Genomic DNA, 57671 nt, shown 5'->3' on the forward strand with positions numbered 1-57671 from the left:
CGGTATGCAGTTGGTTTCATTCTGGGCGAAGCTGCCGAAGACGGTAAGTGCCGATGACATCTCACTGGTATTAGGCTCCGGGGTGACAGGAAACAAGTTAAGTGAGAGCGGACAAGAGGCTACCGGCTTTGTTAATGCAAGCGCCCTGCTGCTCACACCTAAAACCACTGCACCGGCAAGCAATTTAACGAAGATCACGTTCTTCCCCTATAATTTATCGGTCATCAATTCGGAAGGCAGACTTTTGGAACTAAACGACACCATCAACATCGTAATGACCTATGATCTGACCCGGGATAACAGCATCGACAGTGGCGATTTGGAACATAAGCTTGTGCTTAGAATGACTGATCCCTTTGGCGTAACACAGGATAAAGTGCTGACTATAGGTACAGATCTGACAGAAGGCAAGAGCAATACCTTCTCGATGTCCTTCAGTAAAAATCTGTACATGAAGCTCAAGAGCGGCACTTACAAATTAACTTTATTTGATGAATTTCAAGGCGAGCGGCAGGAGCTTGGGGGCCAGGTTTTCAACCTGTTCATCGACCGCTAGCTGATAACTAATGTGAAAGATGCCAACGCTAAATGACAATGGAAGGTTAAATATAATTATCCACTTTTAATTGAAAGGAAGCCAAAGTGATGAACAGCAACATTAAGAAAATTATAAAGTGGGTTATTATCATAGCGGTCATCGCTGCCGCAGGTTACTTGTTGTATGCAAAGGTTTTTAACAAGGCAGAGGAAGTAGTGAGCGAAGTACCGCCGATGGAGGCTATTACTATTCCGGTTACTCAAGAAACGATTACTCAATCCGTACAAGTTAAAGGGACATCCAAATATGAGCACGAGACCCTTGTGTATGCTCCCTTTGCCTCCAAGGTGACAAACTGGAAAGTAAAGAACGGCGATCAAGTGAAGAAGGGGGAGCTGCTGTATACCCTTGATACCAGCACACTCAAGAATGAAATCGCATCTCAAGAGGCGACTAGTCGCAAGGCGAAGCTGGAAGCTGAACTAAATTCATTTGTTAGCCAGCAGAATGATGAGACGATCACAGTTGGTGCATCCGAAGCAGAACGGCTAAAGAGTTTGGCTACACAGGAGACAGGACGAATTAGCGAAGACCTAAATAAGGTGAATGCAGATATTCAAGCGCAGGAGATTGCAGAGAAGAAGAAAAAGATCCAATCGGCGAGTTATCAGGCCCCTTCTTCTGGGATTTTCTTGTTCGAAAACAATAGTGAACTCCCACAATTAGTTACGGATAACCAGTATATTGGGAAAATTGTGGATTTGAACAAACTGGCGTTTATAGCTCTTGTGGGGGAACAGGAAGTATTCCGCATTAAGGCTGGCATGAAGGTTACGGTCAAAATGACCGCTTCCAAGGATGTTAAGTTGTCAGGAGAAGTGGTGAAAGTTTCTAAATTTGCAAAAGCTACATCAGGTAAAGAGAGTGCTTCTACTCAGCCTCCTCAGTTCGAAGTAGTCATTTCGCTTGAGCCGAATGAGCTTTTGATCGGCGGTCTTAGCTTGAACGGTGAGATTGAGATCATACGTAAAGAAAATGTCACTGTGCTTTCCAACATTGCTGTCATTCATGAAGGAGACCTTTCTTATGTTATGCTGGATAAAGGTAACGGAAAAATAGAACGAAAAGAAATAAAAATCGGATTGGAAACAACTGATAAGGTTGAAGTGCTGTCTGGACTGAAGGCTGGAGACACTGTAGTTCTTCAGTAGATTGAGAAATCCTCGGCTCGGAAGCCGACGACGTCTAACCTGGACATTTTGGATGAACGTGAAAAGGTAGCCGTCGTCGGACGCTGATGCTGCGTTAGAATCAAGTTACATAGTTATAGATAGCACAAAATAGATTTTTCTATCCAATACATAAATACAGTTGATGGACTTTGTTTTTCATGCTCTTTCATACTTAAATACATATCAATTCCATCAGAAACATCATGCCATAAATCCGTAAAGACAAAATCATAATTCCCCTTAGACATATCTTCTTGTGCATATTCAAAGGCATCTGCTTTGATAATCTTTATTTTTTGAGTATTTTTGAATTGTGGTAATATACATTTACTAAATAATTGAATAACATCTTCATTGCTTTCAACAATCGTAATACTTTCAACCTGATCTTTTTCTGAGATCATATAGGCATAATAACCAAGCCCCAGTCCAAAAGTAAGCACATGACCAAATGCCTTGGCAACAGCTTCTTTCATGGTTTCTATTTCATTCGGTGTAATGGTCATCCAGATTCTATTATTCTCTAGAATTGCTGGGAATATGAATTCAGTTTCAAAGAAACCAATCTGTGGAATTTGTCTTCCTTCTCGTGTTGTGATTATGTCATTACAAACAAAGACCTCGTAAGGTTTGTATTTTTCATATTTTAGTTCACTATTGCCTTTTTTTATTGTTGGTATCTTAATGTTCTTAAAATACGAATTGTTATAATACTCATTGGCATCCAGTTTATGAGACATCTTATTGAAATATTTGTTGAATAAGTCTGCATCATCAACCTTATCAACAATATCTAGTCCTAAAGCAGCTGCAAATATTACATTAAACGCATATTCGATAGATACACCATATTTAACAATCTCATCAATTTCTTCTTTGCTTATGAAGTCAGGTTTATCATTTAAATAATTGCTTATTAAAGCAAATACTTTGTTATCCTCTTCATTAACTTTGTCTTTTATTACTTTATTACGTTCCATACCTTCACCTTTTATTTTTACTATAGCATATGGCTGTCAAGTACTAGTGTATATGGGGGTGGAAGTCAATAGCTTTATTTTTGGGTAATGCTTTGAACGATCAGCTTCCCCAAAAAAAACTGAGGTTAGCAGCTTGAAGGTTTTTCCGGGGTATGGTAAATCCGTCTCCGCTTATCTGGAGAACAAAAGTGTGCTTACGTTCACCATATTAGAAGTCAATCTAAGCTCTAAGTATAACGACACTTGTGTCTCGGAATTTACCATCTCATAAGAATATCAATTGGCAGTAGTGATATTTAATCATTTTTTCTGTCTTTACTTTTATAAGAAGTAAGAATAAAAAATAAAAGGAGAGTTAAGACAATCAAAGAAAACCATTCTATAGACTGTTTAAATATTAAACTATAGAACACATCAATAATTTCTAAGATGATTACTATACATATAAATATTCCCCAACGATCCTTTTTCATTAATATACACCGTCCCAATTTACAATTAATCACATTATATAACTTTACAGAATAGTTTACTGCAGCGTCAAGCGAGTCGGGGAATTTGCTTACAAGGATTTTTGTCCAATCAATTCTACTAGATTATCATACTTTATAGTAGGAGGTGGATATTGAATGGCAAATGAAATTCTTGTGCCGGCTGATTTCCCGACGATCGCTGCAGCGATCGCCGCAGCCAGTGAATTTGATACGATTCAAGTTGCCCCAGGTGTATATAATGAAACCCTTGTCGTGAACAAAACGATTCAGTTACACGGGGCTCAATCGGGGGTAGATGCACGGTCCAGATTCCCTCTTGCGGAATCCACTATAACGAGTACCAATGCTAGCGGAGTTATTCAAGTGGTTGCCGACAACGTGGTCATTGATGGGTTTACAGTACAAAACAACTCAGCAGGCCCGGGAATCACAACAAGTCCGCTTTTCTCAGGGTATTGGATATTCAATAATATTATCCAAAACAATGTGATCGGACTCTATTTTAACTCCTCTGGGTTAACCTTTTCATAAGCAAGGTATAACTTAATCCAGAGTAATAATCAGCCAGGTGCGGCCACAGGAAATGGTATTTACACAGATCAGGCTTCCGTTAATGTTTTTATTGACAATAACAAGTTTCAAGGTACTCATTCAAATGCTTCAATAAACTTCGCAGGTCTAACACCAGGAGTTCAGCAAGACATAATTATCGCCAACAATTTAATGGTTCAGGACAATTCGATTGCTCTTACGAACACCACAAATGTCAAAATCACAAACAATACAATGCTAAATACTCAGGGAAGTTCAATCTTCATCGCCGGCGGCAGCGACCGGACAGAGATTGAAAGCAACATCCTGCACAATAGTATTTCAAATGGAATTAGTGTAAATAACATTTTCGATCCTGATGATAATACCAACATACGGGCTAAGCTCAACAGTATCCAGGGAAATGTGGTCGCAGGGCTAAATATTAGTGCGGGTTCTTATGGTACGACTCCGCCAGACCGAAGATTAGATGCTACAAATAACTGGTGGGGAAGTGCAAGCGGTCCTGCTCCAATTGGGACTGGTGATACTGTGATCGATCCTGATGCGGTAGCAGAAATCACACCATTCTTAACGGCAGATCCAACGGATCAGCAAACGATACCGGGCAACATGCTTTCGACCGGGCCAATTCAAAGGAATGGCTCAAATGTTCAAACGATTATTGTGGATATCCTTAACAATGATCCATTAACAGTGGCCGCTATTGAGATCAGAGGTTTCTTTATGGGAACTGCTGGCCCTAAAACTCCTTATGTGCATGAGATATTTAACCTCGATCCAAGTACCAAAATTCAAAAAATATATTTTGTTTCTGATTTTGAGGAATATGAGTTCCAATTCGATATCATAGATACTGACGCCGTTCATATATCCGTTTGGCCAAGAGATATCAGCGGGAACTTATTGCCAACACAACGAATTTTGACTTCTGAATTACAACCAATAAGCAGCTTAACCCCAATAGTATGAACCAGAAGAGAAGCATTAAGCAGCTTCAGCTTGTAGACGCGAATCTACAAGCTTTTTTTGTTAATGTTTTTCAAGGGGACAAGCTTGCGATAGGGGGATCTGTGAAGTACACTTTCTGTATCCAGTAAAAAAGGAAGTGTTAAACAATGAATGCAGAGATGGTCATGCAGGAGCTTGAGGCGCTCGGCAAGGAACGAACCAAGAAAATATACAGCTCGAATGGCGCGCAGGAACCGCTTTTTGGCGTGGCCACCGGCGCAATGAAGCCTATCTTTAGGAAAACCAAAATAAATCAGCCACTGGCTGAGCAGCTATACGCGACAGGGAATTACGACGCCATGTATTTTGCCGGCATTATTGCCGACCCCAATGCAATGACAGAAGCCGATTATGACCGGTGGATGGATGCGGCTTATTTTTATATGTTGTCCGATTTTGTAGTTGCAGTAACTTTGGCAGAAGCGGATATTGCGCAAGAGGTTGCTGATAAATGGATCGCGAGCGGTGAGGAGCTGAGAATGTCAGGGGGCTGGAACTGTTACTGCTGGCTGCTCGGCAACCGGCCGGACGATGAATTTTCCGAAAGCAAAATTGCCGGTATGCTTGAGCTTGTGAAAAAAACGATTCATGAATCGCCGGAACGCACCAAATACGCGATGAACAACTTTTTATACACCGTGGCGGTATCCTATCTGCCGCTTCATGATCAGGCGTGTGAGACCGCAAGGGCCGTAGGCCCGGTAGAAGTCAATAAGGATAAGGCCAAAAGCAAATTTATTCACGCTTATGAAAATATTCAACAGGCAGTCGGCAAAGGTCGGGTTGGGTTTAAACGCAAGCATGTAAGATGCTGACCGCCTGTCTCACCGGAAAAGGAATTGCAGGCTAGTTTCCTTGACTAGTCTGAACTGTACACCGACAGATTTATGGCTATGTATCATTCACCGTTGAAAGGGATGCCCCGCGTACTATGAAATGGCGCGGAGGTATCCCTTTTATGCGGTTATTTGTCGTTTCGGAAGGAAGCGACGTAAAGATGAATGGTTGGCGTTTGTCGGAAAATGAAAGTTTTTAATTGTATTTTGGGGAAATGTTCAGAAATTGTCCATACCGGGAATTTACTATTACAGTACCAGCATCTATGCAGTTGGGTCCTTGTGGAGGTCAAAGGGACAAGGGGGGATGGAGTGTAACGGGGTAATCACGGGAATGAATAGTCTCATTGAGACGCGGCTATCAGTAAAAGAGGGACTTTACGAAATGGAGGACAGTTCACAAGTGATAAGAAGGAAGTTAAATATCTGTCTAATTGTTATTCTACTGTTAACGCAGTGGACCTACAGCTTTGGGTTTAATGACCGCGTGTACGCAGAGCCAAAAAATATTGCAGATCAGTTGATCACAAGCGTTACTCTAGCTGTGTACACCGATGATAATTACACGGAGACCGTGACGGGAAATGTATATCAGCTTGACTCCTTTACCGAGCTGAACTATACATGGGCGCTTGCTGATGGACATGGGTACGAGGCGGGATCGACATTTGAGTTTGATCTTCCCGGGCAGTTTGAACTTTACAACGATCTGAACGGAGATCTTCTGTTAGAAGGCGAATCCGTCGGCACTTATACGGTCAATAAAGACAACAATCATGTTATCTTCACATTCAATGATTATATTGAAAAACATGACCAAGTAGGTGGTACGTTTAAGGTCCAGTCCCTTCTCAGCTCGAAGAAAATCCATGGCTCATCCAAGCAGCTTCTGACTTTTCCGATCCATGGCGGTACTCAGATCATTGAACTGCAGTTCAAGCCGAAAGTTGGTTCAACTATAGAGAAGAAAGGCACTCCTCTTCCGCAGTTCTACAATCCGACGCAAATTGCCTGGACCGTAGATGTGAACAAGGCATTGGATTGTGTGGGAAATGCAGCTGTGAAGGATGACATTCTGGACGGGTTGTCGCTTGATACGGCTTCAATCCTGGTACATGAACTTGATGTGAATCTGGATGGTTCGGTCACAGTGGGCAATACACTTGACGGCAGCAAATATGATCGTACGTCTTCAACTCCGGATGAATTGAACTTGAAATTCACAGAGAGTCCGATGACCAAGGCATACCGAATTGAATTCGTTACGGATATTACAAGTGCAGGTGCCGATGCTACCAGCTATGCCAATACTGCAGTTTTTAGTGGAGGTAACGGATTCTCCAAGGAATCTACTGTCACTGTAACGGCGGGAAGGGGAAAACCACTGAACAAAATGTCAGTAGGCTCAGGCTACGATGCGGCCAGTCAGACTCTTTCCTGGGTGATAGAATACAATTACAATCAAAAATTGATCCCGGCAAGCAATGCAGTACTGAAGGATTCCTTGAATGCTACCCAGGAGCTCATCCCAAGCTCGCTAAAGGTATTCCCGGTTACGATTGAGCCTAATGGAAATGTAGTAAAGGGTGGTACGCCGCTACCTGAGACTGATTACACGATAACCACCTCTGTAACTGCAAGCACCTATGATATTGAAATGAAATTTAACAATAACGTTAAGTCTGCCTACCGGATCGAGTATCAGACGAAAGCGAAGAATCGTGTCTTTGACAATGATACGATTACCAATAAAGTGACTTACAATGGAGAAACTGTATCGGCATCACAAGGTATAAGTCAGCAAATTCTATTTAAGAACTACAGCAATATTGATTATTTGAACAAGACTGTAAAATGGACGATAACCGTTAACAAGGATTCCAAAATTATGAACGACCTGATTGTTAAGGATACATTCAGCAATGCGGGGCTAAAACTTGTTAAGGGTTCGCTTGTGATTCAACCTATTGGCGGCGGCGCTGCAGTCAGTAATGATGTGGTCTACACAGCACATGATCCTGCAGCTGCGAATGACGGCTTTACCATTACCTTTGATGATCCGATCTCCGAACCCTATGTAATTTCTTATACCACAACATTCAATTATGATTGGCTGTCCGCAGGCAAAGACAGATTTATCAACACTGCCGGGCTGGAATGGTACGAGAATGGAGCAGCGACTCCAAGCGGGAAAACGGTGACTTCTACCTTAAACCCAAGAGATGAAGTGAAGAACAACGGACTCAAGAGCGGTTCTTATGATGCAACTACAAAGAGAATTACCTGGAATATTGGTGCTAACTACAATATGAAGACGCTGGCTAACGCCGTTTTGGAGGATACCATTGCCGGCGGACAGATCGTCGATATGGGATCGGTTAAGGTCTTCAAATGGGTTTACGGTGCGAATGGGAATCCATCCACAAGCTCCAATATAAGTAAAGATGACTATGTAGTAGTAATGGATAGTGGCAAGCTGAAAATAAGCTTTAACAAGGAGATCAGTTATGCGTTTTATGTTTCCTTCCAAACATCGTTTGCCGACCAGGCCATTGATCTGAATAAGGTTGACAATACGGCTGTATTGTATAACGACACAACGAAGGAGTCCGCAGACTTGAGCGCCTCCGTCAATATCCCTCAAGGGGGAGAATATATCAACAAGACGGGGACCCAAAACGGCAATAAAATTGACTGGTCCATCAACATCAACCGCAACCAGTCACTTGTTAAAGATGCTGTGATTAAGGACATCCCGAGTGAGAACCAAATCCTGCTCAGCAGCACATTTCATCTCTACAAAACAACGGTTTCCAGCGATGGAACGATTAGTCCAACCGGGGAGGAACTGGAGAAAGATTCGGATTATACGCTGACTCTTCTAAAAGACAGCGACGGGAAGGAAAGTTTCACACTGAAGTTTGCGAAGGATATTTCGGAGGCGTACATTCTGAAATACCAGTCGCTGATCACTGCACAAAACAATGAAAAGGTCAGCAACAAAGTAAGCTTCGGAGGTAAAAATGCAAAAGAAATTACGAATGAGAGTAACCAGGAAATCACGGTCAAGCTTTCAAGCGGCTCCGGCACAGGCAACGGTGTCAGAGGACCTTTACGCATCATTAAAATGGATTACAGTGATCCTGGCAAGAAGTTAAGCGGTGCAGCCTTTGATCTGTTCCGTGTATTTGATGATGAGATGGTTTGGATCAGTGAGGGTGTAACGGACGCAGAGGGTAAGCTGGAATTCACTAAACTGATCGGGGGGAATTATGCTGTGATCGAAAAAACAGCACCCGGTGGCTATCTGCTGGATACCAAACCTCATAGGGTCACGATTAATTCGACAACAGGCGTAGAGCAACAGATTACCAACAAAAAAGCTGCGACGCCGACACCAACACCAACGCCAACACCAACGCCGACGCCGACGCCGACACCGACACCGACGCCGACACCAACGCTGACACCAACGCCGACACCGACACCAACACCAACGCCGACACCAACACCAACACCAACACCAACACCAACGCCAACACCAACACCAACGCCGACGCCGACACCGACACCGACACCGACGCCGACACCAACGCCGACACCAACGCCGACGCCGACGCCGACGCCAACACCAACACCAACACCAACACCAACGCCGACGCCAACACCAACGCCGACACCGACACCAACACCAACACCAACGCCGACGCCAACACCAACACCAACACCAACACCAACACCAACACCAACACCAACGCTGACGCCGACACCAACGCCGACACCGACACCAACGCCGACGCCGACAGCAACGCCGACACCGACACCAACACCGACGCCGACACCAATACCGACACCAACACCAACGCCGACGCCGACAGCAACGGTGGCGCCGACGCCAACACCAACGGTAGCACCATCGCCAACGGAACCGGCACCGTCGACACCGGCGGAACCACAGACGCCGACACCGACCGTGACACCAACGGTAGCACCATCGCCAACGGTAGCACCATCGCCAACGGAACCGGCACCGCCGACACCGGCGGAACCACAGACGCCGACCGTGACACCAACACCAACGGTAGCGCCAACGCCAACGGAATCGGCACCTCCGACATCAACGGCGACCCCGTCGGTCGTACCTTCTACAGTACCGTCGTCGGTTCCGACCCAACCTGCCATCACACCTGCTCCGCAGCGGACCGAGGTCAGCACATTGAAAGAAATACCGATTGAAGGGGAAATTCCGCTTGGCGGCATACCAAGTATCGGAAGTGATCCTGAACATGGGACAATAGTGCTTAAACCTGATGGCAAGTGGAAATATGTGCCTGACCACGGCTTTACCGGAAAAGACAAGTTTACGATTATCATTACCGATGAGGATGGGAACTCCGAGGAGGTCGAGATTGAGATTCTGGTCGATGAAGTGCCTACAGGCACACTGCAAAAGCCTGAAAATCAAGACGTGCCAAACAGGCTGCCTCAGACCGGAGAAGAAAGTCCACTATTGTTTTATTTGACCGGAGTTGTCTTGGTTATTCTGGGTGCAGGACTCTCCAGAAGATATAAGACACGCAATAAATAATTGAGAACTCATTGGAAAATACGAAGACACCCAGCTGAAGAGCGGGTGTCTTTGTATGTTTTGTGAGGAAAAGAAGACTATAGCTTTCTTAAATTAAGCTGCTTCCATTCTTCATACCAGTTTGTTATTTCTGCCGGGGGACCGATGCTGAGATCTCTGTTAAGCAGCTCTGCTAGCAGATTGTAGCGCTCCTCGACTGCCGCGCGTTCTCCAATGCTGTTATAAACTTTCATTAGTCCGAAATGGGCCTGTTCGAAATAGGGATACATCTGAACAACCCGCTGGTATACAGTAAGCGCCTCGGGGATTTTATCGCTACTGGTGCAGAACTCCGCCATGCCCATTGCATGATGCAGCCAGATGGATCTTAATCGCTGCCGTTCACTTTCCGCCCATAAATAATCATAATCCCCCAGATAGTCTCCTGCATAAAAATCAAATAACCGCTGATGTTCCGCATAATTATCGTGATTAATGGCGGGGAGCGCCTGAATGCCTTTTTCCCATTCCATAACGTCGATAAGTAAGTTGTCTGTCTCTAGGATATATCCTCCTTCGGTACTGACACTGTTGATTTGCAGATCAATTTCAGCTTGTTTCAAACAATTCCGCACCTGGTAAATTGTTGTGTACAGTAAAGTGGAAGCCTTCTTGTATGAGATATTGGGCCATAACATCTCAATGAGATGATTTTTTCCGACGAAACGGTTGCGGTTATGTAGTAAATAAGCGAATAATTCCTGAGACTTTGAGGTGCGCCAGCGGATACTTGGAAGCGGCTGTCCGCAACGCTGGAACCGGAGCGACTGAAAACTACGGATCACGGTTTTATTTTCGTGCTTATCGGCAGATTCCTCGACCTTTTGCTCCTCAAGACGCTGAATGGTTTTGAGCAATCGCTCCAGCTTTACAGGCTTCAACAAATAATCCAGCGCATTCAACTCAAAAGCACCCACAGCATAGTTATTATAGGCGGTCAAAAAGACTATCTTGGTTCGCGGACACTGTATTTGCAGCAGCTCTGCAGCCATCATGCCGTTCAGTCCCGGCATTTCGATATCCAGAAATATGACGTCTGGATTCAACTGTGCAGATGCTTGTACAGCCTTGGCTGGATCAGTGTAAGCACCGATAACGTTAACCATGGGCATTTCCTTCAGCATCAGTTCCAGATTCATTAGGGCCAGATGCTCATCGTCTACAAGCAAAGCTTGAATCATTGTCATTCCACCACCTATTTACAAAATAAGTTATTTCAGCTGACTTAAAGTTTTTTCGCCAAACTGAATGAGACCACAGTCCCTGATTCGACTACGCTCTGTACTCTCAGCGTACTTCCACAAAATCGTTTTAACCGCCGGTCGGTATTTAACAGACCAATACCCGTTCGGCTGTTTGTCTTTATATCTAGAATATGTTTGAGGGTTTCTTCATCAATCCCCATACCATTATCGGAAACGGAAATCTCGATAGCCTGGCCAATATCGGCTACTCTAATTCGTACTTCCCCGCCCTCAGGCCTCTTTAATATGCCATGGGTAACGGCATTATCTACAAGCGGTTGAATAGTCAAAGGAGGAATTTGGACTTGTATGTTATCGTCGATCTCCCATACCACCTGAAGCCTATCCTGGAATCTCTTTTGCTGGATATACAGATAGGAACGAATAAGACTAAGCTCCCGATCAAGTGTTACTAGGCGGTCAGAGTTTTGAAAATCTATGCCAAGCCTAAAATAGTTGGTGAGTTCATCGATTAAATCATCCATTTTTCCCCGGTCAATCTTACTGAGAGCAGATACTGCATTAAACGTATTGATCAGGAAATGAGGTTTGATTTGAGCCTGCAGCAATGCTGCTTCCATACGCAATCCTTCATTTACCGATTTTTTGAGATTTGTCAGCGATCTTACTCTGGATTTCAGTTCGGTTGCATTCACTGGTTTGGTTACATAGTCATTTGCCCCGGACCGGAATCCTGCTTCAATATCCTTTTCTCGATTACTGGCCGTCAAGAGAAGGACTGGAAGCTCTGCGATAGAAAAACGTTCGCGAATTCGTGCAGTCAGTTCGTAACCGGACATTATCGGCATGGTTACATCGGAAATGATTAGGTCCCATACGCCTGTTTCCAGCAGCGCTAGTGCTTCTACACCGTTGATTGCTGAAAACAGATCATAATGCTCATTCGCAAAAATTGACTTTAGCACATTTAGATTAACAGGATCATCATCAACAACCATCAATTGTATCCTGTCAGTAGGTGAAGTGAGATTTAGCTCTGTGTAAGGAGAGCTCGTGTCGAGAGAAGCTCTAACATCATTGTTTACAGCTGTATTATCTGGAGCTTCAGGTACCAGTTCAGGTAGCTTTCCATCAGCTCCATCTGTATCAAGCTTTAATGTGAAAGTAAAAATAGAGCCGATATTGATCTCCGATCGTACCTCTATCGTTCCACCATGCATTTCAACAAGTTGTTTGCATATGTTAAGCCCCAGGCCAACTCCCCCCCTGAATGAAGTCGAGTCTAAAGGTGCCTGAACGTACGCCTCGAATACTCTACTCATTGTTTCAGAATCCATCCCCATCCCCGTATCTGCAACCGAAATGCTCGCCCATTCGCCTTTAATTTCGGCATACACTGAAACCTCGCCTGCTTCGGAGTACTTTATAGCGTTATGTAAAAGATTGAACAGAATTTGATTCAATCTGTACTCATCAGCAAATACTGAAGGGAAATCCGCCGGTATACAGTTGACCAACTGAATAGGCTTGCCCTCTATCATAAAGCGAAGCATATCGAGAACACTTGAAGCAATGCCATGTACGGAAATAGCCTCAAAGTTTAAATGAATCTGATTTTCCTTCAGTCTGGCTATATCCAGCAGATCGTTCAGCATATAAGACATACGCCGGCCAACCTTGACCAGCAAATGAAGGTCGTTAGCACTGTTTATCCCCAGCTTGTTCTGTTCTCTGTCGAATACCGACTCTGAGAGGTTAATCATACCGTGCAGTGGATTACGTAGTTCATGGGCCACAGTAAACAGAAACTCATCCTTTTGTTTGTCCGCCTTTTGCAGTATACCTGCCAGCTCCTGAGAGTCCCGTGACACCCCGATAAAGCGCTTGAACCAAAAGGCTGCAATACAAATCATCGCAATAATAAGGTCGAAAGGATATGAGGGCACCTCAATCCGGGCCTTTTCGTAAATAACAAGCCAAATCATACTGCTGACAGCAGCAAGAGCCGCTAGGAACAGAAAAATATTATCCGAAACCTGCTTGACCGTCGATCTGTACATCACATAAGGAGTAAGCAGGCAAGGAATGAACATTAGAGCGAAATATAGGGTTTCATGACCCTTCACAAGATGTAAAGGCAGAAGGCACACCGCCAGAATTGCAACGCAGCACAGGAGCTTGTAGACTCGAAACGCCCGGTGGGGCACCCAAGAAGGAAGCTTGTCCTTAATCAATTGCTGCAAAAAAAACGCACCTGACAGCATAACGATATAGACAATTTTTTGTCCCCAGATATAGGTGAAGGGAAGCCACTTATACAATAACCTTGCATCGGTTAGCAGCGTAGCGAAAATAATACAAACCATCATCATTGAGAAAGAAATCAGTTGCTTGTTCCGGGCTCCTAAAACATATAACAAAAATCCGTAGAGGGCATGAAGGGCATAAGCCACACAGGCAATCCAGAGCACATTTTCTTTTATTTTTATGTTTTTTCTAAGTGCGTTTTCCAGTCCGAATTCAACGGAATGAACAATCCCGCCACTACGAATTCCGTCAAAATTAGAGACTTGTATGATAAGTTCAATTTCGCTCTGATCTTTTATTGTAAAATACATTGTATACGGTTTTTCTAGTGGTGTGTAGTTGTCTTTGGTCATTCCCGGCTGTCCTGAGTGACCTAGCAGCTGACGGTTTATGTATACTTCTGACGAACTTTTTATCCTCGTGATGTGGACGCCGTAAGACTCTCCCTTGTCTGGGTCCAGAAGAATCCTCAAGCGGTAAGTACCGGAACCATACTTGCCCTTGCCATATAAATCATCCTTTAAATTCCAAGTAGCCGGAACTTGGATCCATTGGCTTGGTGGTTGAAGTTCAGATAATGAACTGCCATTCCTGAATGGGAGCACACCGGGATAGAATTCCCATTCGCCATTCAGCGGCAGAGAGTGTTCGGTCAGAGAATCCCATCCCCGCAGATCCAGTACCCCTTGTTCCGCAACAGGATAGTCTGCAGCCAGATTATATTGCAGCCATTCCAGACGTAAACCGGTTAAGACGACCATAAATATTGTAGATATTATCCATATTTTAGTTTTCTTCATAATGAACCTCTCATTCGACATGACAATATGCCTGAACCTTCTTGTTCTCCGGCTATTTCAGTGAGGCGGGCAGTTTAACCCCATGCAGCTTGCCCCCGGATTGAATCAGCAGCATACCGCCGGTCTTCAGCAGGGGACCGAATTCGCGTGATCCGGCATGGACGGTGAATACGGGTTTCGAGCTTATAAGGTCATAGGCATGCAGCAGTCCGTCTGACTGTCCGACATAAACCCCCTTGCCGAATATAGCGGCTTGCACCGTAGCGTTCTCTCCCTGATCGAAGTTTATATATTGTCCGGTGTTCAGTTTCATGGCAATCAGACCATGGCTGTTGATATCGGTGAAATAGATCCGGTCCTGATGGACCAGGCCAAGCGGTGTCCGCAGATCATATCTCTCCTGTGCCCATTTCTTCACCGGCTCTGCGCCGGGTACATAGTTATTGAAATCGTATAGAGCGAGGCGCTGCCCTTGGTGAATGTACAGATCGTTCCCGTTAAGAAATGCGGAGCCATAAGAGCCGCCCCCGTGATATATTCCGTCCGTTACGGCATTGTCCGTCCAGCTGTAGGTCCGCTCTCCTTTGAGTGCTCCGGTCCGGAGATTGAAGGCGGCGATTTTGATTTTGCGGTTCACCGGGCCATCATCCAGCATGAATAACTCGCACTCCGAATAAAGAATGCCATCCTTTATGGCCAGCGTACCCTTCTGTCTGGAAGCCTCCCACAGCTTGGTGCCGGTCAATTTATCGTATACGGCGATCAGAGGCATGGTGAGTGCGCCGGATACGGCATAATTTCTAGTGACAACACTCTCAGCCTCCAGCGGTTTTGAGCCAGAGTAGTAATTATTTGGATCTTCGGCAATCTGCCATTTGGTTTTGCCGGTTGCGGCATCTACAGCCGCCATTTTTTGCCCTTGGATTACATACACCGTTCCTCCGGTTACCGTAAGGCTGTCCGCAGCCGAGTAGCCGAGTATGGCGGACCAAACTTTGCTTCCATTTGCTTCTTTCACCTTATAGAGCGCCCCCGCTTGGGTCATTCCGTAAATGGCGCCATTGTTGTACACCATTCGCTGAGCCAACTGGCTGCCATATTCCCAGAGCTTGGTGCCGGTTGCTGCCTTCAATGCGGCCAGCTTGCCATTTGGTTGCAGCATAAATACCTTGCCGTTCTCTGCGATAGCTGTCACCGGCTCCGGGTTATCTACCACTTTGGGCTTAGCGATCGACAGGGACCAAGCATGTTGTAGCAACGGTGCCTGTATTTGCTGGTAATAGATGTTGCTTGTGCTTACTGCCGCCTCTTCCGCCTGAGCTGTTCCACCACCCGCTCCGAGTGGCAGCATCAGTGCTGCACAGATAGCACAACTGAGTTTCTTGAAATGTTGTTCCATTCCCATTGTGAATCCTCCATCCTCAAATGTATTGTAACCGGTGCATATTCTGGAACTTCTATTATATAGACTTATTATTTGTAAAAAAGTTACATTGAAATAGAGGGGGAGTTAAATTTGAATTCTGCAGGGAGCAGAGATCCAATTGGAACAACGGTCCGAGAAAAAAGCTTATTTTTCAAATATTAAAATATTCATATATATATACAGAAACTTTAAATACATATATACTTGATTCAGCTAAAATGAAGCTCTTGAGATCATTTTTAAAAAAGAAATAGAATCTTGTCTTCATATAATTATTAAGATAGGAGGCAAGTTTGTTTGAGTACTGTAAGCATCCTTGTACAGACATATTTGGGGATTGAAAAACGTTATGAAGAACTTGTTAACCAATATTCGGGATTAACTTTTATTGAAGGTTCAACTGCAGTTGTTGAAGGAGGCGCTTATTCTTGGAGCCCCCTAAGTGCAGATGCAGCATCAATCCGAGAGCGCCTATATGCTGATTACATAGACTTAATTAAAGTTGCACGAGAGACCCTGCAAAGTAAGGATAGTCCTTATTTTATAACGTACGAAGAGAGTGTAAAAGAAACACTAGCTTATTTCGCTCAAGAAGATTTAGTGTTTGTCTCATCGCTGGAAGAAGTTTTTAAAATTGTAAAAAGAGAATTAGATCTTCAACGTTCTATCATCTGCTCCATGATGTATGATAGTTGATTTTATTTTATCGGATATAAAAATAAACCAGCGTGCACGGATGCGATCCGTGCGCGCTGGTTGTTTATATTCTACCCTACACAAATACCTCAGTCCACTCTGCTGCCTGTTCTCTAGCGAGAATGGTAAACTGCTTGGTCAGTAGATTCGCTGTAAGCTTTGCCTCACTAGCTTGATGTTTCCACGTGATTTCCAGCTCATGACTGCTTTTCTCTTGAATTGCAATATCGCCACTGAAGGCAGGGCAGCTGTTTCTGAATTTCAGCAACCGGAACAACTTTTGAACAACGGGGCGTTCTGCCTCAACCTCAATTTCCTCTTTGGTGTAATAGTGCCGGTTAATATTGCGTCCTTCCTTCGTGCTCTCCAGCAGTTCAATATCATTCTCTCCGGCCAGCAAGCCTACATAATAGATTTGCGGGATACCCGGTGCAAAACACTGAAGAGCCCTCGCCAGTAGATAGGCCTGATCGTCGTTTCCGAGTGCAGAATAATAAGTGCAATTAATCTGATAAATATCGAGATTGTTGTATGCTTCCGTACTGTAAATTTTCTTAACATTGGCGCCTTGACTGTAGAGATGTTCACGGGTCATTTCTGCTTCCTCATCTGATAATAAGTCCTTCACATCAACCACTCCGATGCCGTCATGAGTATCCAGGGTGGTGAATTGTTTGCGCGGACAAATCTGCAGCCAGTGGACCAAACGATGGGCCTTCCCGCTGAAAAGCGCATGCAGCACGAGCATCGGGAGCGCAAAATCGTAGACATAATAACCCTGCTCGGCAATCTTCAACTGAATGCTGTAATGCTCATGAATTTCAGGCAGCACGGTGATACCGGTAGGATTTAAAATATCTTCGGAATACTTAAGCATTTCCCAGATCTCCGGCTCTACAAAAAAGCAGTTCGTTCCAAGCTTTTTGTTAGCATAAGCGAAAGCATCCAGGCGGATAATCGAGGCTCCCTTTCCGGCGAGTAAAGTCAGATTGTCCCGGACAAACTTCTTCGTGGTTTCTGTTGTCACATCCAGGTCAATTTGCTGCTCATCAAAGGTGCACCAGACTTTCTCCGTAGTGCCGTCTTTAAATGTGACTTCAGCGTACGGAGCACGGGGTTTGCGTTTATAGATTAGATCTACATCCGCTTCCGTGGGTTCGCCGCCTGGCCAGAAGTCCTTATAGCGGATGAACAGATCAGCATATTCCGAATCCTCTTTTTTATCCAGGAAATCCTGGAAATAAGGCGACTGTCTGGAAATGTGATTGATCATAAAGTCGTACATCATATAGAATTTCCCGCTCATCTCTTCCACTTCAGACCATGATCCAAAGGATTCATCCACTTGGGTGTAATCCATGGGTGCAAATCCGCGGTCGCCGGACGAAGGATAGAAGGGCAATAAATGGACCCCGCCGACCACTCCTTTTAAATGTTTGTCCAATATTTCATTCAATTCTTGTAAATTGCGTCCCAAGCTATCGGCATAGGTGATCAGCATGGCCTCATTTTTGATTTGCATAATAAAATGTTCCTCTCTGCCCTGAAAGTTTTATTAGTGGGTGATGTTCGTTTCTCGTGTTAATTTCCATATGATGCTTTCATAATCGCCTTTCCATAGTGCGGGAACGGCAAGTCCGCTGTTCATCAGTTCATCCGCGCCATAGACTCCGCCTTTGTCGCAGGAGTAATCGTTGCCTTCATCCAGACCTTGCAGTCGAACCGAGCTCACCCGGCTGTTTGCCTCCGCTCCGGTTCTAAAATAAAAGACTAGCGCTTCGCTTTGGTCGGCGGAAACAAACATCCATGCGGTTTCATTACCTTCAAACGGGCTGAGCAGCCGGTAAAAACCGCCAAATTGGATCAGCATCCGGTTTGTTTTATAAAGCTCAATCTGCCTCCGAATCTCAGTTTTTTCTTCTTCGCTTAACGCGGTTACGTCAAGCTCGTATCCGAAGTTCCCGCTCATGGCGACATGCCCGCGGATGTCCAGTGAAGTGCTGCGGTGCACTTGATGATTCGGAACAGCGGAGACATGGGCACCCATGGTGATAATCGGATAGACAAGGCTTGTTCCATATTGAATCTTCAAGCGGGACACGGCATCCGTGTTATCGCTTGTCCAGGTCTGAGGCATATAATACAGCATACCTGGATCAAAACGCCCGCCTCCGCCTGAACAGCTTTCGAATAGGACATGCGGGAACATTGTCGTCAGTTCCTCCATTACTCTATACAAGCCAAGGATATAGCGGTGAGCGGTTTCGCGTTGTCTCTCCGGCGGAAGGGTCGCCGAGCCAATCTCTGTCATATGTCTATTCATGTCCCATTTGACATAGGTAATCGGGGCGGACGACAGGATGTCTGAAACCATAGAGATGATTTCGTCGCATACTTCCGTCCGCGAGAAGTCAAGAACCAGCTGGTTGCGTCCCTCTGAACGGTTGCGGCCGGGAACATGCAGGCACCAATCAGGATGCTTGCGGTACAGCTCACTTTCCTGTGAGACCATTTCCGGCTCGAACCATAATCCGAATTGCATATCCTTGTCCACGATTCGCCCAGCCAGCCTGTTCAATCCGCCCTCCAGCTTGTTCTCATTGACAAACCAGTCTCCGAGGGAAGATTTATCATCATCGCGTTTGCCAAACCAGCCGTCATCCAAGACAAACAGCTCCATGCCAAGTGAGCTGCCGGCTTCTGCGATCCGTTCGATACTGTCTGCATCAAAGTCGAAGTAGGTTCCTTCCCAGTTGTTAATCAGAATGGGGCGGACCTGGTCACGGTATTCCCCGCGGCATAAACGTTCTCTGAACAATCCATGAAACGTCCGGGACATTTCTCCCAACCCATTCGGTGAGTAGACAAGGATTGCTTCAGGACATTGAAAAGCCCCGCCAGGCTCAAGTCTCCAGCTGAAGTCAAAATCATTGATCCCCATAGAGACCCTCGTGGTCGAGAACTGATCCACTTCCGCTGAGGCTGTAAAGCTTCCGCTGTACACCAGGCTGAATGCAAAGATCTCACCGCATTCTTCTGTAGCTCCTTTTCGTGCCAAGGCAAGAAAGGGATTGTGCTGGTGGCTGCTGGCGCCCCTGCGGCTCTCAATAGACTGGATTCCCTTATGCAGCGGTTGGCGTTCAAGATGCCTCTCTCTGGCCCAAGCCCCCGGAAGGTGCACCATGTCAAAATCGTCATCGCGGAAATCGACATTGGCGCTGAAAGCCCGCAGGACCTGCAAGGGCTCTGCTCCTTTATTCAGCAGCCGGACGGAGCGGGCAATTACATTTCGTCTTTCGTAAACGGTATAAGACAACGTAACGGAGAGACCGAGGAGGGAATCCAACAGATGGATTTGCAGGGTCTGCGCTTCGTGTTCGTCTTCCACGTAAGTAGCGGGAAGACCGTCTAAGGACGGTTTTCCCTGTACGATCTGATGGGAGATCACCCGCAGATCGGAGATGGTTGTACCATCTGTGCGCTGGATTTGGTAGGCCGGATTGCGGAAATCAGTCCCTCCATAAGCCGGATATTCCTGCGGAAGTGTGTCAAGAGAGAATGTGCGGTCCTCCGGGTTGGGGTTAGGAGAGAATCCCCGGTCCAAATATTGCAGTGCGTTACTGCCTTCATATCGGCGAAGACGTTTGCCCCAATAGAGATGGGCCAGATAGTCCCCATCAATAATTCGCAGTATGTAGCTGGTCTCACCCGCTGTTAAATGGAACGTACGGGATTCGGCATCGAATTGTATACTCATCTGGGCTCACTCCTTTAACGGTTAATTAACAAGGTTCAGCTTTTTACAGCCCCGGCGGATAAACCGGCAATGAAAAAACGCTGGAGGAAAAGATACAACAGCGTAAGCGGCAGCATGGACATCAGAGATCCGGCGGCTACCCAGCTCAGATTGCTGGTAAACTGGGAGAAGAATGCGGATAAGGCCACTGTCAGCGTATGCATGCTTGTTGTTTGCAGAAAGAACAGAGAGAACTGATAGTCATTCCAGATCGAAACGCCTGACAAAATAATCGCCGTCACCGTTACGGGCTGCAGCAGCGGCAAAATGATTTTGAAGAATAGTCCTACTCTGGAGGTTCCGTCAATCATCCCGGCTTCATCCAGTTCTTTGGGGATGGTGCCGATAAAACCGGTGTACAAGAAAATGGTCATCGGAAGATTGAAGGTTACATTGAGCAGGATCACACCCCAATACGTATTCAGACCGTTCAAATCCACGATGAACTGGTATAGCGGTACCAACACGGTTAAGGGGGGAACGATCAGCGCGGAAATGAACAGAATATAAACGAATTTATTCAAGCGTGTCTGAAAACGGGACAACGGATAGGAGGCAAGCGAACCGACAACCAGAATAAGGAGAACGGCAAAAAACGTTATGATTATATTATTAATAAAGGCACGGTCTAGATTGGCATATTGCCAAGCATTCTTGAAATTGTCCAGATTGAAATAACCCGGAAGAACCCACTTCGAACTTAAATCACTTTCCTTTTTGAACGCGGTGCTGACTAATAGGTACAGCGGAACAATATGAACTACGCCAATCAGCGCCATCAACGCGATTTGCCACTTATTTATTTTGGGGGTTGCCATTATGCATTCTCCTTTCTCCGCAGCAGAATCAATGCAGCTATGCCGATAATGCTAGTAATAAAGAACATTAAGTTACCCATAGATGCCGCGTATCCAGCGTCCTGTCTGGCAAAATACATTTGGTACATCATCGTCGACAGAGACTGTGAGGCGTAGCCGGGGCCTCCGTTGGTTAGAGCGATGATTACGTCAAACAGCTTCAGTCCGCCAATGATATTAATGACCACATTGATAGTGATTGACGGGGCTAGTAGAGGGAAGGTGACATTCTTGAAACGCTGCCAAGCGGACGCGCCGTCCAATGAAGCTGCTTCATAATAATCGGCTGAAATGGACTGCAGGCCTGCCAAATAAATAATCATGGCCGTACCGACAAATTGAAAGGTGTTGACCAGCGTAATCAGCCAGACATTCAGCTGCGGATTGGCCAGGAAATTAACCGGATCTCCGCCGAACAGCTTAACCAGATCGTTCAAGGCGCCGCCGTTCATCTGGAAGATGAAATACCAAATGTAACCCATGATCAAAGGGCTGATAATGACCGGCAAATAGATGATTGTTCTAACGATTCCTCTGCCTTTAATGCTCTGGTTCAGCAAAAGCGCGTACAGCAAGCCAAACAAGTTTTGCAGGATTGTGCTGCCCAAACCATAGGTTAATGTATTTTTGACAACCGTTCCTATATTCGGATCTGTAAATAAGCGTTTATAGTTGGCTAAGCCAACCCAGGCGGAATTTTGCGAATAGCCGTCCCAGTTTGTAAAAGAGATCCGTATGCCGTTCATAAACGGGTAAAAAATAAATGCAGCAAACAAAATCAATGCCGGCAAATACATCATATTGATTCCGAGTAATGATTTCTTCACACAATTCCCTCCTAATATGAGGAACAGAGAGCCCTCTCTTCAGTGAGGACTCTCTGTTCCTGCTCTATATCTATTTCTGCTGAGCTTTTAGCCGTTCTACTTCTGACTTCATATTCTCGCTGTATTTCTTAGCGGTAATATTTCCGGCCAACAATTCCTGGGCGTTCGTAATCATTACATCCCACATGCCGTTAGGGAGGTATATCCGGTCAAAATAAGGCAGTACTTTGGTATCCTTATATTGATCATAGTAATCACTGAAAGCGCCACCGCCGGATACATCCTTGAGAGCGGCTGGAGAAAGGGTGGCATCGGATACTTTCTTGACATTATCCGGCTGCGCCATATAATTCAGGAAATCTTTCGTCTGTTCCGGATAATTGGTGTCCTTCCATGCCCCCAGTGCAAGGCGTTCGCCTCCGGCAAAAGTAGGTTCGTCGCCTTCAACAATAGCCGGCAGCGGAGCGATTCCCATTTTCACATCAGGATTGATCTTTTGGATATCTGCATAGGACGAGGGAGTGTGGAACGCAAATGCCAGCTTGTCTTCAGCGAAAAGACGGGCTTCGTCCGCATATTTTGCCGTCAGCAAGTCATTGTTCGTATAGCCCTTATCATATATTTCCTTGAATTTCTCAGGCAGATAGGTCCATTTATTCCAGTCGAAGGTGCCATCAAGAAGTGCCTGGGCTTCATTCTGCGGCGGAGTAATTAGAAGCGGATTTGCCATCATATCAAAGAACTGGCCGATGGTCCAAGGATCAAGCCCGGAGAAGAACAACGGAATGACTTCGCCTTTGCTTTCGGTTTTTATTTTTTCGGCGGAAGCCAGCAGCTCATCCAGGGTAGCCGGCGGCGTCACACCGTATTTTTCAAGTACTTTAACATTATAGAAAAGGCCGTCTTTCGCTTCGTTGAGCGGCAGTGCGTAGACTTTACCGCTTTCATCAGTAAGCGTCGGTTTGATCGTGTCCGACATTTTTACTGCCCAAGGTTCGTTTTTCAGATCCATGGTGTAATCACCGTAACGGAGCTTGGCCCAGCCATGGGTATCGAAAATATCCGGTAATTCGTTGGAGGCCATTTTCATTTTCATAATACTTTCATAGTTGGAGCCTGGGAACTGAACCTCGATTTGTGTCCCCGGATGTTCCGTTTGATAGTTCGCTACAATTTCCTGGATGACATCCCGTACACCCTGTTCACCTACGGTCAGCATCATGGTCAGCTTGACGTTCTCTGCTGCACCTTCCACATTCTTGTTTTCGTTATTGCTGCAGGCAGCAAGTCCGAGACAGAGACTGGCAGCCAGTACAGAACTTAGATATTTCTTTTTCATTTTGTCATCCCCCAATTATTAATTAACGCGCTTACATACAAAAGAATAGCATTTATAAAAGCGCTATCAAATGACACCATTCTACGATTTATGCGCTCATTTCTCGAATTGACTTCTGGGTGTACTTTCCTTATTCTTGTTGTAGTAAAGGAGGGGCTTCCCATGAAACTACATACGCTGCGATCCAAATTAACCCTTTCTTACGCATTGATCATAGCCATACCTGTGGCGATTATTATGGTTTGCATGCCGGCTTATTATCAGTATCTTTTGGAACGGGAGACCGAAGCGCTGACGCGGAACACGCTTACCTCCATGACCGAACATATTGTGACCTATCTGGAACAATTAGAGCAAATCACTTATCTTCCCTATTTTAGCCCGGAATTAATGCAAGCATTGATTACTAAGAATACTTCTGATTATTCTTCCAACACCGATTTCGTCAAATACCCGGTGGAGCTGACCTTAAATACCTTCCTGCCGGCATTTCTGCTGACCTACGGCAACAATTTATCAGCCGCCTTGCTGCTGACTCAAAATGGTGACGTCTACAGCCAGACCAACGGTCTGTCGGATGTCGTTGAAGATTATCCGTTTTTTGAACAGCCGTGGTATCTTCAAACGGTGCAGGCCGATGGCAAAGCAACCTTTATAAGCACCCACCATCAGGATTATTTTACAGCCCCGCTGACCAAACGTGTATTTTCCGTAGCCCGCGTTATTAAAGATCCTGAATCCCTTCGTCCGCTGGCTGTCATTATGGCTGATGCGCAGACAAGCTTGCTGGACGAGATTGTGATCAAAGATTTTGGCGTGCGGTCCATTAGTGCGATTCTCAATGAAAAGGGAGAGGTCTTTTATTCCACGGCCCCTTTGTCAGAGCATATTATCAAAGAGATCTCCAGTGCAGGGGTATCCCAGGTTAAAGATTCCGGAGAATCTTATGTCGTCATCTCCAAACCGATTCGCCAGGCCAATTGGAAAATGGTTGCCCTGCTTTCGAAATCAGAGTTGAGGGAAAAGGTAGAATGGATGTATATCGTAGGGCTGTTGTTTGCCTTTATCGGCCTGCTGCTCACACTGCTGCTGTTGCGTTATGTTTCGCGCTGGATTGTGGGTCCCTTTCTTCAAATGAAACAGGCGATGAAGCAGGTGGAAAGGGGGAATTTCCAGGTCCGGCTGGAGCCCGTCGGCAAAGACGAAATCGCCAGTCTGGGATACTCCTTCAACCATATGATTGATACCATCAACGAGCTGATCCAAAAAGAATACGTCGCCGTCTTAAATGAAAAGGAAATGAGATTCCGGGCGTTGCAAGCCCAGATTGAGCCGCATTTTCTATTCAATACGTTAAATGGATTTTTCGCGCTGAACAGGATCGGCGAGAAGAAAAAACTGGAGGAGGCCATCCTTTCTCTCAGCTCGTTGCTGCGATATACGCTTGTTCAGGAGAATTGGACTACCATAGGGGAAACCTTTACTTTTCTGCGCAAATATTGCGTTTTGCAGCAATTGCGTTTTGATGAACGTTTGGAGTTCAGCCTGCAGTTCGATCCCCGAATTTCAGAATTTAAAATTCCCAAACTGCTGCTCCAGCCATTGGTCGAGAATGCGATTATTCATGGGATTGAACCTTCAGCCCTGCCCTGCCGTCTTGTTGTCGATGCTGGACTTGAACAGGAGGGTGAAGATTGCTTGTACATAAAAATAGAAGATAGCGGAGTCGGGTTCCTGGAACCAGCCGCTGAATTAGAGGATAGCATTGGACTGCGTAATGTGCAGGAGCGATTGAAATTTGCTTATCCGTCCGCTGCCTTTGATATTCACAGCTCGCCCGGAATGGGGACCACCGTGACCATTCGAATACCGCTTAAGGATGTGGAGAAATGAGAGTGCTTGTTGCAGATGATGAAAAGCTATCCAGAGTCTCATTGATCAGCATGCTGGAGGAATGTGAGCGCGACATTTCAATTGCCGGTGAGGCAACCAACGGGGAGGACCTGCTGAATGCTTTGTCAAAAATGCAGCCCGATGTAGCTTTTGTCGATATCCGAATGCCCAAAATGAACGGACTGGAAGCGATTGAACGCGGCCGCAAGCTTTCTCCCCATACCCAATGGGTCATTTTGTCGGGTTTTTCCGAGTTTGATTATGCCCGCAAGGCGCTTAGCCTGGGAGCCTTTATGTATTTATTAAAGCCTCTGGGGATGGAGGAGTTGGGATCGGTCCTGGATTCACTTTTTACTAAGATTGATCAGACCTACCAAAGGCTTGACGACGAATTTGAGCATTACATACTGGCAGCTTTGAATAACGGGCAGTCCCCCGGCTTGGCAGAATTCGTCTCCGAAGCCCGTTATACGAAATATAAAGTGTTATTAATTGCGACAGATACGCATGCATTCCCGGGACAAATGGAACAAGCCAAGCACTGTTTATACAGGGCAATACAGGAAACTGTCAGCGGATGGTCCTCTTTAACTTGCCGTGTGGCAATATTTACGCTGACTAGCGGGGAAACAGCAGTGGCGATGTGTTGGCAGGAGGGGGAACCGAAGGACGATCTGCAGATGGAAGTTATTACGGACAGCATATACCACCGAATAAACCGTCTGACAGACCAAAGGATTGCCTATACTCAGGTTGATAGCAGCATATACGCAAATATTGGCGGCATGCTGGCAGGTCTGCGGGACATTCGCCGGTTGCTGCCGCTGCGTGCCGTTATAGGAATTAACCACAGATTTTCGCTTGAAGAGCTCCAGAAGCAGTCTCCTGCGGCAGCTCATATGGGACTTGTAATAACCAAGCTGGTCGATGATTACCATCACCATCTCTATATGGATTACTGCAGGGAGTTGGAAGAAATTACGACCCTCTTAAGGACTGAACAACACTCCAAGCAACAAATAAAGCATATGCAGAGTTTTATTCAATATGGAATGAATGATAGTGCTGAGCTTGAAACCGCTGAGCTGACGACCCTCCTTACCCGCCATGCGGATAAGCTGCTATCTGACAAGAAGAAACTGGAGGGCGAGCCTCCGGATATGATCTCAGAAGTGATCTATTCTATTGAACAACATTATGCCAGCAATATCTCCATTGCCCAGTTGGCGGAGAGGCTGAGAATCACACCTAATTATCTGAGCTCTACCTTCCACAAAAAGACAGGGACCACATTTACGAAATATTTGACTCGTCTGCGGATTCACCGGGCCAAGGAGCTTTTAAGTACGACCAACCTTCCGGTAAAAGATATCGCCCTGCAAGTGGGATATTACAGCACCAGGCATTTCGTCAAATTATTTATAGAATCTGAAGGCTGCTATCCGACAGAATACAAGAAGCAGGCTCGGCTATAGGTTAGCATGTTCACACCTATCACGCCGCTGAACTGAAATGAACAGGTAATCTTTTGCGCTTTCCGGGTAATAATTGATATGCATTTGGATAACCTATCCATAACCCGGAAGAAACGAGGCGATAAGCATGTCCAATTTGAACAACAGTCACCAGGAAGCTGTCGAGACGGTTAGAGATCTGATCAAAGGCATTGATACGGCCATGTTAACAACGATTTCGGCCGAAGGACTGGTATCCCGTCCCATGAAGACACAGGAAGTCGAGTTCGACGGAGATTTATGGTTTCTTACCAAGAAGGATACCAGTAAATTCGAGGAAATTCTTCATGACCCGAGGGTTAATGTCATATACGCTGATAAATCCTATGTCTCCATCCGTGGAACGGCCAAGCTCGTGCAGGATGTGGAGAAGAAAAAAGAATTTTGGAATCCAGGCTACGATGCTTTTCTGCAGACCAGCTATGATGACCCCGACGTAATTCTGATCCGGGTCCAAGCCGAAGCGGCGGAATATTGGAAGAGCGGTAACCTGGCCGAGAAAGTAACTTACCTGTTTAAACGGCTAACGAAGCAGGATACGGAGCAATCGAATCTCAATGAGACGATTGATTTGAAGTAGGAGTCCGTAACGATAATCACACAATGCATAAATAGCCTGATCCGCAAGTAAAGCCGCCGGGAATTTTCCCGGCGGCTTTTTGCCGGATTATTCCGCCTTTTCCTTTCCTTTCCTTGAGCGAGAAGCTTGTCGGCCGCCTGCTGCTGAGGCTCCTCCAGCTCAAGGGTCAGCACGGTAAACCGGGTAAAGTCCAGCCGGAGCCCCAGCAGCTCCGCTGCCTGATCTGTACTGCCGCCCTGGATGAGGTCGTTCAAATACTTCTCCTTGATCGCTGTCCGGTTATCGGTAAGAAGAGAATCTACCTTCTCCGTCATCAGCGTCTCCCAGTTGCGGGCTAGCTGATCGAAGATATGTCGGATGAAGCCGCTTCGTCACCGGCAGGCAGTTGGGAGGATTTTCCGTCCTTCTGACCGGCTTGGGAGCGGCCGATACAATCTTATGGACAGGAAAAAGGATAGGGTGAACGCGGCTATCAGATATGCCGCCGCAACCGTGATGACAATGACCTTGATCCGGTCCATTCCTTGCAGAAGAGCGGAACGTTTGGTAATGTCCACGAATCTCCAGCCGGTCAGCTCCTAGGTTGTATAGGAGACAATCCGGTCGGAATCATCGATGTAGAAGCCGCTTGCCCCGGTCAGCCGGCCGGGGTCCAGCTGTTGAAGCAGGGATTCCCCGGCAGCAGCATCGGAATAGAACAGCTCAGAATCCGGCCCTATGGCTTAAATAGTCGTCGAATAGCAGCTGAAGCTTCAAATTCATGACGATGGCACCGCCCACTTGACCGATTAATGGCATTTTTTAAAGCAGACTGACGGCAGGATGATCCTGCGAGAAGCCGTCTTGCCGTCCGGTAACCCAGATTGTGCGGCTGTCAGAAGGCTGATTCCAGACCTCAATCCAGGAGGTGTCCACGAAGGTGGAGATGGGTGATGCCTTGATCTCGGGACGCGATGTCAGGATAAGCTCCAAGGGGGCGTAATATAAATAGATGGAATCGATGTAGGGGCTGACCTTCTTGACGATAGCCTTACCATCGGCATCGGGAAAACACATACCCTGTACTCGGCGGTTCTTCCCTGGAACGCAACCAACAATAAACTGCAGTATTCCTCCAGTGATCCTTCCGTGGTGACAGTAGATGCCACCATTTCGAGAACGGCCGGAATGGCTGGCCGATGCCAAACGGAGTATCGTGGAGGTCGACGGCGGCGATCACATGTATAAGCTGCTCAAAGGCGCGACCACGCTGAATGAGAACGACTTAAATAATTACGAGTTGAGCTTCAAGCTGAAGACGCCTCCAGTGATTCCGGAATCGGCCACATTCTATATATTCGACCGGCTGAATCCGGGCGGCAACAGAGGAAGAATCGGATACCGGAAGTATGCTGACGGAACTTCTTCCTGGATTTTCTACAATGCAGCCTGGGGAACCGTTAAGCAGAACGCACTGTCTGCCCAGGACCTGCTGCCGGATACCGTATACAACATGAAGATCATCGTCAAGGGTTCGGAGATCAGCGTCTATGCTGACGGCAAGCTCAAGCCTCCTATCTGCTGCGGGATGCCAACCATATCCTGCAAGGGATGGGAGCGCAAGATAAACTACAGGATGGGATTCCCGGGTAAAGGGAATTAAACAAAATAAAGCCTTGGACGAAGTTGTCCAAGGCTTTTGTGTTTGGCTGCTTGTTCATTCTTAAGAGAACAGCAGCCTATTTATCGCTATCTATCTCCCGGGAGCCGAGCGCTTGTACGGGACGATTGTCATGCGGGAAAATACCTTCGAATTTGCCGATTTGCTCATCAGACCATTGAACGGGATTTTCCAGGACGATCCACTGTACCCCTTCGGTACATGGAGGTGTGGTGAGTGATCCTTGATAGCGGAACGAGTGAAGGTCTGTTGGAAGCAGCTGGTTCATGTCGAAGACACCCTCAACTTGGACTTCCTGTTCGCTCTCCTCGGAGGGGAGCACGGACCAAAGCTTTTTCAACTCAACATTTTCGGAGCCTTTAGTGATTAGGACACTCAGCACAGCAAGCGTCTCGTCTTCACTTTTATGGACAAAATGAAGCTCCATATCAGCATGTTTGCCATCTACCTCATGCTCGCTGGGCAGGTGGAAATGAAACTGCTGCAAGATATACGTCTTTCCTTCAAGGGTGATACGGTTGTCCTGATTCTTTAGGTTAACCTGGATCGTGTGACCGTTGTTAATGATAGACACAGGGGACGGCGCATACTCAACCTTGATAGGGGACAGGCTCTCATCATCCTGCACTTTCTCATGAAGAATGTTAATCGGCGACTGGGCCGTACCTGTACTGCAGGTATTGAACAGTTTATCCAGTTCAGCCCAATGTTCCGGGGACGTTTCACCTTCATAGGACCAATGCGCGGGGTGGGCGCTTACTGTGGTAGCGGGTTCCTTATTCGCTTCTGCCTCGTTCTTCTGTTCGTTGCTTCCGCATCCCGCCATTACAGACAAGACCATGATGGGGAACAGTATTCGGGACACCTTTTTGTTGATACGCATACGTCATCCTTCTTCCTTTTGGATAGTGGAACATTTTAATTTATATTGTAAATATTGGCACACTCAGCATCAAGTGAAAAAAGGCTCAAAGTTCTCAAAATGGTTCTAACTATCTAGGCCGCCAGCGAATCCAAGAACTTGCTATCCGAATCGAATATAAATATAACCAGATATTCTAATCCAGTTCGAAGAGGTGGTTTCCAAGTGAGAAGGCAGGCAGGGCCAGTTAAGAAACGGAACCTTTCACCCAGACCCCGACCCAAAGACAGCTTGAAGCTTAAGGTGCAGGCACAGATCATTAACTTTGCCGTGATCGGAGATAGTCATGTGGGGTATGGGAACAGCTCGGCTATTTTTAAAAAGCTTTTGCCAAAAGCAGTGAGCAGCGGGAATAAGAAGTTTGTGATTTTTGGCGGGGATAATGCCCAGGCAGGAGCCAATCATGGGAATAATGCCGATGCCTTCTACAAGGACTTCAAGGATACGGTTACCAGCACGCTAGGAAGCATTCCTTATAAAGCATCGATAGGAAATTGGGAGGCAAGCACTCAGTCCTTGTTCAAACAATATTTAGGTGCGGTTGCCGGGCAAATGAATTTCCCGGGTACGCAGGCAAAGGTGAAGTATGTATGGCTGGATTGTGCGCTAGGGGCGTTCACACCGGAAAGCATGAATATACTGAAAAATTTAGACGACCATCATTATTATATTATTGATTTTCATTGGCCATTGAAAGTGAGCGGGATTACGGTTGCTCCCAGTCATGTGTTAAGCGGGGCGGAGACGAATAAGTTTTTTACGGCGATTCCTGCGAAAGTGAGAGATAAAGTGCTGGCCATATTTACACACCACGGGCATTTGTTTTATCGGAAGCTGGCCAATATTTATCCGGGGTTCCCTACAACTAAATTCTTCGTGTGCGGATGTTCAGGGGATTATAAATGCAAGCCAAACGGTGATCGGGGGTATTACAACGCCACATTGACCATTAATGGGTCTGCTGTCACTGTGAATGCTTATAAGGTGCCGGTTATGTAGCTCGATTTGGTTTGGAATTCTGATTTCGGCAACTTTACTGATTTCGATACTATTTAGCAGCTCAACCTCAACCCGAACCCGAACCCTCGCAAGTTCAGGTCGAGACGCATTCTATTGTATTTTCTACAACAGAATCTTCTTAAAATAGCCGGAAAGCAGACTTTATTGCACTCTGTACAGCAGAATTTTGTGGGAAAGGTGGTTTTGACTAAAAACCAATAAATCTATTGCACGAAATACAGCAGAATGCGATTTACCGGAGAATAATGAGCATTCTGCTGTATAAAGTGCAATCATATGAAAAAAGTCCTCATGCAATTACTGCACACTCAGATTATCCCAATTGATCTGGAACTCCTTCAGCATGCCTTCTTTAGTCAGCTTGCCGCCGAGATAACCCTGTACGGATTACCGTGCTCAACTCGTCACAACAAGATGAAAGCAAGCATGAGCCGCAAAGGGAATTGTTATGACAATGCGTGTATTGAGTCGTTCCACAGCGTACTCAAAAAAGAATGTGTGTACCGGACCCGCTTTAAGACCAAGCTTGAAGCTCAGCAGAAAATATTTGAGTATGTGGAGCTCTTTTACAACCGTAAGAGAATTCACGGTTCTTTGGGTTACCTCTCTCCCAACCGTTTCGAATCCCAGTACTACAAAAATTTAAGTACATGCTCTTAAATAGTGTCTACTTTCTTAACATAGGACCAATAGTGCCTCTGATATCACTCCTCTCGTGATAAGGTACGGAGGTTTGTACGCGGATTCCCTCATTAGGAGCGATTTTAGCTCAGGCTTGACAGCCCTTTCATAGTGTGGGTATGGTAGATTGGTCACACTAGAAGGAGGTTGAGGCACATGTCAGGAGTTCTCGGCACTCATTTCGTTACGCAGATTGGAATTTTGGTGAATGATATTGAGAAGGTAAGCCAGGCGTATGCGGACTTTTTTGGACTGGCGGTGCCTGAAATCATCATTACCGATACGGCAGATATTGCCCAGACCCGGTATAACGGCGGGGCGACGGAGGCGCGGTCCAAGCTCGCTTTTTTTGACATGGGCTCCTTGCAGCTGGAACTGATTGAGCCGGATCATCAGCCAAGTACTTGGCGCGATTACTTGAATGAGCATGGAGAAGGGCCTCATCATATCGCTTTTGTAATCGAAGGAATGCAGGAAAAGATTATGCTGCTCGAAGGCAGAGGGTTCCCGCTGCAGCAGAAGGGCGAGTATGACGGGGGACGTTATGCTTATATGGATACGTTCAAGGAATTGAAGGTGCTCGTGGAGCTGCTGGAGAACGATAAGCAATAAATTAGCAATAAATTAGCAATAAATCAGCCATAAATCAGCAATAGAGTGCAATAGCAGAATACACCCATGCAAATTGATATTCTCCCGCCGTGAATTCTGCCTATTCATGAACAGAACAGCGGCGCTTGGGGAAATTATGCAATAGAGGAGGAGCGAAAGATGAACATTCTAATTACCGGTGCGGGACGCGGGCTGGGCGTTGAGCTGGCGGCCGAAGCACTGAAGCGCGGGCATGCAGTGATTGCCGGAGTTCGCCATCCCGATCAGGAACAGGCCGCACTGTCGCAGCTTGCTGCAGCCTATGGAACCAAGCTGACCGTGGCCGCGCTGGATGTGACGAACGAAGAGGGAATCGCGGAGCTGGCTGCTGGTCTGAAAGGGCAAGGGCGGACGCTCGGTGCCATCATCAACAATGCGGCGATCCTGACCGCCCGGAACACGCCGGTTGAAGAGCTGGATCTGAAGGACATGCTGACAACGATGGATATTAATCTGTACGGGCCGATGCGGGTGGTCAAGCATTTCCTGCCGCTGCTCACCGAGCCGGACCGTTCAATCATCAACATCTCGTCGGAAGCGGGCAGCATCACCAATGCCTATCCGGGTGATTATCCTTATGCCATCTCCAAAACAGCACTCAATATGTTCTCGCAGCAGCTGCATGTGTATTTGCAAGAACGCGGCGTACAGGTGCTGAGCGTACATCCCGGCTGGATGCATACGGATATGGGCGGGGAAGAGGCGCCGACGAACCCGCGCAGCAGTGCCGAGGGCATTATCAGCCTGATCGAGCAACGCCGTGCTCCGGAAGGGCATTTCATGTTCGTGGATTATACCGGCAAAGATATGAAGATATAATCAGCCGCAGCCAGGTGCCGCGGTCCCGGAAGCGTATGCGGATAAGGCTGTATTTGTGAGTTTTATAAGGCGGGAAGACAATCGAGGAAGGTAAAGCTGATTTTCCGGAAAATCCGGAGTCAGCTTTTTTTTATTTTTCTGGCAGCTAATATTATAGAAACAAAGCATGTACTCCAGAAAACAGAGATGTTAATATATTTACATAGTGCTTAACACATATATTAATGAGTGCTTAATGGAGGAATATCTATGAAAAAACTATCTTTGAGTTCGTTAGAACAGGCGGGTGTTTCAGCTTGCGGTGTTCAACGCATTCAGACAGCTGCAGCGCAAATGGTTGAGGACAACATTACGCCCGCACAAGTGATTGTGGCCGCGAGAAGGGGAATTGTAATTGTCCATCAAGCGAATGGAACCCTCGGACCTGAGCCAGACGCAGCCGAATTAGCTGTTGACGCGTTATTTCCACTCTGCTCCATCACAAAGCTGTTTACCGCAACAGCTGTTATGATGTTGGTTGAACAAGGGAAGATAGGACTGAATAGACCTGTTTCGGATTATATCCCTGAGTTTACAGGAGAAGGAAAATCAAAGGTTTGCGTGCATCATTTGTTGACACACACCTCTGGTCTGGATGTTGAGGTGATCCGGTTGAATGGAACTGCGAAACTGGCAAAGGAAGAGTTCCCTGCAAGCGAACCCAATCAGGATCCGGAAATTCATCAATACTTGTATGGCGGATATGATGCACCGCTTAGCTTCGAGCCAGGGACTGTCATGTCTTATTGCGGGTATGGTTATGAGCTGTTGGGTGAAATTATCCGGCGCACCAGCGGTCAAGCTTATGATGAGTTCGTAAAGGAAAGCATTTTTGAACCGCTTGGAATGGAAAATACATATTATCGGGTTCCGCAGGAAGCACGCAGCAGAGTCGTTAGACGTATACCGGAGGCAGCTTGTGCAGAGTGGATAGAAACCGAAGATCAACTAAATTCTGTATCGGCCGGGGGCGGTGCTTACTCCACTGCCCTGGATCTGGCTGTATTTGGGCAAATGTTTCTGAACGGCGGAATTTATAACGGGACACGGCTGCTCAGTCCGGTAACTGTAAAAGAAATGACACGCAATCAAATTCCCGGTGTATCCTCGCAATATCGGGATGAAGTATTTCCTGAAGCGTATTGGGGATACGGCTGGGCGATTAACGGGACAAAACGTGATGGCGGAGACCTATTCTCACCGGAAGCCTATTCGCATTGGGGTGCAGCGGGTCCTTTTCTCTGCGTCGATCCGGTCTATCAGACAGTAACCGTTCATTTTTCTGTGGAGCTTGATCACCAGAAGCCATTTAAAAATATGTACGTTGATTACTTCAACAATACCGTTCTTGCGGCAATAACAGACCTGTAATGGTAGTCGTTTCGGCAACTCGTCAAATTGAAGCTTGTATGCAGCTTGTCTAAGGACAGGCTGCTTTTTTTGCGTGACCGGTAAAAAATTCAATTTCAAAATATTGACAATGCTCTCGATGCTGCGTAAGATGGAGAATAACTAAAACGACAATGTGTCGTTATTTTGAGTGAGGGGGGACATTGTATTCCAAAAGTTAGCGAGGCATATACAGAGAGTAGAATCAATGAAATTTTGGATGCAGCGCTGGAGGTTAGTGCGCGTAAACCGCTGCATAAAGTAACAATGAAGGATATCGTGAGGCAGACCGGACTAAGCCAAGGAGGCGTATATAAGTATTTTGTCAATATTGAAGAGGTGTGGTTTGCGTTGTCCGACCGTTTTGATCTTGAGATAGATTTCAAAGGTTTTTTAACGCAGCTTTTTGCGGCCAGCCTTTCACCTGACCAGACCCTTCGCGCAATCTTTACCTTCATCGGGCAAGAGATTACGGCTTCTATGGAGAGTGGCTACAGCAAATTGGCCTTTGAACTAAATGCAATCTATGCCAGTCAGCCGGAGCTGGTTAAGAAGCAGCTTGCTGAGCAGGCTGCGGAAGCAGAAGCCGAGTCCGGGCACGGCTACAATTATTTCTTTCAGCAATTGATGAATTATTGTGCAGAAGGTGAAGCTAAAGGCCAGTTCCGGCCCCTTGTTCCCTTAACCGACATTCTGATGCTCATTCAGGTAACTGTGGATGGAATCATCCGCGATGCCACGCTGGAGCTGTGTTTTGCCGGTGATGAGCTCCCTGCTGAATTAAGTGTGCGGCAGAGTGTGGATCGGCTGATGGATAGCTTGTACATTTCTACAATGACCTTATTAGGAGGCTTTTGATTATGCGTAAACCAAGCGCGCTAAAGTCCTGGCTCCTGCTTATCCTGTCCCTTCCGAAGGGGATCGCAGCGTTTGTGATTGCCGTTACAGGCATATGTGCCGGCTTGCCGCTGCTTATTGTAGGGATTGGGCTGCCTTTGCTGGCTGCAACATTTACCCTATGCCGCTGGATGATGGCCAAGGAGGAGCAGGCGGTAACAGGGTGGATGCAGGGAGAAGAGCAACCGCTCCAAGCTGAGGACTCCCGATCCATTGTGGATTGGAAGGATTGGCGTTCCATGCTGTCTATCCTTTTAAATAGTAAGAGCTGGCGGGGGATCCTCTATAGTATAGCCCAGCTTCCCGTAGGCATTGCCGGGTTTACCCTTGCTGTCACGCTTCCCGCCGTTGTTATTGCGATTATATTGTCACCGGCAGCTTACAAGTTAAGCAAGGTTTTATCCCTTTCTTTTGATCTGTATTCCTTTGACGGGACGATGAATCTTTTCTTGCCGTGGCTCAATGTATATCAGCGTTCCTGGGTAGCGGCTGCAATCGGCATAGTGCTTGCCCTGTTGCTGCCTATGACCATAAGGGGGTTGGGGAGATTATATTCCGCCTGGATTCGGGGGATAGCCGGTGACTTCACCTATGGAGTGAAACCTGCGTCTATTAACAAGGATGCAGGGTCGAGAGTATAGCAGGCCAGTGTAATCTCTAATAAAAAGAGACACGATACCCTAGGGATATCGTGTCTCTTTTAAATGCAATGGCTCCCCTCAAGGGGGGCCGCAGTTTCTTTTTGCACCCTCTGCTATTAGCGGCGTGACTTGGTAATCAGGAACGGAATGACGCTTCTTGCAACGCCTGTCGGGTTTTCAAGGATGATAACCCACTCCGAGTCGCTGTTCGGGAAGCTGTCTGTTGGCCAGGCGGAAGTCAAATTGGAAATTGTCCATCCCGCACTAACGACAGCTCTGCCTCTTCCAGCAGATAAAAAGAGGAAAAGAAAGTCGTTGGCTTCGATGGTTACAGCGGGAAACTGAATACGGCGGAAACCATTCCCAAGATTTTGCGTGGAGCGCGCTCTGTTTGGCCGCAGGGTGACTCTTTTACCTTTACCTTTGGCTTTATTTCTAAGTGATAGTTTTTTTATTGCCATTTGCTGCTCGCCTCTTTCTTCGTAGGATAGATTATCTTACGAAAAGAGAGGGTTGTGAGCTTGTATGAATGTACGTGGAAATTAATCCAAATTATTCTAGGGTTTCTTATTTAGATTTTGGCCGGATCACCTTAAGCATGGAAAGCTCTTTCGGAGTGAGGCGGCGGGTATAAGCAGCATTGCCGTTATGGGTATCTACAACCTTTACCCGGCCCGCTCTCTGTCCCGCAGGACGTGCTACACGCACCCGGAGTGCCCGGAGTGCCCAATCGACGGGAAAGGCAACCGAAGTCTTTCCGTCCTCTGTACCGGCGTAATTCACAGCCGCCGCGAAATTATCCGCGCTTCTGAGCCAGACAGAACCGGAGTCTCCAGGAAGCGATACCGGTGTATCACTCAGAATTATCGATTGATTGCGGAAGGTTAGCACGCCTACATCCCTACCATAATCCACCTGTACATCTGTATTCACCGAATCGACTCTTCCCCTAGTCAGACCTGTTGTCCGCCCTACCTTTTTGAAACGCTCCCCTACACGGTAGGAAGTGACATGACCGGGAATGTTGCCTACCGTTGCATATTTCGGACTGAGAATGCTGTTTCTTACAGGGCGGGACAAGGCCGCATCTATGCGGTTAGTACCATTTGTCTTCAAAGTTACAAAACGCGATAAATACCCGACCCGATCCCTTACGGTCCGCCCTTCATCCGCGCCGCCCGGCTGCAGCGTTTCCGCCCGGTTGTTGGAGTTGGTCGGATTGGTAAGCACGTGGTTATTGCTGAGCACATACAGCTGATTGCCGCTGCTGACAATTAAGCCTGCGGTCCCTGACCCGCCGGTCGTACCAATACTGTAGCCTGCTACGACTGGACGAATCCGGTCCTGGTAACTTGCATTGCTGCGTATTTTTTTGGTCTTTACTACCCGGATGGGGACATTTATAGGTTTGCCTTTGACCAGCGAGGAGAATTTTGAGCCCAAACCCAGGGCGGTGCTGCTCACGGCATTGGCGTAGAGGATCACGGCTGCGCCTTTTTTGGGATGTTTGGGGTCGTAATACCCTATCCCGACTCCATGAATTTTCCGGTTCTTGAGCACGGTACTTGCTATGTTTTCCTTTATCACAAGAGCTTCAGCAAATGTTGCCACTGTTCATCACCTAACCTCATTAGAATAAGATAGTATATTATCCTGAGGTGTAAAAGGCATGGGCGATTATCGGCTCTTTTATGAAGTCCAGAGGCGCTTTATTTATTTCGTCATACATGCCGCACAATGACTGGAATGACAAAATGCCCTATTTGTCTAATAATAAACCATTGTCCAGCCCCTTTATTCACTATTTTCATATGATGCAGGGTAAGGAAAAAAGTGAAGAAGGGAATGATGACAATGGGGCTTAGATTTCGCAACAGTACAAGTGAGACGATATTTGTTGCCTATGCTTACCCGAATTTCAACTGTACTCCAATTAACTACGCCACAATTGGCTGGTACCGGATCCAACCTGGCCAGACGAGAGAAGTATGGAGAGGGCATGCCGGAGGCAACACATTCTTTTACTATGCAGAGAGTGACAGCTATACCTGGTCAGGGGATTACTATACAGAAATCCCTAATGACGCCTTCCATCAGTGCTGGAACAGCGACTGCGACGACTGTAGAGAACTTGGCTTCCGTAGAATTCCTGTCGGATCCAGCGTCCGTAACTACACAGTTGTGTTAATCTCCAGCAGCAGCCGAAGCAAAAAAGGGTTATCCCATCTTCGGACAGCATTGCCTACAAAACCTGGAAAACCGATTGTGCGCAGAGTTCCGCTGAAGGCCAGAAAGCTGACCCCGGGAAGACCGGTTTCGGTCAACCGCAGAGCCGTGCCTAAAAAACGGAGAAGATAAGTGAACGCCAAACACTTCTTTTAATCTTTGAATCAACTGAATAAATGCAAAGAGAGTGCAGCTATCATTGGATAGGGCACTCTTTTTTTCTAAATCAAAGGATGTATTGTCCCGGTTATCCGGTGACGGCAAAGGCTCTCATTAACGCGCCTTCCAGCTCACGAGTATTAAAAGGCTTCAGTAGGGAAGCAATCCCCCCTTTGCTGAAGGCTTCGAGGACAAACGGATGGCTGCTGGTGACAATAATTGTACTCTGCGGATATTGGGCATTGGCAAGGCGTTCAGATAAAGGCGCTTCTCCGAGCAGCAGCAGTTTGGCATCGGTCACAATAATATCCGGTTCATGTTCGGTAATCAGCCGAATGGCTTCCTGATCGCAATTAGCCTCAAGAATAACATCCTCTTTAAAATGGAGCTGTTTCAGCATCAGCTTCAGGTGATTGCGTACATGAGGTTTGTCGTCAACAAGCATGATTTTCATAATATTGCCTCCTGTCTGGTTGCATTTAGGATTCATACACCTTTTGTGCGGAGTAGCGCTGGGGAAGCAACATATGTGCGAGGGAGAATACAACAAGCAGCAAGCAGCCCCAGTAAGCATTCCGGTATCCGACCCACTCGGCAGCGGCCCCTCCAGCCAGACTTCCGACCAGCCGCCCGATGGTAGTGGCATTGGTATATAACGTTGAAGCATATCCGGGCAGATCAGGGAGCAAATCCTGAATGTAGCTGATTCCGATGGCCGAAATAACGGCAACAAAGAAAGCCAGCAGCACCTGTCCGGCCAAGAGATGCCACAATTGTGTCGAGGCAAGCACCAAAATATAATAAGCCGCTCCCAGTAGTATCCCCCAGAACATCAGCACCCGATTGGAGGTTTTGGCAGACAATACCCCTAATACGAGCATGAATGGAATCTCCATCAGCGCACAAATACTTGAGACCGTGGCTACATTCTGCGTACTGCCGCCCAAGGTGTTAATGATGAACAATGAGATATTCAGATTGTTAAGCCAGTGTCCGGCATATAACAGGGTCAGCACCAGAAACGGGATAAGCACTCTGGCGTTCTGATGCAGCTTCATCTGCATTGCGGCTTGAATACCGGCTGGCTTCGTTGATACGGGACGTTTCACGAAAAAGCAGACCAGCAAGGCATTAAGCAGGAAGATTAGTGAGGTGCTCATGAAAATACCCTGGAACCCCAAGTGATTAAGGAGGATCGAGCCGATCAGCGGGCCGGTAATAAACCCCAGGGAGAACATCGAGCGCAGACTGGAATTGGCAAAGGCATGGTCGGCGGACGGGCTGGCATTTACCGCTTCCCGCGCACTGGCGAACAATTGCGGCATGGCCGGAGCGCCAATGGCAGTGAAGACCGTCATGTACAGCAGCAGCGCATAAAATTCGTGGATGAATAAATAACCGGCAAAAGCCAGCGCGTTGAACAGCATGGCTGTGACCATGAGTGTTTTACGGTTCAGTCCGGAATCGGAGCGTTTGGCAATGATCGAGCTGAGCCAGACCCCGCTGATTAAGGTCACTGCGGTAAAGATTCCGAAGGTTCCTGCGGAAACCCCCAGCTTTGTTGTGAAATAAACGGCCAAAAAGGGAGAGCTGATGGAAATGGCCATCCCCTGCAGCATCATGCAGATCATAAACAGGGAGTAGCTTGGAATCAGGAAAAGCTGGCGGGTTCGCGTCAACATGTACGTAAAGTTTCTCCTTCACTTTCTAGCCTTGCAGCTTTCTCTTTGATTTGGTTATAGTATAGATAATGGCTTGCGATTATTGAATGTTTTATCTGATTGTAAAGCTCTACTATTTGGCTGAGGCGGTGAACGATATGGACCTGAGGCTGCATGCCTGCGCCTATTCTTTTCATACACTTCCGTTTAAATCATCCTTTACGCCGCCACCGTTTTTCCTGTTCCGGCTGCAGGTGGTGGGCAGCTGCAGAGCGCTTGTAGGCGGCAAAATGAATCTTGTCCAGCCAGGCGACTTATTAATCTATCGTCCTGGAGAGCCTTATCATTTAGCGGTGGATGCAATTGACGGAAAAATCGAAAGCGGCGACTATTATTTACTGTGTGAAGGTTCTTGGATCGAAGAATGGTGGGAATCCCAGCCCCGGCTGACTCAGCAGAGAGTTCATCTGGATGAAGGCATGCTCTCGTTATGGCAGCAGCTCAGCATTGAGCAGCACCGTATCGCACAAGGCAACCCCGAGCTGATCCGGCATTTATTGTGTGCGCTATGCCTATCTTTTGACCGTTTGTCGGGTGAAGCTGTCTCAGGGCATAACCCGCAGGGACGCTCGAATGAACTGGTCTTGCGGATGAGACGCTATATTAACAAAAATGCGCTGAATCCGCTAAGAGTGGAGGAAGTTGCCAGGTTTGCCGGACTGAGTGTATCCAGAGCCGTACATCTTTTTAAAGAGCTGACGGGTTATACCATTATCCAGTATACACAGGAGATTCGCCTGTCCAACGCCCTGGAGCGGATCCGGTTTACCGACTTAAGCCTGGAGAATATTGCCGGGAGCTGCGGCTTCGGGACGTATTCCTATTTTCACAAGGTATTCAAAGCCAGGTATGGCCTTTCTCCCAAGGAAATCCGCAGCCGGCCGGCTTCGGCAGAGCTGAACTACCAGGACAGCAGGTTTGTTATCCATCACCCGGATGGTAATCTGTCAGGCATCTCTCCAGATGCCCGGCGTTTTCTCAGTTCATGATTAGAATCTCTAATTATGAACTGATTTTTATTATAATTGTTAAGGTGTTGCTGCTCACGGTAATCTTTTATGATGGTGAAGGAGAGTCCTGTGGAAGCGCCTTAATCGGCTATCCATGCGCTACGATGAAACCGTTATCACAAAGATTGAAGGAGTGAACTACTAATGGAAACAGCTACATACCCATATCAGCAGACGGATTTACCTGTAAATGAACGCGTGCAAGATCTGATCTCCAGATTGACTCTGGATGAAAAGGTAAACCTGATGCCGCAATATCAAGCCGCTGTAGAGCGCTTGGGCGTAGGAGCCTATAAACATGGTACGGAAGGGGCACACGGGATTTCGTGGCTGGGCAAGGCAACTGCTTTTCCTCAGGTCAGCGGATTGGCCTGCACCTGGAATCCGGAACTCTTGAAAAAGATCGGCTCAGCCATCGGTGACGAAGCCAGAGCGTTCTATAAGAAGAATCCGACCGTTAATGGCTTGACGCTATGGGCACCTACGGTGGATATGGAACGTGATCCGCGCTGGGGCCGCACGGAAGAGGCATACGGAGAAGATCCGGAATTAACCGGACGCCTCAGTACCTCACTGGTGCAGGGGATCCAAGGCGATCATCCCAAGTATTTGAAAGCGGTAGCAACACTGAAGCATTTCCTCGGCAACAATAATGAGATCAACCGCGGCGTTGACTCGTCGAGCATTGATCCGAGAAATATGCGTGAATATTATCTGGAAGCATTTAAGCCTGCCTTCAAGGAAGGCGGCGCCAAGTCCATGATGACCGCCTACAACTCGCTTAATGGCGTACCGGTCATCCTGCATCCTGCGGTGATGGATATTGTCAAAGGCGAATGGGAAATGGACGGCTTTATTGTAAGCGATGCGGGGGATTTGTTCGGTATTGTGAAGGATCATAAATATTATGAGTCATTTGCCCAGTCGATGGCTGAATCGATCAAAAACGGGATCGACAGCGTGACAGAAGAAACGGCGGAGACGATCAAGGTTATTCATGAAGCACTGGCTGAAGGGCTGCTTGCCGAGGAAGATCTGGACCGTGCGCTGTTCAACACATTCCGTGTCCGTTTCCTTCTGGGCGAGTTCGATCCTGAAGAAGGCAATCCGTATGCGGCAATCGACGATTCCGTCATCCTCAGCAAGGAGCATGGCGAGTTGTCGCTGGAAGCTGCGAAGCAGTCTATTGTACTCCTGAAGAATGAGAACAGCACGCTTCCCCTGAACCCGAAAGAGCTGTCCAAAGTAGCAGTCATCGGTCCGCTTGGGGACGAAGCTTTTAGAGACTGGTATTCCGGCACCCTGCCTTATGCTGTCACACCTCTGCAGGGAGTGACCAAGAAGCTTGCAGGCAAACAGGTATCGTTCGAAAGCGGTGATGACCGGATCATCCTGACTTCGGCGGCAACAGGCCAAGCCGTAGGAATCACCGGCGAGGACGGCAGACTGGCAGTGCAACATGAGACTAAGGAGCGCGGAGAATTGTTCCGCCATACGGCCTGGGGCTGGACGAGCAACACTCTTGAAGCTACAAGCCGGGGACAATATGTCACCCTTAGCGACGCCGATACACTGACGGCTTCCGCTGATGAAATCTATGGCTGGTATGTGAAGGAAGTACTGAATATTGTACCGGAAGCCGAAGGTACAGTCAGCCTGCGGACCTGGAATGACAAGCCGATCTCGATCCATGCCGAAGACGGAACCCTCCGTGTAGCCGATCAGGATACCGTGGCGCTGGACAATACATTCCGCAAAAATATCGTTGTAAACGGAGTTGAGGCTGCGGTTGAAGCGGCGAAGGCCGCAGAAGTTGCCGTTGTATTCGTCGGCAATCATCCGCTCCTGAACGGCAAGGAAGAGATCGACAGACCGGATATCGTCCTGCCGGAAGAGCAGGAGAATCTAGTTAAGGCTGTGTATAAAGCCAACCCTAATACAGTGGTGGTTATTGTCGGAAGTTATCCGATCACCTCCACATGGATTGATGAGCATATCCCGGCAGTCCTCTATACTTCCCACAGCGGGCAAGAGCTGGGCAACGCGGTAGCCGATGTTCTGTTCGGCGACTACAGCCCGTCCGGCAAGCTGAATATGACCTGGTACCGGTCGGTGGATCAGCTTCCTCCGCTGATGGATTACGACATTATTAAAGGCAAAAGAACGTACATGTACTTCGACGGTGAGCCGTTGTATCCGTTCGGCCATGGTCTGAGCTACGCGCAGGTATCTTATAACAGCCTGTCGCTGGCTGCCGGGGAACTGGAGCAGGACGGAACGATCAGCCTGTCCGTTCAGCTTGAGAATACCGGTGCCGTGGATGGCGACGAGGTCGTTCAATTATACGTGCAGTCCTTGTCTTCCCGAGTCACACGTCCACTGAAGCAGCTGAAGGGGTTCCAAAAGATCCGGCTTGCCGCAGGACAATCGCAAACGGTGGAATTCACGTTGCCGGTTGCCGAGCTGGCTTTCTGGGATGTAACGCGTGAACAATATTGTGTTGAAAACGGCGATTATGCCGTGATGATCGGCCGCTCTTCAAGTGATATTCAATTGACCGCCCAGATCAAAGTGCATGGCGAAACGATTCCGGCCCGCAATCTCTATGCGACGGTCAAAGCCGAGAATTACGACGACTACGAAGCGGTATATCTGGATGAATGCAAGGCGGGCGGCGCTTCTGTCCATCCGACAGGTGAAGAAGCATGGATCGCCTTCAAAGATGTGGAGTTCGGTCAAGGCACCGCAACGTTCCACGCGCTCGTATCCTCCGTGACCGGCGGCAGCATTGAGATCAGAACAGAAGGCCCGGCAGGAAAACTGGCGGCGACCCTTGAGGTTCCGGCGGGCGAAAGCCTGCAACAGTGGAAAGCATTGTCTGTTCAAGCTGAAATTGAAGCTGGCGGAAACGATGTGTATCTGGTCTTTAAAGGCGAGGCGCTGCTCAGCCGCTTTCATTTTTTCGTGTAGCTCCAGCAGCAGCTAAGGCGTAATAGGGTATAATTTCATATCGATTATGCAAAGGCCCCGTGTTTCTGAACGTAAGAAATACGGCCTCAAAAGCAGCACGTCGCGCTCCACAGTTCTCGAAACGTTAATATTCCTTGTATATCAAGGGATTTCAGCCCTTGGCCTTCATGGTCAGGGGCTTTAATTTTGCCCTGAGAATTGGCCCTGTGACCACTCGTGACCACATCAGAACCAGTAATTTGTTCATCAGTCTCCATGAATTTTTCGAACCGGTTAGCAGTCTTCTCTTTCGCTGACTTGGTTACATGCGTATAGATGTTCATGGTCATTTTGATATCAGAGTGCCCCAGGCGCTCCTGGACTTTCTTAATACTCGCTCCGGCCTCAAAGAGTAGCGAAGCATGGGTATGACGCAAACCGTGGACTGTGATAGAGTGGAGCTTGTGTGTGCGGATGATCTCAGTCAGTTTATCATTAGGATAGGCTAATCGAAGAGGCGTTTCATCTTCTCGTGCAAAGATATAACGATCATCTTTCGACCCGATAGGCGCTACAGGGCCTCTATTTTGCTCTGAGCGGCGTTTAGTAAATACGGCGAGAAGCGGCTGTTTTGGAGGTCAGAGACATATAGCCCGTCTTATCTTGGAATAAAATTTTTAATGTGAGATTCTTATTCTTGAAGTCAATGTCATTCTAGTGAAGCGCCAGAATCTCCCCTTTGCGTGCGCCGGTATAAATCAGCAAATGGAACATCATGTAGTCGCGCTGAGAACAATCCTTCTTAACAATACCGAGAAATTTCCGTATCTCGTGCTTCTCCCAATAATTCCTATGCAGACCATCCTCGTTCGCCAAATATTCATTCTGATCGACAACATCAAGACGCGGCTGGGTAAATGGGGTACGGCGTGGATCATCGGCGGGTTTCCCGAAAAGTTCAAACGGGAACGGCTTGCCAAAGACACTGGCGCTGAACTGATCTACTGTCCAGTGAGCCGGGAGGATTGACTTGCGAGATTGGAAAGAAGCGAAGCGCTTCGGTATCGTAGGGACGAATGGCGCGACTACATTGACAAATGGATTGAACAATACCGGGATTAATATAGGAAAAGTAGTAATAAGATTTTTGTTGGGACGCTTCTTATTACTACTTTTAGAATAGAAATTACTATAATCCAGAAGTCTCCGTTCTAAGGAAAAATAATTGGAGATCAGCACCTCCTTCAGCTAAGACTCGTACCTCTAAACTTTGACCTGGCTTGATTGGAATGCCTGTTCCATAAACGATAAATCCATCGCTATTTTCAGGTAGGTCCTTTACGTAGAAAGTACGTTTTGCTAATGGATTATTTAAGTCATGAGCATCAACTACATCGATAGTAAATGCTGCGCTCGAACCATCTAGTCTATTGGTAGCGCCCATAAAGATGTAAATATTCATACTTCCTAAGGAGTTATTTTCTAAGTATGGACCGTAAGAAAAAAAACCCTTTACGTGAGCTTCACGGTAGTAGACTTTAAATCCAGCCGAAGGCAGATAACCTCCAGGTATTTCACCAACACGGAATGGAAGCTGATCACCTATCCAATATGAGACTTGAGTTCCTAAGTCTGTTTTCAGTGGATCTAGTTCTAACAGCTTATAGCCCTGTATAAATAAAGTAGCCATTCATCATACTCCTTTCGTATTAAAGTATATTTTCACCAGGATGAGGACAATTATTCATACACACTCCCCCCTGTTTATTGAAAACAATAGTTCTCGGGAACCGTAGAGGGGACCCTTTTTTGGTACGTACCGAAAATTCTGGAATTCGGATGAAAGTTACTGCTGCGGAAGGCAAGTTAAGCTTAAATAAGTGTAAAAATATAGGTTGTAAAATGGGAACTTATGTTCTATTATGAGGAGGTTGGAATAATGAGTCGGAGGAGGTTGATCTGAATGACAGGAATGATTGATTTTCTATTGGAGGCTAAGAAAGCAACGTACGCAGGAAGGGCCCGGAATTATCCCCGTCCCGTCCAGAATCACATGATTTGGAGTTTGCTAGAGGGAATTTGCGGTATATTGATACCTACCTGGGTTCCGAAAAGTTCGCGGGGGAAGAAGCGTTATGGGAAGACGGCACTCCTATTTGGGCGATGAATTATGCAGGCCGCATAATCGCTGAGGGCTTTAGTGGAGATTTCTTGAAGGAAGCACTGCTGCAAGTACCTCAGAATAAACCCTTTAGGGGACCTGATAGTTATTCAAAGGACAGGTTCACTTATAACTGTAAGGTTGATGGTGATTTCGGATGGTTCAGCGGTTACGAGGAAATATGGGCAGGAGACATTAAAGTCTATGAATGTATGTTTCATGGCGGTGTAATTCAATAGGGTATAAAAAGAAGAACCCACAGGGCAAAAACGCCTGTGGGTTCTTTTTGCACACTATATAAGTTGGAGGCAAGCTTAATCGCCCCCCCCCCACCGCCGCCGCCGCCGGAATCGCCGCCCCCACCGCCGGAATCGCCACCGCTGCTATGGCCGCCACCATCCCAGCCTCCGCCGTGACTATGACCGCCGCCATCCCAGCCTCCATGCCCGCCATGATGACTGTCCCAGCTGCTGCCGCCATGACTGCGATCGTGATGACCGCCGTTCCCGCTGTTTCCGTCATGGTGATTGCGGGTGTGATTGTTGTTGTCGTTGTCGCCCGTAAAGAGATTTGGATCCGCGCCGGGGAAGAAATAATTGTCAGCCGAGTTGTTTCGGTTCCGCAGCCGGTTGCTGCCGCCGTGTTTCCTGCCGTTATCACGGATAACCGCCTGGACGACGATATACACTAACACACCAATAAAAACAATGCCGATGCCCAAAGTAATCGCTCCTTCAAGGTTTCTTACCAAGATTGTACCATATTATTGAAGCTCTGCACCTTAATTGCACAAGAGAATAACGCATCTATATAGATTGAACTTGGAAAATAGAAAAAGGGTGGAAGTAACGTAGGGGAAGTTTGGAACTGGAGGAGCGACAGCGTCCGCCTTTGTCTGTGGATTTCAACCGCGAAAAGCGGAATAAAATCAAGAAATCTGCAGACAACAGCGGCCGGAAGTCCAAAATTCTCCGCAGTTACGGTAATAACCCAAAATAAAAAGATCTTAAGTTCAAACTATATAGTAAAAAATTCAGCGGTCATGCCGGAACTGCCTGGGTGTTACTCCGGTATATTTCTTAAAGACTTTCGTGAAATAGCTCTGGTCGTTGAAATGAAGCCGGGTGGCGATATCCGACAACGTGACCCCGGGGAGCTCGATCAGTCGCTTGGCTTCCTCAATCCGCTCCCGCTGGATATAATCGCTGACAGAAATTCCATTCTCCTTCTTGAACAGCTGAGAGAGATAGCTGGCATTCAGCCCGGCCACATCAGCCAATTTGTTCAAAGTAAGCTCCTCGTACATGTGGTTGAAAATATAATTCTGGCATAGTGCAGAAGTGCAGGACAGCTTTGATCGGCGGTTGTCGCGCACATGATCGGCGAAATCGCACAGAGCCGCGAGCTGGGCTTTGTCAACGGCGGGAATATCCTTCAGTTCTTCGATATGCTGAATGTGGAAGTCGCTCAGCGTATAGGCAATTTCCCAGAACAGGCCCCCGTCGATCGCGGCCCGGGTTGCCAGTGTGATGGAGGAAATGGCCAGATTTTTTTTGCTGCGCAGCTGGCTTTTCTTGGAGAGCCGCCCGAAGCTTTCCTCGGAGAAGGAGGCCTGGGAGCGCAGGAGTCCTGCTTTGTCTCCGATTACGATATGGCGGAACATCTCCCGTTCGAGCATCGGCTCATGATGCAGCCAGGTGTTCTCGCGCCGGTAGGAGTGATCGAGATCCGAACGGTTTTCCGTATGCTGCACAGGCTCCTGATGGGTAGAGGCAAGCAGCAGCTCCGTGACCGAAAGGGCTTGTCCGTTAACCAATGAGTACAGCAGCAGGGCGGCATGGTACCATCTCGTCCGGCTCAGTACCGGCAGGCCGCGGTAATATTGAATCCACTCTTCCACATGCCCAAGCGGGAGGTTGTGGTCATTCATCAGGCTGGCTACAGTAGTCTCGGTCATTGAAGCGGCCAGTGAAGGGCCGAGTATTATCGTTCCGCCAGTCCCAAGCTCTGCAGGCAGCTTGAGTATAATGAAATTTTCCAGAAAACCGGTAGTGTGCAGATACGGCAAAAAGGAAGTCCCCCCTGTGTTTAGGGGATGGTTGTGCTCAAGTGCAGAGACGAACTCCGCAATTTCGGCCAGTATCCCGGCGTGTGTGGGCGCAGCCGGCCGTTCTTCCATAGAAGGAGGGAGCGCTAGTTGAAGGTTGCCTGCAGTGTCCAGCCAGCAGACCGGAATCCGATAAGCTTCGTGGATTAATTTGCAGATGTATTGCAATCCCTCTGTTTCCTCCATGTAGTCTAACATCTTCATCCATCCACCTCCTGATCCAATGAAAATACCAATAATACAATAGTAATACCATAAATGCAGGTTGAAGTATATTAGAATGAGAGTAGAAAAACCTATTTCGAGGAGGCATATGATGACAACTCACATTTCAAACCTCATTTCGCAAATGACACTGGAAGAAAAGGCCGGACTTTGCTCCGGGCTGGATTTTTGGCACACGAAAGGCATCGGGCGGCTGGGCATTCCCTCTTTGATGCTAACCGACGGTCCCCATGGACTGCGGAAGCAACAAGGGAGCGCCGACCATCTCGGACTTCATAATAGTGTACCGGCAACCTGTTTTCCATCCGCAGCCGGGCTTGCTTCTTCCTGGGACCGTGAGCTGATTCATGAGGTCGGCAAGGCGCTCGGCGAGGAATGCCAGGCGGAGGATGTAGCGGTCCTGCTTGGACCGGGAACCAATATTAAACGTTCCCCGCTGAACGGGCGGAACTTCGAATACTTCTCGGAAGATCCTTATCTATCATCGGAAATGGGCGCCAGCCACATCCAAGGAGTGCAAAGCCAGGGCGTGGGCACCTCGCTGAAGCATTTTGCCGCCAACAACCAGGAACACCGCAGAATGTCTACGAATGCCATCATTGATGAGCGGACGCTGCGGGAGATTTACCTGGCCAGCTTCGAAGGCGCAGTGACACAAAGCCAGCCCTGGAGTGTAATGTGCTCTTATAATCAGCTAAATGGTGAATACGCTTCCGAAAGTGAAACATTGCTGACGAAGGTGCTTAGAGAGGATTGGGGCTTTGAGGGCTTCGTTGTGTCCGACTGGGGAGCGGTCAATGAACGGGTGAAGGCGCTGCAGGCCGGGCTTGAGCTGGAGATGCCGTCAAGTGGAGGCATTGGTGATGCCAAAATCGTGGCCGCAGTGAACAGCGGGGAGCTGTCCATGGAAACGCTGGATAAAGCTGTAGAGCGGATGCTGTCCTTTATTTTCAAAAGAGTGGAGAACCGCAAGGAGAATGCAACGTTCGATCTGGAGCAGCATCATGTGCTGGCGCGAAAGGTGGCCCGGGAAAGTATGGTGCTGCTGAGAAACGAAGATAATATTCTGCCGCTTGCCAAGAGCGGAACGCTTGCCATTATCGGCGAATTCGCCAAAAAGCCGCGTTACCAGGGCGGAGGCAGCTCGCATGTCAATCCAACGAAGCTGGATGATGCTTTTGCCGAAATGCAGGCGGTGGCGGGCGATTCCGCGAGCTTCCTGTATGCACAGGGCTATGACTTGAACAGCGATGAAATCAACAGTGCGCTGCTCAAGGAAGCACAGGAAACAGCACAAGGCGCAGATGCTGCGGTGTTGTTCCTTGGACTGCCTGACAGCTATGAATCGGAGGGGTATGACCGTAGCCATCTGTCGCTGCCTGAGAGCCATAAGGCGCTGATCAAGGCGGTGGCTGAAGTTCAAGACCAAATTATCGTGGTGCTGAGCAACGGCTCCCCGATTGAGATGCCTTGGCTGAATCATACGAAGGCCGTTCTGGAAGGTTATCTGGGCGGGCAGGCTTTTGGCGGTGCGATTGCCGATCTGCTCTTCGGTGAAGTAAGCCCAAGCGGCAAACTGGCCGAGACCTTCCCGCAGAAGCTGAGCGACAATCCTTCCTTCCTCAATTTCCCCGGTGAAGGCGATACGGTGGAATATAAGGAAGGTCTGTTCGTCGGCTACCGCTATTATGATAAAAAAGAAATCGAGCCGCTGTTCCCGTTCGGCTTTGGACTCAGCTATACGCAATTCGAGTACAGTGGTCTGAAACTGGACAAGAGCAGTATCAGGGATACGGATGCTGTTCAGGTGACGGTCAATGTCAAAAATACTGGCAGCCGGACAGGCAAAGAGGTGGTCCAGCTCTATGTCAGTGACGAGGAAAGCAGTGTCATCCGCCCGCTGCAGGAGCTTAAAGGCTTCCAGAAGCTGGAGCTGCAGCCGGGGGAGCAGCGTGAAGTCACCTTTACCCTGAATAAGCGTGCTTTTGCCTATTACAACGTGAAGCTGGCGGACTGGCATGTGGAAAGCGGAACGTTCAACATTGCCGTAGGCTCTTCATCGCGGGATATCCGGCTCTCCGCTCCACTTACGGTAACTTCGACAACGAAGATTACGGTAAGTTTCCACCGCAACACCACGGTAGGTGATTTGCTGGCAAATCCGTTGACTGCGGAAAAAGCCAAGAATTACAGCGGTATCTTTGGCCTGGAAGATGCAATGGATGATAATCCGGAAATGTTCCTTGCCATGATGAAATATATGCCGCTGCGTGCGATGATCGGCTTTGGCCAAGGGAAATATACCGAGGCTGATTTGGCCGAGGATTTGCGGGAATTGAACGCGCTGGTTGCAGAGCAATAATCGCCGCCTGCCGAATCACTGGCAGGAAGACATAACCTGTTAGGAATAGAAAAGGCAGCGCCCCGTTATGAGGCCGCTGCCTTTTGACAGGTTAAAATAATCCAATCCGTGATTGCCGGATTATCCAATTCCATTATGAATGCCCCGAGATATAATGAAAGCGTAATCACTAAAAACAAATACAGCTCCAAACTACACCTATGGAGGAACTTATAATATGGCTGATACAATTCAGAAATGGTTTGCCAGCACGGAAAAAGCACCTTGGATGGCCCAAAACATCCCTGGTCCTGGTCCAGAACAAGCCGGGACGGCCGCGAATCTGACCGTTACCGCAGAGACGTTCCAGACGCTGGAAGGCTTCGGCGGCTGCTTTAACGAATTGGGCTTTGTGGCGCTGGGCCATCTGCCGGAGGAAGAACGGGCGGGGCTGATGCATGAGCTGTTCCATCCCGAAGGGGAGCAGCGGTTCAGCATCTGCCGCCTGCCGATTGGAGCCAGCGACTATGCGCTGGAATGGTACAGCCTGAACGAGAATGACGGAGACTACGCCATGGAGCATTTCTCCATTGAGCGTGACCGGCAGATGCTGATTCCCTACATCAAGGAAGCCCTGCAGCTGAACCCGGACCTCAAGCTGTTCGCATCCCCCTGGAGCCCGCCGACATGGATGAAGTTCCCCAAAGCGTATAACTATGGAACACTACGCTGGGAGCCGCAAGTTCTTGAAGCATACGCCCTTTACTTCGTGAAGTTCGTGGAAGCCTACCGTGCAGAAGGCATAACGATTCATCAGGTGCATGTGCAGAATGAGGTGGTTGCCGACCAGAAGTTTCCTTCCTGCGTCTGGACCGGGGAGCAGCTGAGGATCTTCATCCGCGACTACCTTGGCCCGGCATTCGAGAAGCATGGGCTGGAGACGGAAATCTGGCTGGGGACGATCAATGCCCCGGAGCCATGGGATGAGTGGCTTAAAGCTAAATCAAGCGATCATGATGCCTTCGCCGGGGTGGTGCTCGGCGATCCCGAAGCCTATAAATATATCAAGGGCGTAGGTTATCAATGGGCCGGCAAATATGCCATCCAACGAACCGTGCAGAGCTACCCGGAGCTGCGGTATATGCAGACCGAAAATGAATGCGGCGATGGCAAAAACACGTGGTTTTATGCGAGATATGTATTTAACCTGTATCAGCATTATTTCATGAACGGTGTGAACGCTTATATCTATTGGAACATGGTGCTTGAACCCAAGGGAAGGAGCACTTGGGGCTGGGAGCAGAATTCCCTGCTGACCATTGACCCCGGCCAAAGACAAGCGACCGTGAATCCGGAGTATTACGTGATGAAGCATTTCTCCCGTTTTGCTGTCCCTGGTTCAGTAAGAGTAGGACTTAAAGGTCCGTGGAGCGGCCATGCCATTGCTTTCCGGACACCGCTGGGCGGAATCACGCTCGTTCTGGCCAATCCATTCAAGGAACGGCGGATGCTGCACTTGCATAGTGGTTCCTCCTCGTACTCCCTGGAGCTTGAACCGGAAACCTTCCATACGTTTGTCCTTAGTTAACGGGGCATTCTCCTTAAACTAACGTCCATTCTTCGCGGGACGTTAGTTTTTTGTTAAGATAAAATAATTTATAGCATTCAACACTTAACATGAATTGTTGAACCCAAGAAAATTCCATTCTGACTTGGGCAAACTATGGAAAGTGAAACTTGGAGGTTGGTGCAGCAATGAGGGTTGCCGGTTGGATCATGAAACTTACTGAGCCTTTCCGCCGCAGTATCCGCAATAAGCTTATTCTGACTATGATTATCCTCGCTGTTGTGCCAATTGTGACGATTACAGCACTGGCAGCCGAGAACAGCCGCCGGTCAATGGAGGCCGAGGTCATCAGCACGAATCTTTCCAATATGAAATGGACCGGTGTCTATCTGGGGGACCAGTTCGCCCAGCTTAATAATCTGATCTATACCGTGCTGATCAGCCCCCACCTGAGCGAATACCTCGCGAATGTAGAGGAGTCCAGCCTGTCCAGCCAATTTGCCGCACAGCGGAACATTATTGATACGCTGACGAATCTGTTCTACTCTGCGGGCAATCATGTGGTGGGGGTGGAACTGTATCTGAAAGAATATAACAAGCTGTTTACTATCAACGCCTCGCAGAGTGACATTGCCTCAACAGCCGGAATTCCTGCTCCGTATAAGCTGCTTTTTGAGCAAAACAAGGATTTCACAATAGCCGTTGGCGGCAACGACAACGGGAAATTCCAGCTGATCCGCAGCATTAACCGGTTTGAGAACCAGGAGAAGCTCGGAGGCATCTCCCTGGAAATCCGCTGGGGTGTACTGGATCAGACGCTGAATCTATTAGGCCGGGGCAACGATCATACGGTATTTATCGCTAGTAGCGACGGCAAGGTGCTGTACCAGCCCTGGGGAGTGACTCCTTCGGAAGCCATTCTGGACCGGGTTGCTGGCACCGGTGAGGCACAGGGCTATTTCCGCGGTGACCAGGCCTATGTGTTCTACAATACGATTGATCCAGTGGGTCTCAAGCTGGTCACCGTTATTCCGAACAGCTTCATTAACCAGAGCGCGCTGGCGACCATGAACTTCGGATTGATTGTAGGCGCCATTACCGTGGTCGTGGCGATATTGCTCGCCGTCATTCTGGCCTGGAGGCTGGCGACGCCAATCGTCAGCCTGGCCCGGTCCATCCAGGGCTTCGGCTTAATGAAGGAGCGTGAAGTGCGGCTCAGCAACCGGGTCGATGAAATTGGTCTTCTGGAGACGAAGCTGTACCAGATGTCGTACCGCATCCGCGAGCATATCCGGACGGAATATGTTATCGGCCTGGAGAAAAAGAGTGCCGAGCTTAAAGCACTGCAGGCGCAGATTAATCCGCATTTCCTGCAGAACACCTTGCAGATGATCGGCAGCATGCTGTTCAAGAACAGCCCGGCGGAAAGCTACGGGGTACTGAGATCGCTCAGCGACATGTTCCGCTATATCATCCGCGAGCCGGAGGACTTGGCCCCGTTGCGGGCGGAGCTGAACCATCTGAACAATTATATGCAGATCCAGCAGCAGCGCTTCGCGGCCCGGCTCAGCTATGCGATCGAAGTGGATGAAGGGGCGACGGACAGTCTGATTCCGAAGCTGAGCCTGCAGCCGATTGTCGAGAATGCTTTTTTTCATGGGCTGGAACAGCAGTCGGGCCCCTGGGTGCTGGAGGTCAAGGTAACTTGTGAAGGGGAGGATACGGTCATTACCATCTGCGACAACGGGATCGGGCTGCAGCCGGATAAGCTGGCGGAGCTGCGGGGAAGACTGGAGCGGCGCAGCGGCGATTTATGGACGCATGGGGAGCGGATTGGCCTAAGTAATGTTGCTTCACGGATTCAGATGCATTTTGGCGGGAAATACGGGATTGGTCTAGATAGCATTCAGGGGCAAGGCACAAAGGTGACTGTAACAATACCACTGGAAAGGGACGGTGCGAACCATGCTTAAAGTGCTGCTGGTGGATGATGAGAGCTGGAACCGTGACATTGTGCGGACGTTTGGCTTATGGGATGAACTGGGCATGGAGATTGCCGGAGAAGCAGAAGACGGGAGTGAGGCGCTGCGTCTGGCCGGGGAGCTGTCCCCGCAGATTGTCATCACCGATATGCGGATGCCTGGTGCGGACGGTGTCAAGCTGATGAATCAGCTTCATGAGTGTTATCCAGAGATTAAAGTGATTGTTGTGAGCGGCTACGACGATTTCAAATATGCCCAGAATGCCATCCGCTACGGTGCGGTGGATTATTTGCTGAAGCCGATTGATCCGGGGGAACTGAATGCCGTGCTGCGCAAATGCCGGAAGGAGCTGGAGGAGAGCTCCCGTGCCCGGGAGCCGTATGCCCTTGATATTGAGGTATCCTTCTCGCTGTCCTCCTACAAGCAGCTGATGAGGGTACATTTCAATGAGCTGAATCTCGAAGGGGTCAATGCCGTCCTTGAAGGAATAGAGAAAGAACTGGTGCAGGGAGGCTCTGGCAGACCGGGAATGCTGCGGCAGGCGGCAAGCGAAATGCTGCTGCTGCTGAAGGAGCTCATGCGGAGCAACGCACTGGAGGAGGATGTCCTGAAGGCGGAGATCCCCCGTGAGGTATTGTTGTCCGGGAGCAGCACCGCAGCGTATCTGAAACAGCTCTACGGGACAAGTCTGGAGCAGCTGATCGGACAGCGCAAGTTCAAGAATAAGCTGAATCTGGATGAGGTCCGGCAGTATATCAATGCCCACTTTGCCGAAGTGGTAACGCTGGAAGGGCTGGCCAGAGCTTTTTTCGTCAGCAAGGAATATTTGAGCAAGGTGTTCAAGCTGGAGTATGGCTGCAATGTTACAGATTATATCCTGCAGCTGCGGATGGAGAAGGCGAAGGAATGGCTGGCTGAGGAGAGCATTCCGATCAAGACGGTGGCAGAGCTGGCCGGATATGAGGATGTCGGCTATTTCTACAGAGTGTTCAAGAAGCATTACGGCGTTGCCCCCGGTGAAATGCGCAAGCAAGCAGCCAGTTTAAAAATGTCCAATCCGAAAGGGTAATTCCGTCCAATTAACCGCTTTCATAATAAAGATACAATGAAAGCGTAAACAAAATATAGACATTGGGAGGTCTTACAACATGAACAAGATGACCAAAGGTGTACTCTGTACATTCCTCACCGCCACGCTGCTGGCCGGCTGCGGCAGCAATAACGGTACAGACAACAGCAATGCTGCCGAAGAAGGAAATACAGGCAGCGGTACAGCCAAAAGCGTTACCCTGAAGATGTTCATCGCGCAGCCGCGCTTTAAGGAACAATATGATAATTATATTGCCGAGTTCGTGAAGAAAGAGAAAGCGGACAAAAATATTGATGTTTCCGTACAGCTCGAAATGCCGACGGCGGACAATGCCTCGCAAATTCTGAAGACGCGCCTGGCCTCCAATGATGCACCGGATATATTCGCTATCCATGCTGTGAACGAAATTCCATCCTATTACAAGGCTGGATACCTGGAAGACCTGACGGATCAGCCCTTTGTCGGCAAGCTGCTGGACAGCGTGAAGCCCTCTGTAACCACTACGGACGGCAAGGTTGTGGCGCTGCCGCTGGAAACCCTGTCCTGGGGCTACCTCTATAACAAGACCATATTTGCCGAGAATGGCCTGACCCCGCCGACAACGCTGACAGAGATGAAGGCCGTCACCGAGAAGCTGAAGGCGAAGAATGTGACGCCGTTCGTGCTCTCTTACAAGGAATCATGGATTCCGCAGCTGGTGCTTCCGCTGGCTGTAGGGGGGATGATGAAAACTGCGGACCCTGAATTCGTGAACAAAATGAACAAGGACGAGGGCTCCTTTACCGAGATGAAATCCGCGATCTTTGATGTGTTTGATCTCATCAACGAAAACGGCACGGCGAAGGCCACCGAAGTGGGCGGCGATGACGGTGCGGCGGCATTTGCCGCTGGCAAAGGAGCCATGTGGCTGATGGGACCGTGGTATGCCGAAACCATCCTGAAGTCGAATCCGGATCTCGATTTCGGTGTTGCTCCGCTGCCGATCAGCGACAATGCGGATGCGACCCTGATCAATCTCAGTGCCTCGACTTCGCTAGCGGTATCCCCGACCAGCAAGAACAAGGAGGTTGCGCTTGATTTCCTGAATTATGTGCTGGATGATCAAGCCTCCAACGGCTTATTCCAGGCAATGAAATTCAATCCAGTGTCCACGGTGCACACCTATGAGAGCTATCCTTGGATCACCGAAGCGACCACCTATGTCAAAGCTGGAAAGTCGGTGCAGGACCCGGCGATTCCGCAATCCGTCAAGGATGAGGTGGGAAAAGGACTGCAGGCTTATTATGCCGGACAAATGAGCCAGAATGATGTGCTCAAGGCACTCGACAAAGCCTGGAAATCCTACAACAAGGTAAATAAATAAGCAACAGCTTTACAGTCCGGGATGGAAGAAACCGGGGGCGCTGGCCCTCCTTCCTCCATCCCGTTTGTTTTGCACACCACAGAGGGAGAGGGGCGGATACTATGCCGGTCAAGCGCTATAAAAGTGTTGTTTCGCTGCTTGCTTTCGTTGCACCCGCATTTATCATTTATTCATTGTTTCTGCTGATTCCGACCATCGGCGGCATGTACTACAGCTTCACGGACTGGAACGGGCTGAACCGCGATTATTCTTTTATTGGCCTCGGCAATTTCATTGAAGCGCTGCGCGAGGACCCGGATTTCGTGCATGCCTTGCTCTTTACACTGAAATACGTGCTGTTCATGATCGTATTGCAAAATGTATTCGCACTTGTGCTTGCCGTGTTCATTGAGACAAAAACAAGAACCAAAGGCTTTTTCCGGACGATCTTCTTCATGCCGAATATGATCAGCACCATCATCAGCGCTTTTATGTGGACCTTCGTGTTCTCCCAAGTGCTGCCGCAGCTTGCCGAGAAGACGGCAGCGTCGTTCCTGGACCA

Annotated in this window: 49 protein-coding genes and 2 pseudogenes (1 of these 51 running past the window's edge); 30 read left to right on the plus strand and 21 right to left on the minus strand. The window is 48.0% G+C overall.

Features of this window, described 5'->3' with window-relative positions:
• Both ACQ76X_RS21650 and ACQ76X_RS21655 read left to right on the plus strand, forming a co-directional pair.
• Window positions 1-556, plus strand: a pseudogene (locus tag ACQ76X_RS21650) (hypothetical protein); the annotation flags it as partial.
• An 89-nt stretch (window positions 557-645) separates the two neighbouring features.
• Window positions 646-1749: an efflux RND transporter periplasmic adaptor subunit gene (locus ACQ76X_RS21655; RefSeq protein ID WP_438495875.1), complete on the plus strand. Its 1104-nt coding sequence runs from the start codon at window positions 646-648 to the stop codon at window positions 1747-1749.
• Window positions 1750-1862: 113 nt separating this feature from the next.
• On the opposite strand, the gene ACQ76X_RS21660 is transcribed toward ACQ76X_RS21655, so the two are convergent.
• Entirely contained in the window at window positions 1863-2750 is an 888-nt protein-coding gene (locus ACQ76X_RS21660; RefSeq protein ID WP_438495876.1) for a hypothetical protein, read from the minus strand.
• A 629-nt stretch (window positions 2751-3379) separates the two neighbouring features.
• On the opposite strand from ACQ76X_RS21660, the gene ACQ76X_RS21665 reads away from it, so the two are divergent.
• The 4 genes from ACQ76X_RS21665 to ACQ76X_RS21680 all read left to right on the plus strand — a co-directional run bounded on the left by ACQ76X_RS21665 (window position 3380) and on the right by ACQ76X_RS21680 (window position 10231).
• Complete coding sequence (locus tag ACQ76X_RS21665; RefSeq protein WP_438495877.1) at window positions 3380-3775, plus strand: hypothetical protein; 396 nt, start codon at window positions 3380-3382, stop codon at window positions 3773-3775.
• 15 nt (window positions 3776-3790) lie between these two features.
• Window positions 3791-4768: a right-handed parallel beta-helix repeat-containing protein gene (locus ACQ76X_RS21670; RefSeq protein ID WP_438495953.1), complete on the plus strand. Its 978-nt coding sequence runs from the start codon at window positions 3791-3793 to the stop codon at window positions 4766-4768.
• A 146-nt stretch (window positions 4769-4914) separates the two neighbouring features.
• The gene (locus ACQ76X_RS21675; protein WP_438495878.1) at window positions 4915-5622 is read left to right on the plus strand and encodes a DNA alkylation repair protein; all 708 of its coding nucleotides are present in this window, start codon (window positions 4915-4917) and stop codon (window positions 5620-5622) included.
• A 424-nt stretch (window positions 5623-6046) separates the two neighbouring features.
• Complete coding sequence (locus ACQ76X_RS21680; RefSeq protein WP_438495879.1) at window positions 6047-10231, plus strand: collagen binding domain-containing protein; 4185 nt, start codon at window positions 6047-6049, stop codon at window positions 10229-10231.
• 77 nt (window positions 10232-10308) lie between these two features.
• On the opposite strand, the gene ACQ76X_RS21685 is transcribed toward ACQ76X_RS21680, so the two are convergent.
• From ACQ76X_RS21685 to ACQ76X_RS21695, 3 genes are read right to left on the minus strand one after another with little or no spacing between them, the layout of a single operon-like run.
• Window positions 10309-11451 carry a response regulator gene (locus tag ACQ76X_RS21685; protein WP_438495880.1) on the minus strand — a complete coding sequence of 381 codons (1143 nt, stop codon included), beginning with the start codon at window positions 11449-11451 and terminating at the stop codon, window positions 10309-10311.
• Window positions 11452-11495: 44 nt separating this feature from the next.
• Window positions 11496-14582 (minus strand): ATP-binding protein, encoded by a 3087-nt coding sequence (locus ACQ76X_RS21690; RefSeq protein WP_438495881.1) that lies wholly within the window; start codon window positions 14580-14582, stop codon window positions 11496-11498.
• 52 nt (window positions 14583-14634) lie between these two features.
• Window positions 14635-15987 carry an outer membrane protein assembly factor BamB family protein gene (locus ACQ76X_RS21695; RefSeq protein ID WP_438495882.1) on the minus strand — a complete coding sequence of 451 codons (1353 nt, stop codon included), beginning with the start codon at window positions 15985-15987 and terminating at the stop codon, window positions 14635-14637.
• A gap of 318 nt (window positions 15988-16305) precedes the next feature.
• On the opposite strand from ACQ76X_RS21695, the gene ACQ76X_RS21700 reads away from it, so the two are divergent.
• Window positions 16306-16704 (plus strand): hypothetical protein, encoded by a 399-nt coding sequence (locus tag ACQ76X_RS21700; RefSeq protein ID WP_438495883.1) that lies wholly within the window; start codon window positions 16306-16308, stop codon window positions 16702-16704.
• Window positions 16705-16780: 76 nt separating this feature from the next.
• Here ACQ76X_RS21700 and gtfA read toward each other — a convergent pair whose 3' ends face one another.
• From gtfA to ACQ76X_RS21725, 5 genes are all read right to left on the minus strand, one after another.
• A complete protein-coding gene (gene gtfA, locus ACQ76X_RS21705; RefSeq protein ID WP_438495884.1) occupies window positions 16781-18226 on the minus strand; it encodes a sucrose phosphorylase in 1446 nt (481 codons plus the stop codon).
• Window positions 18227-18259: 33 nt separating this feature from the next.
• On the minus strand, window positions 18260-20461 hold the full coding sequence (locus ACQ76X_RS21710) for an alpha-galactosidase (RefSeq protein ID WP_438495885.1): 2202 nt from the start codon (window positions 20459-20461) through the stop codon (window positions 18260-18262).
• 35 nt (window positions 20462-20496) lie between these two features.
• Window positions 20497-21318, minus strand: a complete 822-nt coding sequence (locus ACQ76X_RS21715; protein ID WP_076110471.1) for a carbohydrate ABC transporter permease — start codon at window positions 21316-21318, stop codon at window positions 20497-20499.
• Window positions 21318-22157 (minus strand): carbohydrate ABC transporter permease, encoded by an 840-nt coding sequence (locus ACQ76X_RS21720; protein ID WP_052092475.1) that lies wholly within the window; start codon window positions 22155-22157, stop codon window positions 21318-21320. Before ACQ76X_RS21720 ends, ACQ76X_RS21715 begins: the two co-directional genes overlap by 1 nt.
• Window positions 22158-22254: 97 nt before the next feature.
• A complete protein-coding gene (locus ACQ76X_RS21725) occupies window positions 22255-23523 on the minus strand; it encodes an ABC transporter substrate-binding protein (protein WP_438495886.1) in 1269 nt (422 codons plus the stop codon).
• 162 nt (window positions 23524-23685) lie between these two features.
• On the opposite strand from ACQ76X_RS21725, the gene ACQ76X_RS21730 reads away from it, so the two are divergent.
• The 3 genes from ACQ76X_RS21730 to ACQ76X_RS21740 all read left to right on the plus strand — a co-directional run bounded on the left by ACQ76X_RS21730 (window position 23686) and on the right by ACQ76X_RS21740 (window position 27510).
• A complete protein-coding gene (locus tag ACQ76X_RS21730) occupies window positions 23686-25416 on the plus strand; it encodes a cache domain-containing sensor histidine kinase (protein WP_438495887.1) in 1731 nt (576 codons plus the stop codon).
• Window positions 25413-26891, plus strand: coding sequence for a response regulator transcription factor (locus ACQ76X_RS21735; protein WP_438495888.1), 1479 nt, complete (start codon window positions 25413-25415; stop codon window positions 26889-26891). Before ACQ76X_RS21730 ends, ACQ76X_RS21735 begins: the two co-directional genes overlap by 4 nt.
• 127 nt (window positions 26892-27018) lie before the next feature.
• Window positions 27019-27510, plus strand: a complete 492-nt coding sequence (locus ACQ76X_RS21740; protein WP_076110475.1) for a pyridoxamine 5'-phosphate oxidase family protein — start codon at window positions 27019-27021, stop codon at window positions 27508-27510.
• Here ACQ76X_RS21740 and ACQ76X_RS21745 read toward each other — a convergent pair.
• The 3 genes from ACQ76X_RS21745 to ACQ76X_RS21755 all read right to left on the minus strand — a co-directional run bounded on the left by ACQ76X_RS21745 (window position 27438) and on the right by ACQ76X_RS21755 (window position 28566).
• Window positions 27438-27824 (minus strand): hypothetical protein, encoded by a 387-nt coding sequence (locus ACQ76X_RS21745; protein ID WP_438495889.1) that lies wholly within the window; start codon window positions 27822-27824, stop codon window positions 27438-27440. The genes ACQ76X_RS21740 and ACQ76X_RS21745 overlap by 73 nt on opposite strands.
• 57 nt (window positions 27825-27881) lie before the next feature.
• On the minus strand, window positions 27882-28067 hold the full coding sequence (locus tag ACQ76X_RS21750) for a hypothetical protein (RefSeq protein ID WP_438495890.1): 186 nt from the start codon (window positions 28065-28067) through the stop codon (window positions 27882-27884).
• 244 nt (window positions 28068-28311) lie between these two features.
• The gene (locus tag ACQ76X_RS21755) at window positions 28312-28566 is read right to left on the minus strand and encodes a hypothetical protein (protein ID WP_438495891.1); all 255 of its coding nucleotides are present in this window, start codon (window positions 28564-28566) and stop codon (window positions 28312-28314) included.
• On the opposite strand from ACQ76X_RS21755, the gene ACQ76X_RS21760 reads away from it, so the two are divergent.
• Together ACQ76X_RS21760 and ACQ76X_RS21765 are read left to right on the plus strand one after the other, a co-directional pair.
• Window positions 28552-28737 (plus strand): Ig-like domain-containing protein, encoded by a 186-nt coding sequence (locus ACQ76X_RS21760; RefSeq protein ID WP_438495954.1) that lies wholly within the window; start codon window positions 28552-28554, stop codon window positions 28735-28737. The genes ACQ76X_RS21755 and ACQ76X_RS21760 overlap by 15 nt on opposite strands.
• The gene (locus ACQ76X_RS21765; protein WP_438495892.1) at window positions 28652-29152 is read left to right on the plus strand and encodes a hypothetical protein; all 501 of its coding nucleotides are present in this window, start codon (window positions 28652-28654) and stop codon (window positions 29150-29152) included. Before ACQ76X_RS21760 ends, ACQ76X_RS21765 begins: the two co-directional genes overlap by 86 nt.
• Window positions 29153-29228: 76 nt before the next feature.
• On the opposite strand, the gene ACQ76X_RS21770 is transcribed toward ACQ76X_RS21765, so the two are convergent.
• Window positions 29229-30053, minus strand: a complete 825-nt coding sequence (locus tag ACQ76X_RS21770; RefSeq protein ID WP_438495893.1) for a carbonic anhydrase — start codon at window positions 30051-30053, stop codon at window positions 29229-29231.
• A 204-nt stretch (window positions 30054-30257) separates the two neighbouring features.
• Here ACQ76X_RS21770 and ACQ76X_RS21775 point away from each other — a divergent pair, with 204 nt between their 5' ends.
• From ACQ76X_RS21775 to ACQ76X_RS21805, 7 genes and pseudogenes are all read left to right on the plus strand, one after another.
• The gene (locus tag ACQ76X_RS21775; protein WP_438495894.1) at window positions 30258-31091 is read left to right on the plus strand and encodes a metallophosphoesterase; all 834 of its coding nucleotides are present in this window, start codon (window positions 30258-30260) and stop codon (window positions 31089-31091) included.
• A gap of 435 nt (window positions 31092-31526) precedes the next feature.
• Window positions 31527-31772 (plus strand): annotated as a pseudogene (locus tag ACQ76X_RS21780) (IS3 family transposase); the annotation flags it as partial.
• A 177-nt stretch (window positions 31773-31949) separates the two neighbouring features.
• Window positions 31950-32405, plus strand: a complete 456-nt coding sequence (locus ACQ76X_RS21785; RefSeq protein ID WP_438495895.1) for a VOC family protein — start codon at window positions 31950-31952, stop codon at window positions 32403-32405.
• 159 nt (window positions 32406-32564) lie between these two features.
• Window positions 32565-33263: an SDR family oxidoreductase gene (locus tag ACQ76X_RS21790; RefSeq protein WP_438495896.1), complete on the plus strand. Its 699-nt coding sequence runs from the start codon at window positions 32565-32567 to the stop codon at window positions 33261-33263.
• A 249-nt stretch (window positions 33264-33512) separates the two neighbouring features.
• Window positions 33513-34673, plus strand: coding sequence for a serine hydrolase domain-containing protein (locus ACQ76X_RS21795; protein ID WP_438495897.1), 1161 nt, complete (start codon window positions 33513-33515; stop codon window positions 34671-34673).
• A gap of 234 nt (window positions 34674-34907) precedes the next feature.
• Window positions 34908-35549, plus strand: coding sequence for a TetR/AcrR family transcriptional regulator (locus ACQ76X_RS21800; protein ID WP_438495898.1), 642 nt, complete (start codon window positions 34908-34910; stop codon window positions 35547-35549).
• Window positions 35550-35551: 2 nt separating this feature from the next.
• Entirely contained in the window at window positions 35552-36229 is a 678-nt protein-coding gene (locus ACQ76X_RS21805; RefSeq protein ID WP_438495899.1) for a sensor domain-containing protein, read from the plus strand.
• Between the two features lie 116 nt (window positions 36230-36345).
• Here ACQ76X_RS21805 and ACQ76X_RS21810 read toward each other — a convergent pair whose 3' ends face one another.
• Both ACQ76X_RS21810 and ACQ76X_RS21815 read right to left on the minus strand, forming a co-directional pair.
• Entirely contained in the window at window positions 36346-36690 is a 345-nt protein-coding gene (locus ACQ76X_RS21810) for a hypothetical protein (RefSeq protein WP_438495900.1), read from the minus strand.
• Between the two features lie 106 nt (window positions 36691-36796).
• Window positions 36797-37840, minus strand: a complete 1044-nt coding sequence (locus ACQ76X_RS21815) for a hypothetical protein (RefSeq protein WP_438495901.1) — start codon at window positions 37838-37840, stop codon at window positions 36797-36799.
• A gap of 243 nt (window positions 37841-38083) precedes the next feature.
• On the opposite strand from ACQ76X_RS21815, the gene ACQ76X_RS21820 reads away from it, so the two are divergent.
• Complete coding sequence (locus ACQ76X_RS21820; RefSeq protein WP_438495902.1) at window positions 38084-38587, plus strand: DUF1036 domain-containing protein; 504 nt, start codon at window positions 38084-38086, stop codon at window positions 38585-38587.
• Window positions 38588-38702: 115 nt separating this feature from the next.
• On the opposite strand, the gene ACQ76X_RS21825 is transcribed toward ACQ76X_RS21820, so the two are convergent.
• Complete coding sequence (locus ACQ76X_RS21825; protein WP_076110490.1) at window positions 38703-39068, minus strand: response regulator; 366 nt, start codon at window positions 39066-39068, stop codon at window positions 38703-38705.
• Between the two features lie 25 nt (window positions 39069-39093).
• Window positions 39094-40296, minus strand: a complete 1203-nt coding sequence (locus tag ACQ76X_RS21830) for a sugar efflux transporter (RefSeq protein WP_438495903.1) — start codon at window positions 40294-40296, stop codon at window positions 39094-39096.
• A gap of 86 nt (window positions 40297-40382) precedes the next feature.
• Here ACQ76X_RS21830 and ACQ76X_RS21835 point away from each other — a divergent pair, with 86 nt between their 5' ends.
• Window positions 40383-41324, plus strand: coding sequence for an AraC family transcriptional regulator (locus ACQ76X_RS21835; protein ID WP_438495904.1), 942 nt, complete (start codon window positions 40383-40385; stop codon window positions 41322-41324).
• Between the two features lie 165 nt (window positions 41325-41489).
• Window positions 41490-44315 (plus strand): glycoside hydrolase family 3 C-terminal domain-containing protein, encoded by a 2826-nt coding sequence (locus ACQ76X_RS21840; protein WP_438495905.1) that lies wholly within the window; start codon window positions 41490-41492, stop codon window positions 44313-44315.
• Between the two features lie 86 nt (window positions 44316-44401).
• Here ACQ76X_RS21840 and ACQ76X_RS21845 read toward each other — a convergent pair whose 3' ends face one another.
• Window positions 44402-44860 (minus strand): tyrosine-type recombinase/integrase, encoded by a 459-nt coding sequence (locus ACQ76X_RS21845; protein WP_438495955.1) that lies wholly within the window; start codon window positions 44858-44860, stop codon window positions 44402-44404.
• A 199-nt stretch (window positions 44861-45059) separates the two neighbouring features.
• Here ACQ76X_RS21845 and ACQ76X_RS21850 point away from each other — a divergent pair, with 199 nt between their 5' ends.
• Window positions 45060-45323 carry a hypothetical protein gene (locus tag ACQ76X_RS21850; RefSeq protein ID WP_438495906.1) on the plus strand — a complete coding sequence of 88 codons (264 nt, stop codon included), beginning with the start codon at window positions 45060-45062 and terminating at the stop codon, window positions 45321-45323.
• Between the two features lie 160 nt (window positions 45324-45483).
• Here the strand turns inward: ACQ76X_RS21850 and ACQ76X_RS21855 are convergent, their stop codons facing one another.
• Complete coding sequence (locus tag ACQ76X_RS21855; RefSeq protein ID WP_438495907.1) at window positions 45484-45984, minus strand: hypothetical protein; 501 nt, start codon at window positions 45982-45984, stop codon at window positions 45484-45486.
• A gap of 389 nt (window positions 45985-46373) precedes the next feature.
• Here ACQ76X_RS21855 and ACQ76X_RS21860 point away from each other — a divergent pair, with 389 nt between their 5' ends.
• Complete coding sequence (locus tag ACQ76X_RS21860; protein ID WP_438495908.1) at window positions 46374-46694, plus strand: DUF5680 domain-containing protein; 321 nt, start codon at window positions 46374-46376, stop codon at window positions 46692-46694.
• On the opposite strand, the gene ACQ76X_RS21865 is transcribed toward ACQ76X_RS21860, so the two are convergent.
• Both ACQ76X_RS21865 and ACQ76X_RS21870 read right to left on the minus strand, forming a co-directional pair.
• Window positions 46688-47176 carry a hypothetical protein gene (locus ACQ76X_RS21865; protein ID WP_438495909.1) on the minus strand — a complete coding sequence of 163 codons (489 nt, stop codon included), beginning with the start codon at window positions 47174-47176 and terminating at the stop codon, window positions 46688-46690. The two genes, ACQ76X_RS21860 and ACQ76X_RS21865, sit on opposite strands and share 7 nt — an antisense overlap.
• Window positions 47177-47488: 312 nt before the next feature.
• Entirely contained in the window at window positions 47489-48766 is a 1278-nt protein-coding gene (locus ACQ76X_RS21870) for a helix-turn-helix domain-containing protein (RefSeq protein WP_438495910.1), read from the minus strand.
• 112 nt (window positions 48767-48878) lie between these two features.
• Here ACQ76X_RS21870 and ACQ76X_RS21875 point away from each other — a divergent pair, with 112 nt between their 5' ends.
• The 6 genes from ACQ76X_RS21875 to ACQ76X_RS21900 all read left to right on the plus strand — a co-directional run.
• A complete protein-coding gene (locus ACQ76X_RS21875; RefSeq protein WP_438495911.1) occupies window positions 48879-51149 on the plus strand; it encodes a glycoside hydrolase family 3 C-terminal domain-containing protein in 2271 nt (756 codons plus the stop codon).
• Between the two features lie 217 nt (window positions 51150-51366).
• Window positions 51367-52716, plus strand: a complete 1350-nt coding sequence (locus ACQ76X_RS21880) for a glycoside hydrolase family 30 protein (RefSeq protein ID WP_438495912.1) — start codon at window positions 51367-51369, stop codon at window positions 52714-52716.
• A 167-nt stretch (window positions 52717-52883) separates the two neighbouring features.
• Window positions 52884-54668, plus strand: a complete 1785-nt coding sequence (locus ACQ76X_RS21885; RefSeq protein WP_438495913.1) for a histidine kinase — start codon at window positions 52884-52886, stop codon at window positions 54666-54668.
• Window positions 54661-55746: a response regulator transcription factor gene (locus ACQ76X_RS21890; protein WP_438495914.1), complete on the plus strand. Its 1086-nt coding sequence runs from the start codon at window positions 54661-54663 to the stop codon at window positions 55744-55746. Before ACQ76X_RS21885 ends, ACQ76X_RS21890 begins: the two co-directional genes overlap by 8 nt.
• A 79-nt stretch (window positions 55747-55825) precedes the next feature.
• Window positions 55826-57130 (plus strand): ABC transporter substrate-binding protein, encoded by a 1305-nt coding sequence (locus tag ACQ76X_RS21895; protein ID WP_438495915.1) that lies wholly within the window; start codon window positions 55826-55828, stop codon window positions 57128-57130.
• A 101-nt stretch (window positions 57131-57231) separates the two neighbouring features.
• Window positions 57232-57671: the start of a carbohydrate ABC transporter permease gene (locus tag ACQ76X_RS21900; protein ID WP_076110501.1), read on the plus strand. The gene runs 445 nt beyond the window's last position; only the first 440 of its 885 coding nucleotides appear in the window; its start codon is at window positions 57232-57234; the stop codon falls past the right edge of the window.

The organism is Paenibacillus sp. IHBB 3054 (assembly GCF_051594305.1).
GTDB lineage: Bacteria > Bacillota > Bacilli > Paenibacillales > Paenibacillaceae > Paenibacillus_AQ.

What these genes read in the sequence shown, in the direction of transcription:
- ACQ76X_RS21685 (WP_438495880.1), bottom strand. Translation starts at nt 11,451, where the DNA reads ATGATTCAAGCTTTGCTTGTAGACGATGAGCATCTGGCCCTAATGAAT.
- gtfA (WP_438495884.1), bottom strand. Translation starts at nt 18,226, where the DNA reads ATGCAAATCAAAAATGAGGCCATGCTGATCACCTATGCCGATAGCTTG.
- ACQ76X_RS21725 (WP_438495886.1), bottom strand. Translation starts at nt 23,523, where the DNA reads ATGAAAAAGAAATATCTAAGTTCTGTACTGGCTGCCAGTCTCTGTCTC.
- ACQ76X_RS21695 (WP_438495882.1), bottom strand. Translation starts at nt 15,987, where the DNA reads ATGGGAATGGAACAACATTTCAAGAAACTCAGTTGTGCTATCTGTGCA.
- ACQ76X_RS21890 (WP_438495914.1), top strand. Translation starts at nt 54,661, where the DNA reads ATGCTTAAAGTGCTGCTGGTGGATGATGAGAGCTGGAACCGTGACATT.
- ACQ76X_RS21740 (WP_076110475.1), top strand. Translation starts at nt 27,019, where the DNA reads ATGTCCAATTTGAACAACAGTCACCAGGAAGCTGTCGAGACGGTTAGA.
- ACQ76X_RS21735 (WP_438495888.1), top strand. Translation starts at nt 25,413, where the DNA reads ATGAGAGTGCTTGTTGCAGATGATGAAAAGCTATCCAGAGTCTCATTG.
- ACQ76X_RS21855 (WP_438495907.1), bottom strand. Translation starts at nt 45,984, where the DNA reads ATGGCTACTTTATTTATACAGGGCTATAAGCTGTTAGAACTAGATCCA.
- ACQ76X_RS21880 (WP_438495912.1), top strand. Translation starts at nt 51,367, where the DNA reads ATGGCTGATACAATTCAGAAATGGTTTGCCAGCACGGAAAAAGCACCT.
- ACQ76X_RS21895 (WP_438495915.1), top strand. Translation starts at nt 55,826, where the DNA reads ATGAACAAGATGACCAAAGGTGTACTCTGTACATTCCTCACCGCCACG.
- ACQ76X_RS21745 (WP_438495889.1), bottom strand. Translation starts at nt 27,824, where the DNA reads ATGACGGAGAAGGTAGATTCTCTTCTTACCGATAACCGGACAGCGATC.
- ACQ76X_RS21710 (WP_438495885.1), bottom strand. Translation starts at nt 20,461, where the DNA reads ATGAGTATACAATTCGATGCCGAATCCCGTACGTTCCATTTAACAGCG.
- ACQ76X_RS21885 (WP_438495913.1), top strand. Translation starts at nt 52,884, where the DNA reads ATGAGGGTTGCCGGTTGGATCATGAAACTTACTGAGCCTTTCCGCCGC.
- ACQ76X_RS21820 (WP_438495902.1), top strand. Translation starts at nt 38,084, where the DNA reads ATGGGGCTTAGATTTCGCAACAGTACAAGTGAGACGATATTTGTTGCC.
- ACQ76X_RS21840 (WP_438495905.1), top strand. Translation starts at nt 41,490, where the DNA reads ATGGAAACAGCTACATACCCATATCAGCAGACGGATTTACCTGTAAAT.
- ACQ76X_RS21665 (WP_438495877.1), top strand. Translation starts at nt 3,380, where the DNA reads ATGGCAAATGAAATTCTTGTGCCGGCTGATTTCCCGACGATCGCTGCA.
- ACQ76X_RS21870 (WP_438495910.1), bottom strand. Translation starts at nt 48,766, where the DNA reads ATGAAGATGTTAGACTACATGGAGGAAACAGAGGGATTGCAATACATC.
- ACQ76X_RS21850 (WP_438495906.1), top strand. Translation starts at nt 45,060, where the DNA reads ATGGAACATCATGTAGTCGCGCTGAGAACAATCCTTCTTAACAATACC.
- ACQ76X_RS21810 (WP_438495900.1), bottom strand. Translation starts at nt 36,690, where the DNA reads ATGGCAATAAAAAAACTATCACTTAGAAATAAAGCCAAAGGTAAAGGT.
- ACQ76X_RS21655 (WP_438495875.1), top strand. Translation starts at nt 646, where the DNA reads ATGAACAGCAACATTAAGAAAATTATAAAGTGGGTTATTATCATAGCG.
- ACQ76X_RS21835 (WP_438495904.1), top strand. Translation starts at nt 40,383, where the DNA reads ATGTTTTATCTGATTGTAAAGCTCTACTATTTGGCTGAGGCGGTGAAC.
- ACQ76X_RS21770 (WP_438495893.1), bottom strand. Translation starts at nt 30,053, where the DNA reads ATGCGTATCAACAAAAAGGTGTCCCGAATACTGTTCCCCATCATGGTC.
- ACQ76X_RS21720 (WP_052092475.1), bottom strand. Translation starts at nt 22,157, where the DNA reads ATGATGTATTTGCCGGCATTGATTTTGTTTGCTGCATTTATTTTTTAC.
- ACQ76X_RS21790 (WP_438495896.1), top strand. Translation starts at nt 32,565, where the DNA reads ATGAACATTCTAATTACCGGTGCGGGACGCGGGCTGGGCGTTGAGCTG.
- ACQ76X_RS21715 (WP_076110471.1), bottom strand. Translation starts at nt 21,318, where the DNA reads ATGGCAACCCCCAAAATAAATAAGTGGCAAATCGCGTTGATGGCGCTG.
- ACQ76X_RS21830 (WP_438495903.1), bottom strand. Translation starts at nt 40,296, where the DNA reads ATGTTGACGCGAACCCGCCAGCTTTTCCTGATTCCAAGCTACTCCCTG.
- ACQ76X_RS21675 (WP_438495878.1), top strand. Translation starts at nt 4,915, where the DNA reads ATGAATGCAGAGATGGTCATGCAGGAGCTTGAGGCGCTCGGCAAGGAA.
- ACQ76X_RS21825 (WP_076110490.1), bottom strand. Translation starts at nt 39,068, where the DNA reads ATGAAAATCATGCTTGTTGACGACAAACCTCATGTACGCAATCACCTG.
- ACQ76X_RS21785 (WP_438495895.1), top strand. Translation starts at nt 31,950, where the DNA reads ATGTCAGGAGTTCTCGGCACTCATTTCGTTACGCAGATTGGAATTTTG.
- ACQ76X_RS21795 (WP_438495897.1), top strand. Translation starts at nt 33,513, where the DNA reads ATGAAAAAACTATCTTTGAGTTCGTTAGAACAGGCGGGTGTTTCAGCT.
- ACQ76X_RS21875 (WP_438495911.1), top strand. Translation starts at nt 48,879, where the DNA reads ATGACAACTCACATTTCAAACCTCATTTCGCAAATGACACTGGAAGAA.
- ACQ76X_RS21690 (WP_438495881.1), bottom strand. Translation starts at nt 14,582, where the DNA reads ATGAAGAAAACTAAAATATGGATAATATCTACAATATTTATGGTCGTC.
- ACQ76X_RS21755 (WP_438495891.1), bottom strand. Translation starts at nt 28,566, where the DNA reads ATGTGTTTTCCCGATGCCGATGGTAAGGCTATCGTCAAGAAGGTCAGC.
- ACQ76X_RS21765 (WP_438495892.1), top strand. Translation starts at nt 28,652, where the DNA reads ATGCCACCATTTCGAGAACGGCCGGAATGGCTGGCCGATGCCAAACGG.
- ACQ76X_RS21660 (WP_438495876.1), bottom strand. Translation starts at nt 2,750, where the DNA reads ATGGAACGTAATAAAGTAATAAAAGACAAAGTTAATGAAGAGGATAAC.
- ACQ76X_RS21730 (WP_438495887.1), top strand. Translation starts at nt 23,686, where the DNA reads ATGAAACTACATACGCTGCGATCCAAATTAACCCTTTCTTACGCATTG.
- ACQ76X_RS21805 (WP_438495899.1), top strand. Translation starts at nt 35,552, where the DNA reads ATGCGTAAACCAAGCGCGCTAAAGTCCTGGCTCCTGCTTATCCTGTCC.